The 42630-nt window shown below is 61.2% G+C and carries 42 protein-coding genes and 1 tRNA gene; 14 read left to right on the top strand and 29 right to left on the bottom strand.

The genetic code is table 11. The features are described 5' to 3' along the window. Window positions 1–225: 225 nt before the first annotated feature. The 6 genes from QHC67_RS14080 to QHC67_RS14055 form a co-directional block, all read right to left on the bottom strand. Window positions 226–648 (bottom strand): Fur family transcriptional regulator, encoded by a 423-nt coding sequence (locus QHC67_RS14080; RefSeq protein ID WP_319295297.1) that lies wholly within the window; start codon window positions 646–648, stop codon window positions 226–228. Between the two features lie 119 nt (window positions 649–767). Next, on the bottom strand, window positions 768–1193 hold the full coding sequence (locus QHC67_RS14075) for a MucR family transcriptional regulator (RefSeq protein ID WP_319295296.1): 426 nt from the start codon (window positions 1191–1193) through the stop codon (window positions 768–770). Window positions 1194–1306: 113 nt separating this feature from the next. Next, window positions 1307–1717 (bottom strand): GNAT family N-acetyltransferase, encoded by a 411-nt coding sequence (locus QHC67_RS14070; RefSeq protein ID WP_413818546.1) that lies wholly within the window; start codon window positions 1715–1717, stop codon window positions 1307–1309. 59 nt (window positions 1718–1776) lie between these two features. Next, complete coding sequence (gene tsaB, locus QHC67_RS14065; protein ID WP_319295294.1) at window positions 1777–2406, bottom strand: tRNA (adenosine(37)-N6)-threonylcarbamoyltransferase complex dimerization subunit type 1 TsaB; 630 nt, start codon at window positions 2404–2406, stop codon at window positions 1777–1779. Window positions 2407–2439: 33 nt separating this feature from the next. Beyond that, entirely contained in the window at window positions 2440–3033 is a 594-nt protein-coding gene (locus tag QHC67_RS14060) for a malonic semialdehyde reductase (RefSeq protein ID WP_319295293.1), read from the bottom strand. Between the two features lie 42 nt (window positions 3034–3075). Further along, on the bottom strand, window positions 3076–3648 hold the full coding sequence (locus QHC67_RS14055) for a NifU family protein (RefSeq protein WP_319295292.1): 573 nt from the start codon (window positions 3646–3648) through the stop codon (window positions 3076–3078). A 103-nt stretch (window positions 3649–3751) separates the two neighbouring features. Between QHC67_RS14055 and QHC67_RS14050 the strand changes: the two genes are divergently transcribed. The 3 genes from QHC67_RS14050 to QHC67_RS14040 all read left to right on the top strand — a co-directional run bounded on the left by QHC67_RS14050 (window position 3752) and on the right by QHC67_RS14040 (window position 8925). Continuing rightward, on the top strand, window positions 3752–4222 hold the full coding sequence (locus QHC67_RS14050) for a pyridoxamine 5'-phosphate oxidase family protein (protein ID WP_319295291.1): 471 nt from the start codon (window positions 3752–3754) through the stop codon (window positions 4220–4222). A 313-nt stretch (window positions 4223–4535) separates the two neighbouring features. After that, complete coding sequence (locus QHC67_RS14045) at window positions 4536–5891, top strand: DEAD/DEAH box helicase (RefSeq protein ID WP_319295290.1); 1356 nt, start codon at window positions 4536–4538, stop codon at window positions 5889–5891. Window positions 5892–6030: 139 nt separating this feature from the next. Beyond that, a complete protein-coding gene (locus tag QHC67_RS14040; protein ID WP_319295289.1) occupies window positions 6031–8925 on the top strand; it encodes a M16 family metallopeptidase in 2895 nt (964 codons plus the stop codon). A gap of 30 nt (window positions 8926–8955) precedes the next feature. Here the strand turns inward: QHC67_RS14040 and hslU are convergent, their stop codons facing one another. Beyond that, window positions 8956–10257 (bottom strand): ATP-dependent protease ATPase subunit HslU, encoded by a 1302-nt coding sequence (hslU, locus tag QHC67_RS14035; protein WP_319295288.1) that lies wholly within the window; start codon window positions 10255–10257, stop codon window positions 8956–8958. Between the two features lie 54 nt (window positions 10258–10311). Then, window positions 10312–10854, bottom strand: coding sequence for an ATP-dependent protease subunit HslV (hslV, locus tag QHC67_RS14030; RefSeq protein WP_319295287.1), 543 nt, complete (start codon window positions 10852–10854; stop codon window positions 10312–10314). A 203-nt stretch (window positions 10855–11057) separates the two neighbouring features. Here hslV and QHC67_RS14025 point away from each other — a divergent pair, with 203 nt between their 5' ends. Both QHC67_RS14025 and hisI read left to right on the top strand, forming a co-directional pair. Beyond that, the gene (locus QHC67_RS14025) at window positions 11058–11246 is read left to right on the top strand and encodes a hypothetical protein (protein WP_319295299.1); all 189 of its coding nucleotides are present in this window, start codon (window positions 11058–11060) and stop codon (window positions 11244–11246) included. 40 nt (window positions 11247–11286) lie between these two features. Then, window positions 11287–11664, top strand: a complete 378-nt coding sequence (hisI, locus tag QHC67_RS14020; protein ID WP_319295286.1) for a phosphoribosyl-AMP cyclohydrolase — start codon at window positions 11287–11289, stop codon at window positions 11662–11664. Between the two features lie 2 nt (window positions 11665–11666). Here hisI and QHC67_RS14015 read toward each other — a convergent pair whose 3' ends face one another. Both QHC67_RS14015 and QHC67_RS14010 read right to left on the bottom strand, forming a co-directional pair. Further along, window positions 11667–12491, bottom strand: a complete 825-nt coding sequence (locus QHC67_RS14015) for an alpha/beta hydrolase (RefSeq protein ID WP_319295285.1) — start codon at window positions 12489–12491, stop codon at window positions 11667–11669. Window positions 12492–12585: 94 nt separating this feature from the next. Further along, window positions 12586–14871 (bottom strand): ATP-dependent helicase, encoded by a 2286-nt coding sequence (locus QHC67_RS14010; protein ID WP_319295284.1) that lies wholly within the window; start codon window positions 14869–14871, stop codon window positions 12586–12588. Window positions 14872–15034: 163 nt separating this feature from the next. On the opposite strand from QHC67_RS14010, the gene QHC67_RS14005 reads away from it, so the two are divergent. Beyond that, on the top strand, window positions 15035–15436 hold the full coding sequence (locus QHC67_RS14005; protein ID WP_319295283.1) for a Fe-S oxidoreductase: 402 nt from the start codon (window positions 15035–15037) through the stop codon (window positions 15434–15436). A 63-nt stretch (window positions 15437–15499) separates the two neighbouring features. Here the strand turns inward: QHC67_RS14005 and rsmD are convergent, their stop codons facing one another. Continuing rightward, entirely contained in the window at window positions 15500–16042 is a 543-nt protein-coding gene (gene rsmD / locus QHC67_RS14000; protein ID WP_319295282.1) for a 16S rRNA (guanine(966)-N(2))-methyltransferase RsmD, read from the bottom strand. Further along, on the bottom strand, window positions 16039–16896 hold the full coding sequence (locus QHC67_RS13995; protein WP_319295298.1) for a pseudouridine synthase: 858 nt from the start codon (window positions 16894–16896) through the stop codon (window positions 16039–16041). Before QHC67_RS13995 ends, rsmD begins: the two co-directional genes overlap by 4 nt. Window positions 16897–17070: 174 nt before the next feature. Between QHC67_RS13995 and QHC67_RS13990 the strand changes: the two genes are divergently transcribed. Further along, entirely contained in the window at window positions 17071–17532 is a 462-nt protein-coding gene (locus QHC67_RS13990; RefSeq protein WP_319295281.1) for a response regulator, read from the top strand. 80 nt (window positions 17533–17612) lie between these two features. Next, window positions 17613–18950 (top strand): AmpG family muropeptide MFS transporter, encoded by a 1338-nt coding sequence (locus QHC67_RS13985; RefSeq protein WP_319295280.1) that lies wholly within the window; start codon window positions 17613–17615, stop codon window positions 18948–18950. Here QHC67_RS13985 and QHC67_RS13980 read toward each other — a convergent pair. The 9 genes from QHC67_RS13980 to purB form a co-directional block, all read right to left on the bottom strand. Then, window positions 18935–19294: a DUF6628 family protein gene (locus tag QHC67_RS13980; protein WP_413818547.1), complete on the bottom strand. Its 360-nt coding sequence runs from the start codon at window positions 19292–19294 to the stop codon at window positions 18935–18937. The two genes, QHC67_RS13985 and QHC67_RS13980, sit on opposite strands and share 16 nt — an antisense overlap. Window positions 19295–19485: 191 nt before the next feature. Next, window positions 19486–20805 (bottom strand): folylpolyglutamate synthase/dihydrofolate synthase family protein, encoded by a 1320-nt coding sequence (locus QHC67_RS13975; protein WP_319295278.1) that lies wholly within the window; start codon window positions 20803–20805, stop codon window positions 19486–19488. Window positions 20806–20828: 23 nt separating this feature from the next. Next, a complete protein-coding gene (gene accD, locus QHC67_RS13970) occupies window positions 20829–21680 on the bottom strand; it encodes an acetyl-CoA carboxylase, carboxyltransferase subunit beta (RefSeq protein ID WP_319295277.1) in 852 nt (283 codons plus the stop codon). Continuing rightward, entirely contained in the window at window positions 21677–22495 is an 819-nt protein-coding gene (gene trpA, locus QHC67_RS13965; protein WP_319295276.1) for a tryptophan synthase subunit alpha, read from the bottom strand. Before trpA ends, accD begins: the two co-directional genes overlap by 4 nt. Next, a complete protein-coding gene (gene trpB / locus QHC67_RS13960) occupies window positions 22492–23736 on the bottom strand; it encodes a tryptophan synthase subunit beta (RefSeq protein ID WP_319295275.1) in 1245 nt (414 codons plus the stop codon). Before trpB ends, trpA begins: the two co-directional genes overlap by 4 nt. Beyond that, complete coding sequence (locus QHC67_RS13955) at window positions 23733–24374, bottom strand: phosphoribosylanthranilate isomerase (RefSeq protein ID WP_319295274.1); 642 nt, start codon at window positions 24372–24374, stop codon at window positions 23733–23735. The genes trpB and QHC67_RS13955 overlap by 4 nt, the downstream gene beginning before the upstream one ends. A 41-nt stretch (window positions 24375–24415) precedes the next feature. After that, on the bottom strand, window positions 24416–25090 hold the full coding sequence (pyrF, locus tag QHC67_RS13950) for an orotidine-5'-phosphate decarboxylase (RefSeq protein ID WP_319295273.1): 675 nt from the start codon (window positions 25088–25090) through the stop codon (window positions 24416–24418). Continuing rightward, window positions 25087–25401: a lipopolysaccharide assembly protein LapA domain-containing protein gene (locus QHC67_RS13945; RefSeq protein ID WP_319295272.1), complete on the bottom strand. Its 315-nt coding sequence runs from the start codon at window positions 25399–25401 to the stop codon at window positions 25087–25089. The genes pyrF and QHC67_RS13945 overlap by 4 nt, the downstream gene beginning before the upstream one ends. A gap of 75 nt (window positions 25402–25476) precedes the next feature. Next, the gene (purB, locus tag QHC67_RS13940) at window positions 25477–26793 is read right to left on the bottom strand and encodes an adenylosuccinate lyase (protein WP_319295271.1); all 1317 of its coding nucleotides are present in this window, start codon (window positions 26791–26793) and stop codon (window positions 25477–25479) included. 245 nt (window positions 26794–27038) lie between these two features. On the opposite strand from purB, the gene QHC67_RS13935 reads away from it, so the two are divergent. Beyond that, window positions 27039–27470 carry an EF-hand domain-containing protein gene (locus tag QHC67_RS13935; protein ID WP_319295270.1) on the top strand — a complete coding sequence of 144 codons (432 nt, stop codon included), beginning with the start codon at window positions 27039–27041 and terminating at the stop codon, window positions 27468–27470. Between the two features lie 81 nt (window positions 27471–27551). On the opposite strand, the gene parE is transcribed toward QHC67_RS13935, so the two are convergent. Then, on the bottom strand, window positions 27552–29531 hold the full coding sequence (gene parE / locus QHC67_RS13930) for a DNA topoisomerase IV subunit B (RefSeq protein WP_319295269.1): 1980 nt from the start codon (window positions 29529–29531) through the stop codon (window positions 27552–27554). A 155-nt stretch (window positions 29532–29686) separates the two neighbouring features. On the opposite strand from parE, the gene QHC67_RS13925 reads away from it, so the two are divergent. Further along, on the top strand, window positions 29687–30550 hold the full coding sequence (locus tag QHC67_RS13925; protein WP_319295268.1) for an outer membrane protein: 864 nt from the start codon (window positions 29687–29689) through the stop codon (window positions 30548–30550). 130 nt (window positions 30551–30680) lie between these two features. On the opposite strand, the gene QHC67_RS13920 is transcribed toward QHC67_RS13925, so the two are convergent. Next, window positions 30681–31343 (bottom strand): GcrA family cell cycle regulator, encoded by a 663-nt coding sequence (locus QHC67_RS13920; protein ID WP_319295267.1) that lies wholly within the window; start codon window positions 31341–31343, stop codon window positions 30681–30683. Between the two features lie 109 nt (window positions 31344–31452). On the opposite strand from QHC67_RS13920, the gene QHC67_RS13915 reads away from it, so the two are divergent. After that, window positions 31453–32316, top strand: a complete 864-nt coding sequence (locus QHC67_RS13915) for an ABC transporter permease (protein ID WP_319295266.1) — start codon at window positions 31453–31455, stop codon at window positions 32314–32316. Between the two features lie 2 nt (window positions 32317–32318). On the opposite strand, the gene hspQ is transcribed toward QHC67_RS13915, so the two are convergent. Continuing rightward, window positions 32319–32693: a heat shock protein HspQ gene (hspQ, locus tag QHC67_RS13910; RefSeq protein WP_319295265.1), complete on the bottom strand. Its 375-nt coding sequence runs from the start codon at window positions 32691–32693 to the stop codon at window positions 32319–32321. 140 nt (window positions 32694–32833) lie between these two features. Between hspQ and QHC67_RS13905 the strand changes: the two genes are divergently transcribed. The 3 genes from QHC67_RS13905 (at window position 32834) to QHC67_RS13895 (ending at window position 35487) form a co-directional block, all read left to right on the top strand. After that, a tRNA-Ser gene (locus tag QHC67_RS13905) sits at window positions 32834–32923 on the top strand. A gap of 96 nt (window positions 32924–33019) precedes the next feature. Continuing rightward, the gene (locus QHC67_RS13900; protein ID WP_319295264.1) at window positions 33020–34606 is read left to right on the top strand and encodes an integrase; all 1587 of its coding nucleotides are present in this window, start codon (window positions 33020–33022) and stop codon (window positions 34604–34606) included. 41 nt (window positions 34607–34647) lie between these two features. Continuing rightward, window positions 34648–35487 carry a trypsin-like peptidase domain-containing protein gene (locus QHC67_RS13895; protein ID WP_319295263.1) on the top strand — a complete coding sequence of 280 codons (840 nt, stop codon included), beginning with the start codon at window positions 34648–34650 and terminating at the stop codon, window positions 35485–35487. Window positions 35488–35972: 485 nt separating this feature from the next. Here QHC67_RS13895 and QHC67_RS13890 read toward each other — a convergent pair whose 3' ends face one another. From QHC67_RS13890 to QHC67_RS13870, 5 genes are all read right to left on the bottom strand, one after another. Beyond that, window positions 35973–36527 carry a recombinase family protein gene (locus QHC67_RS13890; RefSeq protein ID WP_319295262.1) on the bottom strand — a complete coding sequence of 185 codons (555 nt, stop codon included), beginning with the start codon at window positions 36525–36527 and terminating at the stop codon, window positions 35973–35975. Between the two features lie 3 nt (window positions 36528–36530). Continuing rightward, window positions 36531–36935: a hypothetical protein gene (locus QHC67_RS13885; RefSeq protein ID WP_319295261.1), complete on the bottom strand. Its 405-nt coding sequence runs from the start codon at window positions 36933–36935 to the stop codon at window positions 36531–36533. Between the two features lie 432 nt (window positions 36936–37367). After that, window positions 37368–41174, bottom strand: a complete 3807-nt coding sequence (locus tag QHC67_RS13880) for a hypothetical protein (protein ID WP_319295260.1) — start codon at window positions 41172–41174, stop codon at window positions 37368–37370. Window positions 41175–41215: 41 nt separating this feature from the next. Beyond that, complete coding sequence (locus tag QHC67_RS13875) at window positions 41216–41971, bottom strand: hypothetical protein (RefSeq protein WP_319295259.1); 756 nt, start codon at window positions 41969–41971, stop codon at window positions 41216–41218. 74 nt (window positions 41972–42045) lie between these two features. Continuing rightward, window positions 42046–42261, bottom strand: coding sequence for a hypothetical protein (locus tag QHC67_RS13870; RefSeq protein ID WP_319295258.1), 216 nt, complete (start codon window positions 42259–42261; stop codon window positions 42046–42048). Between the last annotated feature and the right edge of the window lie 369 nt (window positions 42262–42630).

The raw sequence follows: 42630 nt of genomic DNA, 5'->3' as shown, positions 1-42630 counted from the left end.
GCATCCTCACCTCCCGTCAGCCGCAATGAATCAAATCACGCAGCCATTGGCTAGGGGTTTTTGGAGGTCCCCAGCTGCCCAGGCGAGGAACAGGCGAGGCCAGGTGACGGTAAGCGAACCGCCCGGCATAGCAGATGTGGCAGCAGGCAAACGAGCAATACGGCCGCAAGCGCAGCCAGTCGGCGGGCCTGCCGGAAGCGGGCAGCCAGCGACAAATGCGGCAAATCAGTTCTTTCGGTCGAGCGCGACGCCGTACAATTCCATGCGGTGATCCACCAACCGGAAGCCGAGCTTCGCCGCAATCATCCGCTGCAACTGCTCCAGTTCCGGATCGACGAATTCAATGACTTTCCCGGTCTCAACATCGATCAGATGATCGTGGTGCGACTCCGGCGCGGCTTCATATCGGGCGCGGCCGTCGCCGAAGTCATGCCGCTCCAATATGCCTGCCTCTTCGAACAGGCGAACCGTGCGATAGACGGTGGCGATCGAGATGCCTGGATCTATGGAGGAGGCGCGGGCGTGCAACTTTTCCACGTCCGGATGGTCCTCCGCTTCAGATAGCACTTGCGCGATGACGCGGCGCTGCTCCGTAATGCGCAGGCCCTTTTCGGCACATAAGGCTTCGACGTCGATTTTACGGTTCATGAGTGCCCTGTCTGAAAGTCTGTAAAATCGCGAAGGTCAAACTAGCCGTTCCGCATATATATGCGGGAAGGAGCGCCGCCTTTCAAGCCGCGCTCCCTCCAGTCATCGTATGTGCCAGCTTATTTCGCGGCAGTTCGGCGGCGGCGTTTCGTACCAAGACCGATTTTCTTGGCAAGCGTGCGCCGCTGTTCCGCGTAATTGGGCGCAACCATCGGATAGTCGGCGGGCAGGTTCCACTTTGTCCGGTAATCCTCGGGCGTCATCTTGTAGTGAGTCATCAGGTGCCGCTTGAGCATTTTCAGCTTTTTGCCGTCTTCCAGGCAGACGATATAATCGGGCTTGATGGACGAGCGCACAGAAACAGCAGGCTCCAGCTTAACTTCCGGAGGCGGGGGCGTAGTCGACAGTCCCGCCAAGGCACCGTACACGTTCTGAATAAGCACCGGCAAATCCGACACAGACACACTATTGTTGGACACATGTGCAGCTACAATGTCGGACGTTAATGTGATAAGCATTTCTGCCTGGGCGTTCTGTTCTTCCACGGCGGTACTCCTGGCCTTGATTGATCGAGCGACCCCTGTACAATCTTGATTTCGATCAGGGTTGGTGCGGACTATTCCAACATCGTCTACATTTCAAGAGAATACTTATAAGACTAAAGGTCCCTGCGGAAGCTCAATGCGTCATAAAGTCGATTATCATTACCGCGATAGTAATTGCAGCGGGTATTTACGTGGAGAAATCCCGAATTCTTGTAAAGATTGACCGCATTATTGCCTGAACGCACCTCCAGATGCATGGACTTGATGCCGCGCAGGCGAGCGGCAGCGATACTGTCATTCAATAACGCAGAGCCAATGCCGCGACCGCGCCATCCCGGATCGACTGCAAGAAGGAGCAGTTCGGCTTCGTCGAAGATCGATCGAACCAGCGCAAATCCCAGCGTAGCGGCATCCAGCCTTGCCAATGTCAGCCATGTTCCATCCATGGTTGTCATGCCGGCGAGTTGCGGGGCAGTCCATGCCTCGCCAAAGGCCGGATCGAACGCACGCGCCATGACGGTCATTGCAGCCGCTTGTGCCTGAGCATCGAGGCGGTCGTGCCGTTGAAGAACGAGGCTATGAATCACGACGGAACGGGAATTGTCATCGGCTGGGCATCAGCCTCGCGCCCATAGAGCGGTTCGACGGGCAGCGAAGCGGCTTCGGAGCTAAGCAAAGGGAACAAGCTGCTATCCGGATAAAGATCTACGGCCGTGCCGGTGCCGCGGGCATCGACGAGCGCTTGCGCGCCGGTGCCATAAATCTCTTCGTCATTCAATATGTTGGCTAAAGTGGCGATCGGCGTCGATTTCAGATCGCTTAGGGCGGTCCCCGTCGGCGAGAACATCTGCCAGAAGAGTTCGCCATGCCCACCGGTAATAGCGACGGGGTAATCTCCTGCCGGTGATCGGTCCCGCGCAACTGCCGTGGCTATGACCGATAGTGCGCTGTAACCTGCTATTTCGCATTCCCAGGCGAAAGCGAGCGCGCGGGCCGCTGCCAGCCCAATGCGCACACCGGTAAAGCTGCCGGGGCCTACGTCGACCGCCACCTGGTCCGCGCGGCCGCCTCCTGGAAACGAGGCGATGGCTGGGAGCAGGCGTTCGGCATGTCCCCGGCCGACTCGCTCGTGATGATGGGCAATGCACACCGCCTCATCGAACAACGAGAGTGACAACATCTGCGTAGCTGTATCGATCACCAGAATACGCAATGTGCCGCCTCGCAAGACTCTAAAAGCCTGCGGTTAGGCGATTCGGTTGAATTTGCCAAATTCCGGGCGAGGCAGGCGATCGAAAATAGTTGCCGGGTCGCCATGACCGAGTGTGCAGATGAAATTCGATTTGACGCTCGGGGTGTCGGCGAAGAATGCGGCATCCACGGCGGCATTATCGAAACCTGACATAGGCCCGGTATCGAAACCAAGCGCTCGCGCCGCGATGATGAAATATGCGCCTTGCAAAGTGCTGTTGCGAAATGCGCTGGCGTGGCGAAGCGGCTCGTTGCCGTCGAACCATGATTTGGCGTCGGCAGGCGGAAACAATTCGGGAAGATGCTCGTGAAAGTTCTCGTCCATTCCGATTATTGCAGTGACGGGCGCCTTAAGTATTTTCGCCCCGTTTGTCCCCGACGATACCGCAGCAAGCTTTTCCTTCGCTTCCTGACTGACGCACCATATGATGCGGGCAGGCAATTGATTGGCGGAGGTCGGACCCCACTTCATAAGGTCCCAGATCGCGTGCAGATCTTGCTCGGCGACGGGAGTGTCCAGATAACCGTTGTACGAACGGGCTTTCACGAAAATCTGATCGAGCGCTTCCTGCGGCAAAGCCTTAGCCATGTCGATTACCCCCTTGGCAAATGTAGAATAGTTTTCCGCAGATCAGACTGCGCGAACCTCAGTCACTTCCGGAACATAATGTTTGAGCAGCGACTCGATCCCCTGCTTCAACGTGGCGGAGGATGAAGGGCAGCCTGCGCAGGCGCCCTGCATCTTCAGGAACACCTTGCCCTTGTCGAAGCCGCGATAGACGATATCGCCTCCGTCATTGGCGACGGCCGGACGAACCCGCGTCTCGATAAGATCCTTGATCTGCGCGACGATCTCCGCGTCCGCAGGATCGTCCTCATACGTTTCATCTTCGGGTATGAATATGTCGGAAGCCGAGCCGGATCGAAACAGCGGCATCCCGCCGGAAAAGTGATCCAGCAAAATGCCGATGACGTCAGGCTTTACTTCCGCCCAGTTTGCGCCCGGCACCAGTGTCACGGATACGAAGTCATAACCGAAGAACACGCCAGTCACATCGCCGAGAGAGAATAGCGCCTCCGCGAGCGGCGAAGCTTCAGCTTCTTCCGGCGTCGCGAAATCGCGCGTGCCAGACGTCATGACGGGCTGGCCAGGCAGGAACTTCAGCGTGGCGGGGTTGGGTGTGGTTTCGGTCTCGATCAACATGGCTGCTATGTGGGGAGATATGCAATCGAGATCAAGCGAGGAGGGGAACCCACGCTCGCTTTCGTCGCTTTACTCCTACGTTCGTTACCAAGAGGAGCTTAATATGAGCGACGAAGCCGACATCAAGGATCGTTTCTGGAAGGAACTGTCCGAAAGCCCCTTCCTCATGGTAGGGCTGGAGAACGGCCATCAGCATAGCCTCCCGATGACTGCGCAACTGGATAAGGACGCCAATTCGGCATTCTGGTTCTACACCACGCGCGATAATCGCCTTGCGTCCGGCGGCGCCGCCATGGCCCAGTTCGCTGGCAAGGATCATCACCTGTTCGCCTGTATCGCCGGGACATTGGTGGAGGAAACCGACCAGTCCGTCGTCGACGCGCATTGGTCGAACGAAGTGGCGGCCTGGTATCCCGGCGGGCGGCAGGACCCCAATCTGCTGATGCTGCGCTTCGACCTTGGAAATGCCGAGATCTGGCTGGCCGACATGTCGCTGAAGGGCGTGTTCAAGATGCTGGTCGGCGGCGACGTCCGGTCGGAGATGAAGAACAAGCATGTCGAGGTAAGTCTCTAAAGCCGTTTAGGCGTCCCGAGCCACAAAGGCGAAGGACGCCAAATACGTTTCCGAATGAAATGCTTGCCTTTCTTCTAAATTGCATCTATTTGCCTCGCAGCGCAGCAACCGGGCCATTTCGGCCCCGTAGCGATTGGTAGCGTGATCGTCCTCTAAATCCTCTTGGCGGAGCCGAGTGGAAGAACGGACCGGCCAATGACCTGCGCTTTGCTTGAGGCTTCCCTTTTCACGCGGGTCGTTTCGTAACCCGCCTTGTGCCCGGACTGCGTCTTGCAGTCTCCGGAGCGCAACGCTCCATTGTGAGTATATCATCTTGACTACCTTTAAAGAACTTGGCCTTGCCGAGCCCATTTTGCAGGCGCTCGCCGCCAAGAATTATGAAGTCCCGACACCAATCCAGGCGCAGGCTATTCCGGCGCTGATGGAAGGCCGCGACCTGTGCGGCATCGCCCAGACCGGCACCGGCAAGACGGCGGCGTTCGCGCTGCCCAGCCTCGACTATTTCCACAACAATCCCAAGCAGACGCCCCAGAAGGGCTGCCGCATGCTGGTTCTCTCGCCGACCCGGGAGCTTGCCGCGCAGATTGCAGACAGCTTCCGCGACTATGCGCGTTTCATGAAGCTGTCGGTTGCGACGGTCTTCGGCGGCGTGCCGATCAACAAGCAGATCAACCAGCTTCGCGGCGGCATCGACATCCTCGTCGCGACGCCTGGCCGTCTGCTCGACCTGATCGAGCAGCGGGCGCTGAGCCTTGGCCATGTCGAGATTTTCGTGCTCGACGAAGCCGACCAGATGATGGACCTGGGCTTCATTCAGCCGCTGAAGCGCATTGACAAGATGCTGCCCAAGCAGCGCCAGAGCCTGTTCTTCTCCGCGACGATGCCCAAGGCGATTGCGGACCTCGGCAGCCAGTTCCTTGTGGACCCGGTGAAGGTGTCGGTTGCGCCGCAATCCACGACCGCCGAGCGCGTAAAGCAATATGCAACCTACGTGAACCAGGCCGAGAAGCAGGCGCTGCTGACGATCACCGTCAAGAACGAGCCGATCGAACGCGCGCTGATCTTCACGCGCACCAAGCATGGTGCGGATCGCGTGGTGCGGTTCCTGGAAGGCGCGGGCATTCCGGCCGCCGCCATCCACGGCAACAAGAGCCAGGCGCAGCGGACAGCCGCCTTGCAGGCGTTCCGTGCGGGGCAGGTGAAGCTGCTGGTGGCGACTGATATCGCGGCGCGCGGTATCGACGTTTCAGGCGTCAGCCATGTCATCAACTTCGAGCTTCCCAATGTGGCGGAGCAATATGTCCATCGCATCGGTCGCACCGCACGCGCCGGGGCGGAGGGCATTGCGATCAGCTTCGTGGCGGATGATGAGCGGCAATATCTGAAGGCCATCGAGAAGGTAACGCGCGTGCGTTGCGAACTTCAGGTGCTGCCGGAGAATTTCTCCGAAGCCGTGCGCAACCTGCCCAAGGCCGCGCCGCCCAAGAAGGGCAATGAAGGCGGCAACGGGCGTGGCGGACCGGGCCGGGGCAACCCTGACCGTGCTCATCGTGGCCGCGACGGCGCTGCTGCCGATGGTGCCGCACCGGCCAAGCGTCCCTTCCGTCCGCGCAACCGCAACGGCGTCGGCGCACACAAGGGCGCCGTGCAGCGAGTCGGCGGCCGCTAAGGCAACCGCCTCCTACTGAAATATCGCCCGTCCCCGGTTCGACCGGGGGCGGGCGTTTTCATGTATTTCGTCGGTCGCTATGCATCGTCGCCCGCATTGTCAGTGGCCATTCCGCAAAATGCCGCTAGGCTGGCGCGATATGACATTCCCCCTCCGGCGCGCAGCCACTTCGCTTTCCGTCCTCGCTTTCCTGCTGACAGCTTTACCAGCGACGGTTCACGCCCAGAACGCCGCGCCCGCCGCGGCTTTGGGAGGGCAGAAGGATGCCGCGCAGAAGCGCCCGTGGCTCTACGAGAACAGCGACGTTCCCATCGATCCGGAATGGCATTTCGGAACGCTGCCCAACGGTGTGCGCTACGCCGTCCGTCGCAACGGGGTTCCGCCGGGCCAGGTCGCCATTCGCCTGCGCATCGATGCGGGGTCGCTGATGGAGCAGCCCGACGAACTCGGCTTTGCGCACTTCATGGAGCACCTGACCTTTCGCGGCTCCAAATATGTGCCCGATGGCGAGTCCAAGCGGATCTGGCAGCGGCTGGGCGTGACCTTCGGCAGCGACAGCAATGCGCAGACCACGCCGACTGGCACGACCTATGCGCTGGATTTGCCGCAGGCGACGCCGCAGGGTCTGGACGAGAGCATGAAGATCCTTTCGGGCATGATGACCGACCCGAACATCGTCGACAGCGCCGTCAATGCGGAACGATCTGTAGTGCTCGCGGAGAAGCGTGAGAGCGATGGTCCCGGCACGCGTGTCAGCGATGCCACTCGCGCATTCCTGTTCGCCGGCCAGAGGATGGAAAGCCGCTCGCCGATCGGCACGCTTCCGACGCTGAACGCCGCCACCGCCGCGCGTATGGAGGCGTTTCACCAACGCTGGTATAGGCCCGAAAACGCGGTCATCTCCATTGCGGGCGATATCGATCCGGTCGCTGCCGAAACGCTGATCAAGAAGCATTTTACGGCGTGGACTGCGGCGGGGAAGGCCGAGCCGCTTCCCGACTTTGGCGATCCGGACCCCGCGAAACCTGCGGCCTCTGTGATCGTCGAGCCCGGTGTGCCTACCGGATTGAACTATGCCTTCCTGCGCCCATGGCGGCCGCGGGCGGACACGATCATCTACAATCAGGACAAGCTGACCGACGCGCTGGCGCTACAGATCATCAACCGGCGGCTTGAGCAGGCAGCCCGCAGCGGCGGCAGCTTCCTGCAGGCCAATGTCGAGCAGCAGGATGTTGCGCGGTCGGTGGATGGCACTTTCGTCAGCATCATGCCGGTCGGGTCCGATTGGGCGAAGGCACTTACCGACGTCCGCTCTGTGATCGAGGACGCCCGGGCCACGCCGCCCAGCCAGGCGGAGATCAACCGCGAATATGCGCAATTCGACACCGCGCTCGCCATACAGGTGGAGAATGCGGGGACCGAAGCGGGCTCAAAGCAGGCATGGGATCTGGTGAACGCGGTAGATATTCGAGAGACTACAGTCAGCCCGCAAGCGGCGCTCGATATCTTCCGTGGCGGCAAGGCGGCGATGACGCCCGACAAGCTGCTCGCATCGACGCGGCGGCTGTTCACGGCGGATGTCTCGCGCGCATTGCTCATGCTCCCCGCACCTCAAGCGGATGCGCAGGCGAAGCTGACTGCCGCACTGAAGGCGCCTGTAGTCGCGGCGACCGGCGCGCGTCTGAGCGATGACGCCGTGACGATGGCCGACCTTCCCAAGCTAGGCGCGCCCGGAAAAGTGGTGTCGCGGGCACCTATGGGCGTTCTTGGGCTGGAGACGATAACTTTCGAGAACGGCGTCAAGCTGACGCTGTTCGCGAACGATGCCGAGCCGGGCAAGGTGCGCGTGAATGTGCGCTTCGGTCATGGCCAGCAGGATTTCTCGCCGAACAGGCCAGTGCCCAGTTGGGCCGGCGGCTATGCGCTGATGGCGGGCGGCATCGGGAAGCTCGGGCAGCGCGGTCTGGATGAGTTGACCAACGGCAGGCGTCTCGGGTTCGACTTTTCGGTCGATGATGACGCGTTCGAGTTGACGGCCGTGACTCGTCCCGCCGACTATGCCGACCAGTTGAAGCTGTTCGCCACGAAGCTCGCCTATCCGGGCTGGGATCCAGCGCCCATTGCGCGGGTGAAAGCGGGTATGGCGGCGGCGTACGATACGCTGTCCACGTCCGCCGACGCCGTTTTGGGGCGCGACCTCAATTGGCTGCTTCATGCCAAGGACGTCCGCTACCGGACACCTGATAAGGCCGAAATCGCGGCGCTGACGCCACAGGCGTTTCGCGCCGCCTGGGAGCCGGTGCTCGCGTCCGGACCGATAGAGATCCAGATCTTCGGCCAGGTCAAACCGGAGGATGCGATCACGCAGGTGGCCGCGACGTTCGGGTCCCTGCCTGCTCGCCCGGACAAGCCAGTGCCTGCCGCCAACCGTGTCATGCGCTTTCCCGCGCATATTGCGACGCCGCTAGTGCTGCGCCATCGCGGCGACAAGGATCAGGCGGCGGCGGTCATGGCTTGGCCGACTGCGGGCGGCTTTGCGAATTCACGGGAGAGCCGGCAGCTTGAGATACTGGCGCAGATATTCAACGATCGGCTGTTCGAGAAGCTGCGGTCGACGGACGGCGCGGCTTATTCGCCAAGCGTCCAGAACAACTGGCCTTTCTCGTCCGACAGCGGCGGATATATCTTGGTGAACAGTCAGGTGAAGCCGGAGAAAGTCGGCTACTTCTTCCAACTGATCAAGGACACGGCTGCCGACCTCGCCGCGCGGCCAGTCAGCGACGACGAACTGCAGCGCACGGTCGCGCCCATGCGGCAACTGCTGTCACGCGCCAGCACCGGCAATGCGTTCTGGATGCAGCAGACCGAGGGGGCGGCTCGCGATCCGCGCTACGTGGAGGTCGTCAACAATATGGGCCGCGACCTGCTGAGCGTCACGCCTGCCGATGTGCAGGCGCTGGCGAAGAAGTATCTGGTGGCTGGCAAGAGTTGGTCGGCGGTGGTCCTGCCGGAAGGCGTCGCCGCAGGGAAGTGATGGGGCAGGGGCGGCTGCCCCTGCCTTTCCTTACAGGATATATTTGCTGAGGTCGGTGTTGCGCGCGATCGAGTCCAGTTGGCTTGAAACGTAGCTGGCATCCACGACCAACGTTTGCCCCACGCGATCCTCGGCGTCGAAGCTGACTTCCTCCAGCAGCTTTTCCATGACGGTCTGCAAACGACGCGCGCCGATATTTTCAATCTGCTCGTTCACTTCGGCGGCCACTTTGGCGACGGCACGGATGCCGTCCGGCGTGAGGTCGATGGTCAGCCCTTCGGTCGCCAGCAGCGCCTTGTACTGTTCGGCAAGCGAAGCCTTGGTGTCGGAGAGGATCGCGACGAAATCATCTTCCGTCAGTGCCTTCAACTCGACGCGGATCGGCAGGCGACCCTGCAACTCCGGCAGCAGATCGCTGGGCTTGGCGACATGGAAAGCGCCAGACGCAATGAACAGGATATGGTCCGTCTTCAGCGGTCCATATTTGGTAGCGACCGTCGTGCCTTCGATCAGGGGTAGCAAGTCGCGCTGCACCCCCTCACGGCTGACCGAGCCGCCGCGCACGTCGCTGACGGCGATCTTGTCGATCTCGTCCAGGAAGACGATCCCGTTCTGCTCGGCATTGGTGAGCGCGACGCGGGCGACATCGTCCTGATCCAGCCGCTTGTCCTGTTCTTCCTCGACCAGTTTGTCCCATGCCTCGGGCACGCGCATCTTGCGACGCTTCTTCTGCTGCTGGCCGAATGCCTTGCTCATCATGTCGGACAGGTTGATCATGCCGACCTGTCCCCCCAAGCCGGGAATTTCCATCGGCATGGAAGGCGCGTCGGCGACCTCCACTTCGACTTCCGCTTCGTTCATCTGGTTGGATTCGATGCGGGAGCGATAGGAGAGCCGCGTGGCTTCACTCGCTTCCTTGCCGGTCAGTGCATCCAGCAGGCGGCCCATCGCCGCTTCGGACGCGGCTTCCCGCACGGACTCGCGGCGGCGATCGCGCTCAAGCCGCACGGCTTCCTCGACCAGGTCGCGGGCGATCTGCTCGACGTCGCGGCCGACATAGCCGACTTCGGTGAACTTGGTCGCCTCGACCTTGACGAACGGCGCATCGGCCAGCTTTGCAAGACGACGGCTGATCTCGGTCTTGCCGCAGCCGGTGGGGCCGATCATCAGGATGTTCTTGGGCGTGACTTCGTCGCGCAATGCGGCGTCCAGCTTCTGCCGGCGCCAGCGATTGCGCAGGGCGACCGCGACCGCGCGCTTGGCGTCGGTCTGGCCGATGATGTGCGCATCGAGCGCAGCCACGATGGCTTTGGGAGTAAGTGCGTCGTTCATTCTAATCTCCCCCCTCCTGGGCGGGAGGGGCAGGTTTTCAGGATAGGGATAGTGTCAGGTAGCGCTGTCCAGCGCTTCCAGTGTCAGTTGATCGTTCGTGTACACGCACACGTCCGCCGCAATGGCCATCGCCTTTCGGGCGAGCACCTCGGCATCGGCTTCATATTCCACCAGCGCGCGCGCGGCGGCGAGGGCGAAATTGCCGCCCGATCCGATGGCGGCGACACCGCCTACCGGCTCCAGCACGTCGCCATTCCCCGTCAGGATCAGCGTCACATCCTTGTCAGCGACGATCATCATCGCTTCCAGGTTGCGCAGATATTTGTCCGTCCGCCAGTCTTTCGCCAGTTCGACGGCGGCGCGCATCAGCTGTCCATTATGCCGCTCCAGCTTTGACTCGAGCCGCTCGAAGAGAGTTAAGGCATCAGCCGTCGCACCGGCAAAACCGCCGATCACCGAACCGTCATGCAGACGACGCACCTTCCGGGCGTTGGGCTTCATGACGGTCTGACCCATGCTCACCTGACCGTCGCCAACGACGATCACGCGACCATTTTTTCGAACCGACAGGATGGTGGTGCCATGCCACACCGGCATGCTGCTGTGATTATCTCCGCTCATGGCGGTGATATGGGTGGAGGGCAGGCCGGTCGCAAGAAGGTCCGCGCCACTGCATAACAATCTGTCGCAGTAGTAGCACATGTGAGGAACAAGCTCCGGCTGCGCGTGTTGACATGGTGCGTCGCAGCATAGAACTTGGTCGCTAAGGACCACGGATGCGAATCGTACGGGAGCCAAGCATGTCGCTGAAAGCCAGAGCGCAGGAAAAGATCGAACGCGCGGGAATTGCCAATTATTCCTTCGATGACGATAAGCTGATCCTGTGCGGCGTGCGCTACTCGATCGATGCCTGCACTTGCGGGGACGCCGATTGTGACGGTGTGCAGCTGCAGCGGCTGAGCGAAGCATCCGGACAGACGCTGCAATAATCCGCTTGGGCAACTCCGGCGTGCGCCTTATAGGCCGCGGATGGACAAAGAGGCTTCCAATTCCCGCGAGACTGGGCGGACACTTGACCCGAAATGGGGCGCGGCTGGCCTGATTACCGCGGTGGTCACTGACGCGGCGACCGGACAGGTGCTGATGCTCGCGCACATGAACGCCGACGCGTTGGCGTTGACTGTCGAGACCTCTGTCGCGCACTTCTGGTCGCGAAGTCGCAAGAGCCTTTGGAAAAAGGGTGAGACGTCAGGCAACATCCTCAAGGTCGTAGACATCAGGATTGACTGCGATCAGGACGCGGTGTGGATTATAGCACGTGCCGCCGGTCCGGCCTGCCACACCGGCGAGACGAGTTGCTTCTATCGGCGCGTCACAGCCGCCGGGCTGGAGCGTATAGACACCTAGGATCAGCCACTGAGGAAGCTTTTCAGGTCTGCGATCAGCTTGGCCTGATGCGTGACGAAGAGGCCGTGCGGCGCGCCCTCATATTCGACCAGTTGGGAGCGGGCGATGCCTGCAGCCGCAGGGCGGCCGGTCGCTTCTATGGGGACGGTCTTGTCGTCGGTGCCGTGGATGACCAGGGTCGGTACATCGAAGGCTGCCAGATCCGGGCGGAAATCAGTTGTCGCGAACGCGGCAGCGCAGTCGAGCGTGGGCTTGAGCCCCGCCTGCATCGCCAGACGCCACGCCCACTCGATAATCTCGTCGCTAACGGGATGGCTGATGATGCCCTGGCCGAAGAACTGCTTTAGGAAGGCACGCATGAAGGCCGGGCGGTCTGCCAATATACCCTGCGTCATATCGTCGAACGTCTTCTGCGACACGCCATTGGGGTTATCGCCGGTCTGCAGCATATACGGCACGACGGATGAAACCAGCGCGGCTGACACGAGGCCTGCGCCGTCGTGACGCGACATATATCTCGCGACTTCGCCGCCGCCCATGGAAAAGCCGATCAGCGTCGCATCTTCGGTAATGTCGGCGGCTTCCATGACATCGGCCAGATCGTCGGCGAGGGTGTCATAGTCATAGCCGTCCCAAGGCTGATCTGATCGCCCGAAGCCACGGCGGTCATAGGCAAGCACGCGGTATCCCTCCTCGGCTAGCGCATTGGCGACAGGGTCCCAGCTATCGCTCGACAGAGGCCAGCCGTGGATGAGGATCACCGGACGGCCTTCGCCCCAATCCTTCACATAGAGATCGACGTCGTCCCGCGTGGCGATGTAGGGCATGAAGCATCCGTTCGATTATTGGTGACGGCTGCTAAACGATGGACGGGCAGGGGAGTTGCATCATGCAGACATTGTCGCCCCAATTACGCGCGGCTCATCCGAGGGTGACGAAGCTGTCCATCACGCGTTTGCGGCCCGCGGTTTCGAAGTCGATTTCCAGCTTGTTGCCTTCGATTTCCGCCACTGTGCCGTAACCGAATTTCTGGTGGAACACGCGCAGACCCACGCTCATGTCGCTGCGGCCCTTGTTTCCAAGCGAGACGGCGGAGACGCGGGCCTCGACCACACGCGTCGGTTCGCGCGTGAACTGCCCGCCGGTGGCGGCGCGCTGCCAGCCGGGGCCGCGCCCGGCGCCCCGCACGACATCGGCGAACGGATCTTCCCGCTCGGACCAATTCGCGCGCCAGAGCGATGCGCCGCCGCTCATGCTGCTCTCTTCGGAAATGTGCGCCTTGGGCAATTCTCCGACGAAGCGGCTGGGAATGGAGCTGGTCCACTGCCCGTAGATACGCCGGTTGGCGGCATGCAGGATGATGCATTTGCGCCGCGCGCGGGTGATCGCGACATAAGCGAGGCGGCGTTCCTCCTCGAGCGAAGCGATGCCGCCTTCGTCGAGTGCGCGCTGCGAGGGGAAGATGCCCTCTTCCCAACCGACGAGGAACACGGTGTCATATTCGAGGCCCTTGGCGGCGTGGATGGTCATGATCGTGACCTTCTGGCTGTCCGCCTGCGCCTCGTTATCCATGACGAGGCTGACATGCTCCAGGAACGCTCCGAGAGTCTCATATTCCTCCATGGCGCGGACGAGTTCCGTAAGGTTCTCCAGACGTCCGGCCGCTTCGGTCGAGCGTTCGGCCTGCAACACGGCCGTATAGCCGCTCTCATCGAGAATCTGGCGGGCGAGTTCGGGATGCGGCAGTTGCGCCGCCTTGTCGCGCCAACGCGCCAGATCTCCAATGAAGTTCCCGAGCGCGCGGCGCGCCTGCGGGGTGAGTTCGTCGCTATCAAGGATGCGCGCGGCGGCAAGCGTCAGCGGAACGCCCTCGGCGCGGGCGAGGCGATGGAGCTTCTCGACTGCCTTGTCGCCAAGTCCCCGTTTGGGGACATTGACGATCCGCTCGAACGCCAGATCGTCTGATGGTTGATTGACGAGGCGCAGATAAGCGAGCGCGTCGCGGATTTCTGCGCGTTCGTAGAACCGAAACCCGCCGATGATCTTGTAAGGCAAGCCGATCTGGATGAACCGATCTTCGAACTCGCGCGTCTGGTGCTGGGCGCGGACAAGTATCGCGACATCGTCCAACGTGCCGCCCCGGCGTTGGTGGTTTTCGATCTCGTCACCGACGCGCCGTGCCTCCTCTGGGCCGTCCCACACGCCCATGACTTGCACCTTTTCGCCCTCAAGCTCGTCAGTCCAGAGCGTCTTGCCGAGGCGTCCGCCATTCTCGGCGATCACCCCCGAAGCGGCGGCCAGGATATGCGGCGTGGAGCGGTAATTCTGTTCGAGCTTGACGATCTTGGCGCCGGGAAAATCCTTTTCGAACTTCAGGATGTTTTCCACCTGCGCGCCGCGCCAGCTATAGATGCTTTGATCGTCATCGCCGACGCAGCAGATATTCTTGCGTTCCTGTGCAAGGAGGCGGAGCCAGAGATACTGGCTGGAATTGGTGTCCTGATATTCGTCCACCATGATGTAGCGAAAGCGTTGCTGATAGTGTTGAAGGACTTCGCGGTCCTTCTTCAGCAATGTCAACATGTGGAGCAGCAAGTCGCCGAAGTCGCAGGCATTGAGGGCAAGCAGCCGCGCCTGATAGGCGGCGTAAAGCTGTTGGCCCTTGCCGTTCGCATAGGCTTCGCTCTCGCCCGCGTCGATGTCCTGCGGCGTCAGGCCCTTGTTCTTCCATCGATCTATCAAGCCGCCCAGCTGACGCGCCGGCCAGCGCTTCTCGTCCAGCCCTTCTGCCTGGATCAACTGCTTCATCAATCGCAGCTGATCATCCGTATCGAGGATCGTGAAATTACTCTGAAGGCCCACCAGTTCGGCATGGCGGCGCAGCATTTTCGCGCCGATGGCGTGGAAGGTCCCCAGCCACGGAAGTCCCTCGACCGCACCGCCCATCATGCGGGCGACACGCTCCTTCATCTCGCGCGCGGCCTTGTTGGTGAAGGTCACGGCCAGGATCTCGGAAGGGTAAGCGCGGCGCGTGGCGATCAGATGCGTCAGGCGCGCCGTCAGGGCCGCGGTCTTTCCCGTACCGGCGCCTGCAAGCACCAGAACTGGCCCCTCCGTAGTCAGTACAGCCTCTCGCTGAGGCGCATTGAGGCCCCGCATATAGGGCGGATCTTGCGGGGACGGACTGTTGGGCAACGCGGAGGTCATGATGAACAATTAGGGAACGGACCGGGGCGGGGCAAGGGCCGATTGCCTGCATTCGGTTCATACCAACACAGGCACAGTTGGGCGCTGATACGGCACGGTAGCGGAACGAGCGATCCGCCCATGTGGTTAACGCTTCACTAATATAACAGCAGAGGATAATCCCATGAAACTCTCGATGCTGATGAGTGCCGCCGCCCTCGTGGTCGCGATGCCAGCGATTGCGCAGGACACCGGCCAGATGGCGCCGCCGCCCCCTCCGGCGGGTGAGGCCCAGCCGCAGCCGCCAGCGCCGCCGAACGACATGAGCGCGCAGCAGATGCCGCAAACAGGCCAGTTGCCGCCCGCCGATCCCGCCGCTCCACCAGCAGGCGAGGCTCCGGTGACCCCCGGCATGGCACCTGATCCTTCGGCGCCAGCACCTGGAGCTACGCCGCCAAGCCCCCCATCGGCCGCCCAGGCTACGCCTGCTCCAGCGGCACGTACGGACTACCCGGTGTGCAGCAAGACGGTTCAGGATAGCTGCATCAATCCGTCCGAGGCACGGAAGGCAAAGCGGAAACGCTAAGCCCCTGAATGGTTCACGAGGGAAGGAGGGTCGGGCCGTAAGGCTCGGCCCTTTCTTTTGCTTCTAAACGATGGTGGGGCGCAGAAGATGAATGCGCGCCTTGCCAATGTCGCGCACCGTCTCCGCCTCGAAACCTTTGACCTCAATGGCTTCCTTGCGATCAGTCTCGATGCTGATCCAGGTCGCGGGGCCAGTCCAGCCGAGCCGCGACAGCTTGTCCAGCGCCACGGCGCCCGCACCCGTGCCATAAGGCGGGTCCATCAGGATCAGATCCAAAGGGGCGGGGGCGCTGCCCAATGCCAGCGCGGAGGTCTGGCGCACATCGGCGCGGATACCCAACTTTTCGGCATTGGCGCGAATGGCATCTACGGCTGCCTTGTCATGCTCCACGAAGATGCAGCTTGCAGCACCGCGGGAAAGCGCCTCGAAGCCCAGTGCACCTGAGCCTGCGAAAAGATCGGCCACGGCGATATCTTCGAAACTGCCAAGACGGCTCGTCAGCATCGAGAACAGTGCTTCGCGCGTGCGATCTGCTGTGGGACGTGTCGTATCGCCCTTCGGAGCCACTAAAGCACGGCCCCGCCATTTACCGGAGATGACTCTCACTTCTTCAGTGTCTTGCGAAATTGCGCAAGGTCATGCTGCCGTACCTCGAACACCTCGCCGACGGGCAGATCCGTCAATTCGAAGATGCCGTAGCGTGTCCGGATCAGCCGATTCACTTCCAGCCCCAGATATTCCAGCACGCGGCGAACCTCGCGGTTCTTGCCCTCGGTCAGCGTCATTTCGATCCACTGGTTGGTCCCGGTGCGCCGCTCCAGATTGGCATGGATGCGGCCATAGCGGATGCCGTCGATCTCTACGCCCATCACCAGTTCTTCAAGCTGTGCCTGACTGACAGTGCCATGCGCCCGTGCGCGATAGCTGCGCTCCACACCCGTCGATGGCAGCTCCATCTGTCGCTTGAACTCGCCATCCGTTGTGAGAAGCAGAAGCCCCTCCGTGTTCATGTCGAGGCGGCCGATCGGCATGACGCGCGGCAGTTCCGCGGGTAGCCGGTCATAGATCGTCGGCCGCCCCTTCGGATCACGCTCGGCCGTAAGGTAGCCAGCAGGCTTGTGAAACAGGAACAGGCGAGTCGGTTCCGGCGCATCGACCGGCTTGCCATCGACCGTCACGCCCTGCAGCGATGCGAGCAGTGTAGCGGGGGTGGTCAGCACTTCACCGTTGAGGGCGATACGGCCCTCCGCTATCATCCGCTCGATCTCACGGCGGGAAGCCACACCCGCGCGAGCCAGCAGCTTTGCAATGCGTTGCGGCTCCTTGCTTCCTTCGCCGGCAGCCTTCGCCCTTGCGGGGTGCGGATTGGGCGGCGTCGGCGTCTTGAGCGCACCTACGCGAGGACGGCGAGGACCGCGTGCGGGACCGGCTGGCCGGAAGGTTTTTTTGGGCGGTTGCAGAAGAAGATTCCTTTCGCCGGAAGCGCCGACGTGCGAATTGGGTAAACAGTGCCAGCGTGCAGGCAGTGTGAAGATTCGGAAACGATCCGGCAAGCAACTGCGTAGGGTTGCCGAGCGTTCATACCTACTCGTCGCCAAGGCGGGCGTGATGGCGGAAATGGGACGAAACGGCAAATGTTTTTCGGCAGGGAGATATCAGGGAATACCGAAGAACCGATCCAGCGCGTGCTGGTGGTCGAAGACGAGGCTCTCGTCGCGTTCGACAACGAGAATTTTCTTGTTCACGCCGGTTATGTAGTGGTCGGAACCGTGGACAGCTACGATGCGGCAATAGGCTTGATCGAAAGCGAACAGATCGATCTTGTGATTGCGGATGTGACGCTGTCGGGCGACAAGGATGGAATAGCGGTCGCCGAGTTCGCCAGCGCGCGCGGCGTACCTGTGCTGTTCGTAACCGGTGCGTGCCCGATAAATGCCCGAAGTCTGGCAGTCGGCTGCCTTTCCAAGCCTTATTCGCAGCGGGACCTTCTTGCATCGATCAAGGTAGTGAACGCAGTAACCCGTTCAAAGCGCGTGCCTCGCTTGCCGAGCGGGCTCAGCCTGTTTCAGACTGGCCCCGATCAGGGCGAGCCTTAAGCGGGGTGATTTGCCTTGGGGGCTGGTCAGGATCGGGAAATTGGCTAGGGTCGCCGTGAAGAGACGGGGATCGCGGCATCATGGCAACACAGACTGAAGCTACTGGCTGGCGCACACATGTGCCCGAAGTGGTGCGTCCGTATACTCAGCGCGCTCCGGTCGCGGCTTTCTTCCTCGGGATTTCATCGGGCTTCCCCTATGCCATGATCGGCGCGACGCTGACTACGCGGCTGGCGCAGGACGGCATCGATAAAAAGGCAGTCACCGCCTTCACCCTGGCGTTCCTTGTCTACAATCTGAAGTGGCTGTGGGCCTGGGTGGTCGACGGCGTGCGGCTGCCTCTGATCGGATATCTCGGCAAGCGCGTGTCGTGGTTGTTGCTGGCGGGTGTGCTGGTGATGGCGGCTGTCGCCAATCTGGCGCTGGTCGATCCCAAAGCCAGCCTGCTCGCGACCGCTTATGCCGCGGTTCTCGTCGGCTTTGCCGGAGCGACGTTCGACATCGTCATCGACGCCTACCGCATCGAGATATTGAAGCCCGAGGAACTTGGCGTCGGCTCCGGCATGACGCAATATGGCTGGCGCATCGGGTCGGTTGCGGCGGGTGCGCTGGCGCTGGTGCTGGCCTCCCGCATCGGATGGAGCGGCGCCTATCTCGCTTGCGCGGTGTTCGCGCTCCCTGCGATGCTGACGGGTCTGCTCATGGGCGAGCCGGAACGGCATCGCGAGCCCCCTGCCAAACGCGCGGCGGGAGAGTTGTGGCAGTCCATCGTGGGTCCCTTGATCGAGTTCTTCCAGCGAAAAGGGGCGTTTCTCGTGCTACTCTTCATCCTGTTGCACAAGATCGGTGACACGCTGGCGAACCTGACCTTCCGCCTGCTCTTCGACGATCTGGGTTTCAGCAATGACGAGATCGCGATCTATGACGTCGGTATCGGCTTCTGGGCCTATCTGATCGGCATATTCGTCGGCGGCATCTTGTACGCCAGAATGGGAATGAAGCGGTCGGTCTTGTTGAGCCTGGTCCTGATGGGCGTGTCCAATTTCAGCTTTGCGGCGCTGGCGTCGGCTGGCCACAGCAACATCGGCATGGCGAGCGCCATTGGCTTCGAGAACTTCGCTAGCGGCATTGGTGGCGTGACCGTGATCGCCTACTTCTCCGCCTTGTGCGACTTGCGCTTCACTGCCGCGCAATATGCCCTGATCTCGGCCGCCGCCAGCATCGTCGGGCGTTTCCTTACAGGCACCAGCGCCGGGTCGCTGATCGAGCGCTTCGGCTATGTCGACTTCTACCTGTTGACGACAGCGCTCGCAGTGCCGGGCATATTGCTGTTCTGGCTGATGATGCGCGCCGGGCTGATCGACGCCAGCGTAGGCACCGCGGGCACGGAGGAGCCCGGCGCTCAGTCGGTGCCGTAAAGATCGATCGGGCATCCGAGATCGGCAAAGCTCTGAGCAACTGCCTGCGCGCAGGTGAGAGCGCCAAGAACAGCCGGGCTGGCCAGCAGCACTGACAGATCGTCATAAGTCTTTTGCGGTTCCCGCTGGCCGGTGCTGAGGGCACGAGTCAGCCGGGCCTCATCCGCCGTCATGCGGATGCAGCAGCAGGGCGCAATCAGGATCCTCCGGTTAGACACGCGCGAGATTTCCAGCATCATGGCCCGCATCAATATCAGCGGCCGACGATAGCTCTTGCCGAAGCTCCCCAGGAGCGCGTTGGCGGCATGCGCGTCATTGACGCCATCGGCCGCCATGCGGCGCATTGCGAACAGGAACAGGCGGCTGCCGTTGGTATGCGGCAAGGGGCGATCAGCCGACGGAGCGGTTGCACGATCGCTCGACGGCGCGGCTTGGCGGGGCAGATGATGAGACATGTGGCGTGCTCCTGTGGCTACAGCAGCAACGATAAAGATTAGCTATTGCGAGTCAATCGCAATAATTTCGGATTGACGGTTTAGTCTGGCAGTTGGTCGTTCCTTTGCAAAACATCCCCCGCCAGATACAGCGAGCCTGCGATCAATATTCTGGCCGGCTGACCGGCGGCGGCGATGGCGCCCATTGCCTGCGTCGCTTCCTCGTGAGCGGAAAAGTCTATGTTCCAACTGTGCGCCACCGCGCCGAAACGATCGGTGCCATGATGATCGTGGCCTGGCACCGGCAGCGCGTGAATGTGCGCTACCTTCCCCTTCAAAGGCGCAAGGAAAGCGTCCACATCCTTGTTCGCGAGCATCCCCACGATCAGGTGCAGCGGCTGCCCTGCTGGTGGCAGAGAATTAAGAAACTTGCCGAGCATCTCCCCGGCCGCAGCATTGTGCCCGCCGTCCAGCCAGACGGTACTGCCTTCGGGAAGCGCATCGACAAGCGGGCCACTGTCCAGGCGCTGGAGACGGGCAGGCCATTGTGCCCAGAGCGGTGCAACTTTAAGCGCCGCCTCCGTTACCGGCAGCGCGTCCTGATGCCGCAGCATGGCAATGGCAAGCGCCGCATTCATCGGCTGATGCGGGCCGGGAAGTCGGGGGAGGGGAAGGTCCAGCTTCCCGAGCGCGTCCCGATAATGCAGTCGTTCGCGGTAGACGGCAGCATCCCATTGCGACCCCATCGGCAGCCACTTCGCCTGCGCTGACGTGGCAGCGGCCTCTATGACCGGGGACAGGGAGGTGCTGTAGCGGGCTGTGACGAGAGGGACGCCCGGCTTTGCGATCCCTGCCTTCTCCGCCGCAATCTCCGAAAGCGTGTTGCCGAGGAATGCCTGGTGATCGATCCCGAGTTGCGCGATGCCGCACACGGCAGGGGAGCGCAGCACATTGGTCGCATCCAGCCGACCACCCAGGCCCACCTCGATGATGCATGCATCGGCGGGATGCTGCGCGAATGACAGAAACGCCACCGCCGTCGTGACTTCGAAGAAGCTCGCGCCAATGCCATCCGCGTGGTCAAGTACATGCTCAAGATAGTCCGCCAGCATCGCGTCGCTGATCAGCGCCCCATTGATGCGAATGCGTTCGTTGAAGCGGACCAGATGCGGGGACGTGAAGACGTGGACGCTTTTCCCATCCGCTTCCAAAGCCGCGCGCAGGAAGGCGCAGGTAGAACCCTTGCCGTTGGTGCCCGCGACGTGGAACACCGGCGGCAGGCTAAGATGCGGATTGCCGATCCGCTCCAGCAGCTGTGTGACGCGCTCCAGCCCCAGCACGTCCGCCCCCGGAGAGAGCGACCAGAGGCGGTCCAGCTGGGCTTGTACCGCAGGGTCAGTCGAGGTCGCGTTGTCGGGCATGGAACCCCTCGGTAGGCAGAAGGCTATGCGGCTTGTGCCGGCCTCAGATAATCCGCGACATTGGCCAAAGTCGCCCGCAGATCGCGACGATGCACGACCATATCGATCATGCCATGTGCCAGAAGATATTCTGCGCGCTGGAAGCCTTCGGGCAGCTTCTCGCGGATCGTGTTTTCGATCACGCGCTGTCCCGCGAAGCCGATAAGGGCATTGGGCTCCGCAATCTGGATATCGCCGAGCATCGCATAGCTTGCGGTGACGCCGCCGGTCGTCGGATCGGTGAGCACGACGATATAGGGCAGGCCCGCGGCATGGAGTTTCTGGATAGCGGCGGTTGCACGAGGCATCTGCATCAGCGACAAAATGCCCTCCTGCATCCGCGCACCACCTGCAGCAGTGCAGATGACATAGGGCGCATTATGGGCAATCGCTTCCTCGATTCCCTGCACGAAGGCGGCGCCGACACCCATGCCCATCGAGCCGCCCATATAGGCGAAGTCCTGAACGCCTAGCACGACTGGCTTGGCATCAATGGCGCCGCGTGCGTTGATGAGCGCATCCGTTTCGCCGGTGGCCGTGCGGGCAGCCTTAATGCGGTCGGTGTATTTTTTGGAATCGCGAAACTTCAAGGGGTCTTCACGAACCGTCGGCGTCGGCAGCACGACGAAGCCGGGGTCGAGCAGTTGGTCGAACCGCGCCTTGGGCCCGATCCGCCCATGATGATCGCACTTCGGGCAGACGGAGAGATTTTCTTCCCATTCGCGGGTGAAGATCATCTGGCCGCAGCTGCCGCACTTATGCCAAAGCGTGTCGGCGCCTTCGCTCCGCTTGGGGATGAAGGGAATGGCGTTGCGGACGCGATTGATCCAGCTCATGCGACGGGTTCTCGTGCTTGAAGCGCCGCGCGGAGCGACGCCACATATTCCTGAACGAAGGGCGGCGCGGCGCTGCCATGGGAGCCGACGACATCGATGATGGCGGAACCGACCACCACGCCGTCAGCCACGCGCCCGATAGCAGCGGCCTGTTCGGGCGTGCGCACGCCGAAGCCGACTGCAACCGGAATGTCGGTGGCGGCCTTCAGCTTGGCGACCGCATTTTCGATGCTCGCTTGCTGCGCCTGCTGCTTGCCGGTGATCCCCGCTACGGACACATAATAGAGGAAACCACTGGCGCCATCCAGCACTGCGGGAAGGCGGGCAGTGTCGGTCGTTGGCGTCGCCAGCCGGATAAGGTGCAGCCCGGCATTACGCAAAGCCGGACCGATTTCCTGATCCTCTTCGGGCGGAATATCGACACAGATCACGCCATCCACGCCTGCCTTCAACGCCTCGGCCGCGAACCAGCCGACGCCGCGACGCAACATGGGATTGGCATAGCCCATCAGGATCAGAGGCACATCGAGATGGCGCTGACGAAAAGCGGCGGCGATGCTTAAGATATCAGCGGTCTTCGTGCCAGCGCCCAGACTGCGCAGGTTGGCCAACTGGATCGCAGGCCCGTCCGCCATCGGATCAGTGAACGGCATGCCGAGTTCGATGATATCCGCGCCGCCCGACACCAGGGCATCGAGGATGGCGGCGCTATCGCCCGGTGTCGGATCGCCCGCGGTCACGAAAGTGATGAGAGCGGCGCGGTTTTCGCTGCGGCATTTTGCGAAACAGGCCGAGAGACGATCGGTGGCAGTCACATCTCGACTCCCAGGGCTTCGGCGACCGTGAAGATGTCCTTGTCGCCACGACCGCAGAGGTTCGCGAGGATGATCTGGTCGCGATCCATCTCCCGCGCCTTGCGCGCCACAGCGGCGATCGCGTGGCTGGGTTCCAGCGCGGGGATGATGCCTTCGGTCCGGCAAAGAAGCTGGAACGCGTCGAGCGCTTCGGTATCCGTCACCGACTCATACTGGACGCGGCCGATATCCTTCAGCCAGCTATGCTCCGGACCGATGCCGGGATAATCGAGCCCCGCCGAAATGCTGTGGGCTTCGGCGATCTGTCCGTCTTCGTCCTGTAGCAGGAACGTCTTGTTGCCGTGGAGAATGCCGGGCAGGCCGCCCGCCAGCGACGCGGCATGCTCGCCGCTGTCGATGCCATGTCCCGCCGCTTCGATGCCGAGCATTGCCACGCTCGCATCATCCAGAAACGGATGGAACAGCCCAATGGCATTGGAGCCACCGCCGATCGCTGCCACCAGCAAATCGGGCAAGCGGCCCGCGAGTTCCTGTATCTGCTCGCGCGCCTCCCGACCGATGACAGACTGAAACTCACGCACAAGTTCGGGATAAGGGTGCGGTCCGGCGGCGGTGCCGATGATGTAGAAGGTGTCGTGAACGTTGGCGACCCAGTCGCGCAGCGCCTCGTTCATCGCGTCCTTCAGCGTCCGCGCGCCGCTCTGCACGGCGATCACTTCCGCCCCCAAAAGCTTCATGCGGAACACATTGGGTTGCTGGCGTTCGATATCGCGCGCGCCCATGTAGATGACGCAAGGCAGGCCGAAGCGTGCCGCGACCGTAGCCGTAGCCACGCCATGCTGACCGGCGCCCGTCTCCGCGATGATCCGCGTCTTTCCCATCCGCTTGGCGAGCAGGATCTGGCCGATGCAGTTGTTGATCTTGTGCGCGCCGGTGTGATTGAGTTCGTCGCGCTTGAACCAGACCTGCGCGCCCTTGCCTTCAGGTGCGCTCTCCCGCAGCGTTTCCGTCAGCCGCTCCGCATAATAAAGCGGGCTTGGGCGGCCCACATAATGCTTCATCAGCCAGTCGAATTCCTCGTGGAACGCAGGATCCGACATCGCCGCGCGATAATGGCGGTCCAGGTCGAGGATCAGCGGCATCAATGTTTCGGCTACGTAACGACCGCCGAACTGGCCGAAGTGGCCAGTCTCGTCGGGCTGCGCGCGGAAGCTGTTTGCGAGGGGTGTTTGCTGGGTCATGATTGTGAAACCGCTTTGCAGAAGGCGGCGATCTTGTCCACATCCTTGATGCCCGGCGCGCTTTCCACTCCCGACGACACATCGACAAGCGGCGCGCCGGTAATCGCGATGGCTTCGGCAACGCTGTCGAGATCGAGCCCGCCCGAAAGGCCCCAGGACATGGGAGGCTGGAATCCGCTCAGCAGGCTCCAGTCGAAGCGCAAACCCATGCCTCCGGGAAGAGAAGCGCTATCCGGCGTCTTGGCGTCGTACAGCAGGAAGTCGGCTGCTCCAACATAATGCTGCCCTTCGTCGAGGTCTGCGCGGGTCTTGACGGAAATCGCCTTCCATATGGGCAGACCGAAACGCGCCCGGATAGCAGCCACGCGAACGGGCGTTTCCTTGCCATGGAGTTGAATGGCGCTGACCCCGGCATGCACCGCCTGGTCCACCACTTCGTTATCCGGATCGACCATCACACCCACTGCAGTCACATGCCGGGGAACCCGCGCTGCCAAACCAGCCGCTTGCTCGAAGGTTACGTGCCGCGGGCTCTTAGGAAAGAAGATGAAGCCGACATGCGTTGCGCCGGCCTTCAGCGCAGCATCAATCGTTTCCGGCGTCGAAAGGCCGCAGATCTTGGTGGCGAGTCGGGACATTCATGGGCTTTAGCCGCTGATGCTTCACCGGCAAAACGCTACTATAGCGTCGCTTCGATTTCTCGCGCCGCCAGATCGGGGTCGCGCGCCAATGTGATGGGGCGGCCGACGACCAACATGGATGCGCCGCGATCCAGCGCCTCGCGCGGCGTGACGGCACGCTTCTGGTCGCCCATTGCGCCTCCCGCCGGGCGAACACCCGGAACGACGAAATAGCCATCGTGCCAGGCGTGCTTGGCGATGGCGACCTCTTCGCCGGAGCAGACGATGCCATCACACCCGGCGCTGCGGGCAAGGTCGGCCAAACGTGCGACTTGATCCTCGGCGCGGGCGCTGACGCCGATGTCGGTGAGGTCGTTATCGTCCAGGCTGGTCAAGACCGTGACCGCCACGACTTTCGTGTTGAGCCCTGCGGCGGCCTTCGCATTCTCCAGCATGGCCCGACCACCAGCAGCATGCACAGTCAACACAGCTGGCTCCAGAACATGAAGCGCCTGAACGGCCTTGGCGACGGTGTTAGGGATGTCGTGAAGCTTGAGGTCGAGAAAGATCGGCAAACCAAGCTTGGCCATCTCATGAACGCCGTGATGACCATTGGCGCAGAAGAATTCCAGGCCCAGCTTCAGGCCCCCGACATGGCGTCGAACCTGCGAGGCGAGGCCCAGCGCCTTGTCGAGGTTAGGCGTGTCGACTGCAATATAGATCGGGCTGGTCATAGGATGCTTGGCTCGGCTGCGCCATTTCCGTGCGGAACGACCGCTACCGGAGGAGGGGGGGAAGCCGTTACAGCAGCCAATGCCTTTTCCGAAGCATCAAGACGCTTACGCAGGCTCCATCGCGTAGCTCGCAAGGCTATCCAAAAGGGAACGGCGCCCAGCAGGAACGCGAGGATCATCAGGATCGGCAACTTCACGTCCGCGACCAAGTCGCCCCACAGCTTGACCGGCACCGAACTCCAGTTCGCCTTGCAGAACAGAGCAATTGCGACGGCAACGACCACCCAGAACGCCGTTTTCAGGAATTGCATCCAGATCCCTCCTGCTCTTGGTGCGTCAGTCTAGGAGATTTTGCGCCAAGGTGCCACCCCTGCACGGCGAGTGGATCAGCTCTCGCCAAAAACCCGGGCGAAGATCGTGTCGACATGCTTGTAATGATAGTCGAGGTTGAACTTGTCCTCCAGCTCCTGCGCAGACAAAGCGGCGGTGACTTCGGGATCGGCCTTCAGCAGTTCCAGTAGCGACAAAGCCCCATCGGACTCCCATACCTTCATCGCATTACGCTGAACCATGCGATAGCTGTCTTCGCGGCTGACGCCCGCCTGCGTCAGGGCTAGCAGCACCCGTTGCGAGTGAACAAGGCCGCCCATCTTGTCGAGGTTCTTCATCATCCGCTCGGGATAGACGAGCAGCTTGTCCATGACGCCGGTGAGACGCGCCAACGCGAAGTCGAGCGTTATCGTGGCATCGGGAGCAATGTAGCGCTCGACGGACGAGTGACTGATGTCGCGTTCGTGCCAAAGCGCTACATTCTCCATCGCCGGAAGCGCATAGGCGCGCACCATGCGAGCGAGGCCGGTCAGGTTCTCCGTCAGCACCGGATTGCGCTTGTGCGGCATTGCCGACGAACCCTTCTGACCAGGTGAGAAATACTCCTCCGCCTCCAGCACTTCGGTGCGCTGCAGATGGCGGACTTCGACGGCCAGTCGCTCGACCGAAGAGGCGATGACGCCCAGCGTCGCGAAGTACATGGCATGACGGTCGCGAGGAATAACCTGGGTGGAGACGGGCTCTACCGACAGGCCAAGCTTGTCGGCAACATGGACTTCCACTTGCGGATCGATGTTCGCGAAAGTGCCGACCGCGCCGGAAATCGCACAAGTGGCGACATCCTCACGAGCCGCAACCAGACGCGCGCGGCACCGGGAGAACTCCGCATAAGCCTCAGCCATTTTCAGCCCGAAGGTGACGGGTTCCGCATGAATGCCGTGACTGCGGCCAATGGTAGGCGTCAACTTGTGCTCGAAGGCCCGGCGCTTGAGAACGGCCAGGAGCGCATCGATATCTGCGATGAGTATGTCACTCGCGCGGGTGAGTTGCACCGCCAGGCATGTGTCGAGCACATCGCTCGACGTCATGCCCTGATGCATGAAACGCGCTTCGTCTCCGACGTTCTCCGCAACCCAGGTGAGAAAAGCGATCACATCATGCTTCGTGACGGCCTCGATCGCGTCGATCGCTGCCACATCGATCGGTGGGTTCGTGGCCCACCAGTCCCATAGCGCCTTGGCAGCGGAAGGCGGCACAACGCCCAATTCAGCGAGCGCCTCTGTTGCATGCGCCTCAATCTCAAACCAGATACGAAAGCGGCTTTCCGGTTCCCAGATCTTAGTCATTTGTTGGCGGGCGTAACGCGGGATCATTGGCGAATCCTGTCTGGGAAGAAGTCGCAAGCCGCCTAGCAGTCAGGATGCAGACGAGCAATGCGGCACCGTTCGTCCTGCTTGCGTGCGGAATCGGGGACGAGGCGAACCATTACGGAGGCGGATGGCATGACGGGCGGGAACGATCCTTATGACCCTCGGTTGGTTCCTCGCAAATTGGACGCTTCTGAAAAGTGCTGGCTTTGGCCGCAGCGTCCAGACCGCAGCTATTTGGAGAGATTGATATGATTCGCACCCTTCTTTGCTCGACCGCTCTACTGATCGGCGCACCGTCCATCGCGCAGACTTCAAGCGTTCCGGCAAGTCCACAGCAGGCAGCGCCCGCCGCTCCGGCAGCTCCTGCGCAGGACCCGGCGCAAACAACGACTGATGCGCAGCCGGCGCAACCCGCTACCGGCGCGACCACGGTTGCGGCTATCGTAGACAGCGAATTCCCTGCCTATGACGCGGACAAGTCGGGACAGCTTGAAAAGGCGGAGTTCTCGAAATGGATCGTCGCCCTCAAGGATCAGGAGCTGAAATCCACTGGCAAGACGTTGCCGCCTGCCGAAGTGACGGCGTGGGCCGACGGTGCATTCGTTACCGCTGACGCCGACAAGAGCACGACGATCACCAAGGCTGAGTTGGTCACATATCTCAGCGGTGGAACGGCATAAGCCCCTTCAAAGGTCATGAAGGATAAGGCAGGCGGTCCGGATTACTCCGGGCCGCCCGTTTTCATATGCTTCAGGAAATGATCAGGCGTCGATCGCTTCTTCGTCGACCGCCGCAGCATTTTCCTGAATGAAGGCGAAGCGGTGTGCCGGGTTCGTGCCCATAAGGCGATCGACCAAGTCACGGACGCCCGTTCGCTCCTCATAATCTTGCGGCAGAGTGATGCGTATCATGCCACGAGTCTTGTGGTCCATGGTCGTTTCGCGCAACTGCATCGGGTTCATCTCACCCAGCCCCTTGAAGCGGCTGACTTCGACTTTCTTGCCCTTGAAATCCTTGGCCATCAGTTGCAGCCGGTGTGCATCGTCACGCGCGTAAAGGCTCTTGCCGCCAGAAACCAAACGGTAAAGTGGAGGTTGCGCGAGGTATAGGTGACCGCGACGGACCAACTCCGTCATCTCTTGGAAGAAGAAGGTCATCAGCAGCGTCGCAATGTGCGCGCCGTCCACGTCTGCATCCGTCATGATGACGATGCGCTCGTAACGGAGATGATCGGGATTGCAGTCCTTACGCGTGCCGCAGCCCAGCGCCTGGATCAGATCGGCGATTTCCTGATTGGCCAGGATCTTCGCGCTAGTGGCGGAGGCGACGTTCAGGATCTTGCCGCGGATCGGCAGGATCGCCTGCGTCTTGCGATCCCGCGCCTGCTTGGCTGATCCGCCGGCGCTGTCGCCCTCGACGATGAAGATTTCCGTGCCTTCGGGCGAGTCCGCCGAGCAGTCGGTCAGCTTGCCCGGCAGGCGCAGCTTGCGCGCGGACGTTGCCGTCTTGCGCTTGACGTCCTTCTCCTGCTTGCGGCGCAGGCGTTCGTCCATGCGGTCCAGCACATAAGCGAGCAGCGCCTTGCCCCGATCCATCTGGTCGGAAAGGAAATGGTCGAAATGATCGCGCACCGCGTTCTCGACGAGCCGCGCCGCTTCGGGGGACGTCAGACGGTCCTTGGTCTGGCTTTGAAACTGCGGATCGCGGATGAAGACGGACAGCATGACTTCGCAGCCGGACATGATGTCTTCGGCCTGGATATCCTTCGCCTTCTTCTGCCCCACCAAATCCCCGAAGGCTCGGATGCCCTTGACGATAGCCGCGCGCAGGCCAGCCTCATGGGTCCCGCCGTCGGGCGTCGGGATCGTGTTGCAGTACCAGCTATAGCTACCATCAGACCACAGCGGCCAGGCGACCGCCCATTCGACCCGGCCCGCTCCCGAGGGAAAATCCTGATTGCCGGTGAAAAAGCTGGTCGTGGCGCATTCACGGTCGCCGATCTGTTCGCGCAAATGGTCGGAGAGGCCGCCGGGAAACTGGAACACTGCCTCGGCAGGCGTATCGTCCGTCAGCAGCGCAGAATCGCATTTCCAGCGGATTTCAACTCCCGCAAACAAATAGGCCTTCGACCGCGCCAGGCGATGCAAGCGGGCGGGCTTGAACTTCATTTCACCGAAGATCTCAGTATCGGGCACGAAACTGACCGAAGTGCCGCGCCGGTTCGGCGCCGAGCCGACCTTCTGAAGAGGCGCGAGAGCCAGCCCCTGCGAAAAAGTCTGGCGATACAGTTCCTTGTTCCGCGCGACTTCCACAACCGTCTCGACGGACAACGCATTCACGACGCTGATGCCGACGCCGTGCAGCCCGCCAGACGTCGCATAAGCCTTGTCGCTGAACTTGCCGCCCGAATGGAGCGTGGTGAGGATGACTTCCAGAGCGGACTTGCCGGGAAATTTCGGATGAGGATCGACGGGGATACCCCGGCCGTTGTCAGTAATCGTCAGGCGATTGCCTGCTTCCAATTGAATTTCGATACGCGTCGCAAAACCCGCGACCGCTTCGTCCATTGCGTTGTCGAGCACTTCAGAAGCAAGATGATGGAAGGCGCGTTCGTCAGTGCCTCCGATATACATGCCGGGCCGACGGCGTACCGGCTCCAGCCCTTCAAGAACCTCAATTGCGGAAGCATCGTATGAGCCGGACGGGGAAGGAATGCCGCCGGCAAAAAGGTCATCTGCCATATGCCCGCTATAGGGCGCGAGGTTTGCGAAGCGCAATAGCTGTTGCCCTATTGCAACAGATTGGGGCGTTTATGTGAGGTTCATGAAACCGACTGCGACTGCCAATCGTATCTGTCGGGCAACCAAACATAAGTTAAATTCGAAGGACTATGTGTATGAAGAAGTTGATGACCACCTCGCTTGGTGTTCTGGCAATCGCTGTGGCCACTCCCGCTCTCGCGCAATCGGACGTGACCACCAACTGGACCGGCCCCTATGTCGGCGGATCGCTGGGATATAGCTGGCAGCCCAATTTCGACCGGGATACGCGCGAAGTCGTCGCCTTCGACACCAACAATGATGGCGCATATGGCGATCAGGTCCGCACTTTGCCTAGTGGTGGCAATGCATTTGAACGCGGCTTCTGCCGTGGCCGTGCTCTTGGAAGCTCCCCCGCGAGCTGTTCCAGCGATAAGGACGGCCGTACCGCGTGGAAAGTCCATGCCGGCTATGACTATCAGATGGGCAACTTCGTCGTGGGCGCTGTGGTCGAAGGTGGCAAGAGCTACATCCAAAACAGCGTGAGCGCATTCAGCACCACGCCCGCTAGCTACACGTTTACGCGCGAACTGTCTTGGGATGGCGCAGCTAGGTTGCGGGCAGGCTATGCCTTGCCGACTGGCACGCTGATTTACGGCACGGGTGGTCTCGCTTACGGCAAGATCAAGAACAGCTTCTCCGCTATCAACAACACCTTTAACACCTTCACCGAATCTAATCGCACTGATAAGGATTTCGGATGGACGGCCGGTGGCGGCATCGAGCAGAAGGTAGCGAACAACTTCTCGATCGGGGTGCTCTACAAGTACACGCGCTTCAACGATGATGGCTACACCGTAAATGCGGGCCAGGGTACGCCTCCCTCCGCTGTCAACGCATTCGTGAACCCAGTCTTCACGTCGGGAAGCACGAACCTCCAGCGCACGAGCGATCGTTTCGAGAATCACAGCGTGCAGGCAACTGCCAGCTTCCGCTTCTGATGACTTGAGGCAGGCGAGGGGAGGGAAGGGCCATCCGAAAGGAAGGCTTTTCCCTCGCCACTCCGGCCGTAGATACGAAAAAGGGCCGCTCTGGATGGAGCGGCCCTTTTCTTTTCCTTTGAAATCCGAGTTACCGAACCCGCGGCCCGCCAAAGGGCAAAGGCGGGGGAGCACGGCGCGTGCCGCGGGGCAATTGCGCCTGATAGGCGCGACCGCAATGCTCGACGCAATACGGAAAGCCGGGGTTAACCTTGTCGCCACAGAAGTGGAAATCAGGTTCGCCCGGATGCCCAATCGGCCACTTGCAGATCCGCTCTGTAAGATCGAGCAACGACGTCTTGTCGGCAATCTCGGCGCTGGGCTTTGCCGGCACAAGCCGGCGAGGCGGCGCAGGGGGAATAGGGGCCTGCTGGTCACCAGGACCCTGCCGCAGAAAGCCGCCCGGTCCTACGGACACGATGCGCGGCGGCGGGGGCGGCGCAGGCGCGACTTCATCGGCGACCACTTCCTCCGCGGGCTTCTGCGGCGTCGGCGCGGCGGCGAGGGGCTCTGAAGGGGCGGAGGCCTCGGCGGCCACGAACGGCGTGGCTTCCATCTTCTTGGTCACGGGTTTCTTTCGAGCGGCTTCGTTGGCTTTCACAGGTGATGGACGGGACTGGAGCCCAAGGCGATGCGCCTTGCCGATCACCGCGTTGCGGCTGACACCGCCGAGTTCCTCGGCGATCTGGCTTGCGGTCATTCCTTTTTCCCACATCGCCTTTAGCTGGTCGATGCGTTCGTCGGTCCAGGACAATAGATGCTCCTCGTTGTTCATCTCAGCGAATATGGGAAGCCGAGAGCTATCCTTCAATTCACAAAAGAGGCCTTGCGGCGCCAAGCCGCACCCGATAGGCGATCCTGCGATGAACGGCCAGTCCCAAAATGGCGACTCTGTCGCCAGCAGCGCTCCGAAACCGACTGCAATCCGCGTGGAGCCAGGTGTCCCGGTGATCCGGAACGTCAATTGGCCCGGCACGCGCGCTCTTTACCTGAAGGAAGTGCGGCGCTTCATGAAGGTGCAACTGCAGACTATCTGGGCGCCTTCCGTAACCACGCTGCTCTACCTCGTCATTTTCACGGTGGCCTTGGGTGGCAATCGCCGCGTGGTGCTGGGCGTGCCCTTTGCGGACTTCATCGCTCCGGGGCTGATCGTGATGGGGATGATGAACGCGAGCTTCGCCAACAGCAGCTTTTCCCTATTGGTGGGCAAGGTGCAGGGAACGCTGATAGACTATCTCATGCCGCCGATCTCAACCGGCGAACTGCTGTTTGCCCTGGTGGCGTCGTCGGTTACCCGCGCCTGCATGCTGGGATTTGCAGTGTGGCTCGCCATGGCAGTGTGGCCCGGCGTGAACGTCACGCCCTTTCATGCGTGGGCGATTTTTTGGTTCGGGTTGCTCGGTTCGACGATGGTCGCCTTCATGGGCGTACTGACCTCGATATGGGCGGAGAAATTCGATCACGCTGCGGCCGTTACGAACTTCGTGATCGCACCGCTGACGCTGCTGTCGGGCACATTCTATTCCATCGACCGGCTCCTGCCTGCCTTCCAGATGATCAGCCATGCCAATCCGTTTTTCTACGTCATTGCAGGTTTCAGATACGGCTTCCTGAATGTAGCGGACACGGATATCGCCGTCGGCAGCATTGTCCTGCTTGTGCTCAATATCGCGCTTGGCGCACTGACCTATCGCCTGCTGAACATCGGCTGGAAGATCAAGGCTTAAGCTCAGTGGCGGTGCACCGCCCGCAGGCTGTATTTTCCATTCGCATAGTCGCCGAACAGCCGCGGAATGCCTGGATGGTCGATGGGTTCGTCGCTTTCGTCGGGAACCAGATTCTGCTGGCTGACATAAGCGACATAGCTCGCCTCGCCATTTTCCGCGAGTAGATGATAAAAAGGCTGGTCCCGGTCAGGCCGCATGTCGGCGGGAATAGCTTCAAACCATTCTTCCGTGTTCGCGAAGACAGGGTCCACGTCGAATATTACGCCCCGAAAGCCGAAGAGGCGGTGCCGCACGACATCCCCAATGCTGAAGTGCGCATGCGTGACTGGCGGGGCGTTGCGCACGGCGGTCGTGCCGAGAGGAGTGGAGCTGTTCATGACGCCTATGTAGGGTAGGAACATCGCGAGGCAAGAAAAATGGCTGACGGCCTGCTTGGCAAAGTAGTTTTCATTCGCTAATGCCCGCCCCTCGACCGATCGGATCAGCAAACGTTTTCGTTTCGCGCCGTACATCTCGCGGAGAGGTGGCAGAGTGGTCGAATGCACCGCACTCGAAATGCGGCGTGCCGGCAACGGCACCGAGGGTTCGAATCCCTCCCTCTCCGCCATTCTTCTAAAAAGCGCAATGTTCTCAACTACGTGCTGATTTTGCTAGGTTATTTTGCTGCCTCAGGTACAAAAGGGCAGTACAAATGGCGGTTAGAATGGCGAAGCTCTCACGCACTCCTTCAGGGCTCTGGACGGCCCGCAAAGTTATCCCGGCAGATGTCCGTGCGGCCTATGGGAAGCGCGAGGAGAAGCCGACGTGGCCTGCAGGGCTGACGGCATCACAGGCGAGGGCGGAGTATGCTGCATGGCTGCTCAGAGTAGAGGAGCAGATAGAGGCCCTCCGAAAGTCTCCGACAGAAAAGCCGATAGAGCTTACCCGCCGACAGGCCCGCGCACTGGCGGGCAAGTGGTACGCGGATATTGTAGAACGGTTCGGTGATGATCCCGGCGAAGTGCAGGGGTGGGAGGAGACCCTTGAAGACCTTTACCCATCGGACACGGATGAAGCCTATCGTGCCTATCTGCTGGACCCTTCCGCGCCCTACGAGGGACCTTACAGGGCTACCCCATTCGTATTGAGGGAGCGGGGCTACCTGCTGGATAGTGAGGGTCTGAAGCTGACGGACGCCGCTTCAGAAAAGCTCCTCGCTGACATGCTCGACCTATACGTCGCGTTCTGTCAGCTGATGGTTCAGAGGGCATCTGGTGATTTCAGCCAAGACCCTACCGAAGCCACTTTGCCGAAATGGGAGGCACCAAAGGCTCCTGTACTGGCCCCGGCAAACAGGGGCGACGGCCCCACTATCATGGACCTTTTTGACGGCTACGTAGTGGAGCGGAAGCCAGCCGAGGCCACTGTAAAGGCGTGGAAGCGTATGATGACTCAGTTAGGTGACTTCCTTGGGCACACCGATGCAGCGAGGGTGACGGCAGAAGACATCTTGCGATGGAAGGACCATCTGCTCCAGACCCCAACCAAGGCAGGAACACCCCGCGCCGCCAAGACAGTGCGCGAGACATATCTGGCAGCGGCGAAGGCCGTATTCGGATGGGCGAAGGAAAACAGACGGATAGCGTTGGACCCTGCCACTGGGATCAAGGTTAGAGGAGCCAAGCGCCAGCGCCTCCGCGATCCCGGCTTTAATGAGCAGGAGGCCCTTACGATCCTTAAGGCTACCCTTGAGGCTCCTGAGGGACGCCTAGCGGCAGGGAATGTCCTTGCGCGTCGGTGGGTGCCCTGGCTGTGCGCGTATTCAGGGGCGCGGGTCAACGAACTGACGCAACTACGCAAGCAAGACGTCATTCAAGAGGATGGCGTGTGGGCGATCAACATCACTCCCGAGGCAGGCGGCACCAAGTCGGGACAGGCCCGCAAAGTGCCTCTGCATTCGCATATAATTGCGCAGGGGTTCTTGAAGGTAGTTGAGCAGGCGGCGGATGGGCCGCTCTTCTATGATCCCGAGGCGCACCGTGGGGGGTCTGAAGGGAACCCTCAGTACAAGAAGGTTGGCGAGCGGCTGGCGAAGTGGGTGAGGGGGCTTGGCGTTGATGATCCCAACGTGCAGCCGAACCACGGCTGGCGGCACAGGTTCAAGACGGTTGCTAGGGGCGCTAAGATGGACCCTGAGGCGCGTGAGGTGATCCCCGGCCATGCTCCCTCGACCGAAGGGCAGGCGTATGGCAGATGGACGGTGAAAGATTTAGCCACCGAAATTGAGAAGCTGCCGAAGTATTCACTCTAAGTGTTTGCTGGCCATCAATGGCTGAAATGGAGTGAACGTGGATGCAGACTAGTGATGACCCGAATAGTGTTCACGTAGATGTTCTGTCGCTCAGCGCCGTGCGCTTGGACATGATCTTTGATGAGATGGTAGCTGCAGCGGGCACCGGCTTTCTATGGGAGCGCGGAGCGCACGTACTTCTAGTGACGGCTTGGCACAATGTGACCGGCACTCACCCCCATACGGGCTTATCGTTGTCCAAGACGGGAATACGGCCAAACAAGATTCGAGCGCATTTTAGGACAAGTCAGCCCCAGATTGATCAGGTTCTCGTGATGCCTCTCTATCATGAGGATGGTGCGGCGAACTGGCTTATCCATCCCGATGCTGGTGAAGTTGTTGATGTGGCAGTCATGGTAATCCCCGTTCCACTACCACCCTCCGTTCTGGCGCAGCCCGTCAACAAAATCGCTCAATCAAAGATGGCAACGCCTGTAGGGACAGATGCCTTCATTGTAGGCTATCCCAAAGGTCTTTCAGACTTCGGACTACCAATATGGAAACGCGCCTCGATAGCGACAGAGCCGAAAATGTTTGCGGATGAGAGTGATCGGAGGCGCGTTCTTGTTGATAGCGCGAGCCGTGAAGGAATGTCCGGTTCCCCTGTGGTGGCCCGTACGCTAGGCGCTTACGTGGCTGAAAGCGGCACAGTCACGATTGATCAGCCGATCAACATGCGGTTCCTTGGGGTTTACAGCGGGCGGCTCCAGGGGAAAGACACCCTTGATGCGCAGCTCGGCATCGTGTGGCCAGGGCCGCTCATAGATCGCATCATTGACAATGGGGTAATCGACAGGTTCAAGCTTGACGGAGCGTACGCGCCAAGGTCCGGCTCAGAGTGACAATCATCATCGAAAAAAGCAGGGCAGCCCACGGGTTCGCGAAAACCACAGTGCTGCCGCCTACTCACTCTATTCCCTTCAGCCGCCCATAGGCCCCATTCAGCATCCTTCTCCGCTTCCCCTGCTCCCTCAGTTTCCCGTCAGCGCACCTCAGACAACAATAGTGCCGACCATCGGGCTTCCTCCGATCCACTCCAAACCGCTGCTTGGGCTTCGCCTGCTGGCACTGGTGGCACCACTTCTCGCTCGGCGGAACCGGGACAGGGACTTTCTTCAAGGGCATGGCAGAGCCTTTCAAGAGTGGGCAAGGAGGATGGCTCTCAGGAGTCCTAGGAGGCCCGTAGGAGTCGTTTGGGCGATGGTGGGTAGGTGACGAGCCAAGGGGCTGGAAAGGCGCTCTGCCGGCCGAAATGGCCGGGATAGCAGAAGGGCTCCAAAGGTTTCCCTGGGAGCCCCGCCGGTGCCTCATTGTTGTCCTGGCTGAACTAGCTGCTGTCGCGGAGGACCCGGTAGACCGTCATCCTCCCATAGCCGAGTTGCTTGGCAATGGCGGTGGGACCAACGCCCTGTGCAGCTAGGGCGCGAATGGCTTCCTGATCGACGGAGGGCCTTCGACCCCTGTAGCGTTCGGGGTTTGCGGCCTTCGTGCGTTCGATCCCGTCCCGTTGCCGTTCCCTGCGGATATCCGTCTCAAACTCCGCAACGGCCCCAAGGATACCTAGGACGAGCTTTCCCATGCTGGTCGTCGTATCGACCGCCCCTTGTTGCAAGCAGCGGAAGGCTACCCCCTTGGTATTGAGCCGGTTGACGATCCCGTACAAGTCTCCACCAGACCGGGCCAGCCTGTCCAGACGGGTGACAGCCAATGTGTCACCCTCCCGGCAGAACTCAATGGCGTCCTCAAGGGCCTGTCGGCCTTCTGTGGACGTGCCGCTGCGCTTCTCGGCGAATACTTTCTCGCATCCGGCGGCGGTTAGCTGGTCCTGCTGGACCTCCAGGCTTTGGCCACTGGAGCTTACGCGGGCGTATCCGACGAGCATGGCTTAGCTCTCGATGGCGACAGGGCCGCGCGCCAGACAAGCCTCCTGCTCTTCGGGGCTCATGCCAAAATAGGAAAAGCCCCACTCGATAGCGGCCAAGCGGCCTTGAAAGCTCATCGGATACCACCGCGCCATTTCAGAGCGTGCGTCATATTCCAGCATCTCCGCTGTGGTGATCGCGGCTTTCTTAGGCGCTCCGCGCATGAACTGCGCAGCATGGCGATGCATTGCGGCTCGGTTCTCAAGGTGCTTCCTTACCGCACCTTCGTGTGCCGATGTCACCTCCAGTAGGATGTCGAGCGGCCATGCTTCGGGGTGGCTTGCAGGACGGTAGGTCCATCCACCTAAGAACTTTTCAAAGCGTTCGTGAATGGTGGGAGCGGTGCTGTTAACGGCGGCATAGGTCATTGCGGGTTCCCCCTGTTTGAGTGGCAAGGACGTGGTGACTTGGCGTTGCGCCGCTGTACCATTTGCGTCCTGTGCCTAATCAAATGACGTATCATATGTTGGCTGTCAACCCATGCGATACGCTATCAAATCATTTTTTCTCGTACCTTGTGGGTATACCCATGAGATACGCGGGAGTGATGCAGTAGAACTATCGGCCTGTTCGATCCCCGAGGGTTACCTTCAGGGACGGCGGGGGCCTCGCTTCTATAGAGGGCATGAAGCCAAGCGACGTGGGCCGCTGTGTAGCGGAGGCACCCGGTACGGGGGGAACGGCGCGAGCGGCGCTGTACGTATGGCGCTTCGGATTTTTTTGCCGAAAGTAACCGGGCCGAGACAATGTATCTGACCGGGCAATGCTCAATTGATACACGATCCCGGCGCGGTTCTGAATTACAGCTCAGGCTCCGGCAAGCCCTCTGCTTCGGCCTCTTCAGTGACCTCAAGGGCCGCTTCATCCTCCGACATGCCATCGCTGATATAGTCTTCAAACGACTTATAGGCCATGCGATTGGAGCCGTACTGCTCGTCTTCTTCAGCAAGCATTTCCCGAGCCGGTTCGTTGAAGTCGCGGATCGTCTCCATGACAATCTGCTTCTTCTGTTCCTTCTCGGGCAGCTCCTTGAAGTATTCGCTGTCGAACAGCTCACCCAAGGCTTCCCGCATGGTCTGGCCATAGGAGTTCAGGACCTCATGGCCCCGCAGTTCCCTTAGCCGGTCCAGCTGTTTCCCTGAGAGCTTAAAGCCCGTGGGATCGGTTCTGCGGATGTCCTGAAGGGTGATCTCAAGGTCTCTCAAGGTTGCCTTCACGGCATCCACGCCATCGCTGCCGCCGCCCTTCTGGCTGTCCAGACCCATGTTGATGCCGAACGCACGGCCCTTCACGGGATCGCCAAGGATGTCGCGGCGCACCGGCATATACATGCCAGCACCGGGGATCGCCCGCAGCATCTGGTCGGTCCAGCTGACGGCCTCTATGGCATCGTCAGTGACGAGTGCGCGGCCCGTGTCGTTTATCATCCGGCCCGTGCCAGCCATCGGCAGGAGACGCTGGGTCATTCCACCCAGTATCTTGCTTGCCTTCGTCGCTGCATCGCCGCCGTCATCTGCTAGGAGGACGTCGGTCACGTCGCGGAGCCCGGTCAGGTAGGACTTGCCAAGGATGCTGTCCTTGGCTGCGAGGAACGCGATTTGAAGGGCGGTAGTGATACCTTCCTCCACGTCGTATTCCGTGCCGTCCTGAAAGCCTTCCTTGATCGCCTGACCAAGGAAGCCGCCAATGGCTACAGTGAGGCTGAAGGGATCGAGCCGTCCGACTTCCAAATAGGCTGGGCCAATCTGGATGCGGTTAGGCGGACCTTCGTCGAGGCCCTTGGTATTCCCGAACTCACCGTTGGTGAGCTGTAGGGTTCCCGTCAGGCCCATCAGCATGCCGAGCTTAATGGCATGGCCTCCCAGCTCCATTTGCGCCTTCACGATGTCCGCCTCGACACCGCCCCTCGCGAGGACCTTGCGGACCTCAGTGGACCGAGCGGCCCACGGGGTGTAGCTCACCAGCCCCCGTTCAAAGAGGCGGATGGGTGTGCGGATATAGGGCAGCAGGACGCCTTCGACCAAGCCGAGACCGAAGAAGCGGTCCAGACCGGCGGCAGACTTCGCTGAGGAGTTACCGAAGGCGGTCTGAGGTCCATCCATGAACAACGTGCGGTCGGCCTCCAGTTCCACCGCCCGTTCGCGTCCCAGCTGGAACCTTAGTTCGGGGGGAAGGTCTTCCCCCTTGAGCAAGGCCATCTCCACGTCATTCATGATCTCCGCTGTCGGCATCTCTGCCAACTGCTTTGCGCGGGTCTCAACGAACGCAGCCAGCTCATCGCCATTCAGGCCGTGCGCGAGACCCTCCCGCACGGCGTACCGGGCAGACAGGGCATAGGTCTCCTTCAGCTTCACGAAGCTCCGGCCCCAATCATCGACTGCGGTCGTGAACAGCTTCATGGAAGCGCCGCCGAGTGCATCGACGGCATTGAGGGTGGATGCCCCAATGCGCTGGGCATTGGCGTAGAGCTTGGCAAACGCGCCGCCTTCCGTTTCCAGAAGCTTCAGCTTCTCCTGAAACGCTTGGTGATCCTCGATACTCAGGCGCGGCTTCTTCTCGAACTCACGCTCGACCTTGGGGACATAGCCCTTGCGGACCATCTCGCCTCGGGCGGCGTTGGCAGCCTTCGCCACCTTCCCGTTCCCAATGCCGACCCCGGCGATCTTCTCGATCTCCGATAGGCCCTCCCACTTGATGCGCTTGAGCATCTCCTTGAAGCCAGCCTGCTGGGCCTTCCAGTAAACCGACCGGGACACTGCCAGCTCCAAGCGGAGCGCCAGCGCCTCGTCTTCCTTGCCAATCTTCTGCAGACCGCGAGCGGCCCAAGCCTTCGCCATGTCGTTGCGGAAGAAGTCGTGCATGACGCCGGAGATGCCGTTGAACATGCCGGTGGCCGGGGAGAGGGCGTTGGAGCGCAGCCAAGTGCTGACGCTCTCGCGGGTCCGTCTCCATGCGGAGAAGGCAGCTGCCTCTTCCTTGCTGGTGAGGAGTTCGCCGATTCGGGCGAGGTCGTTCGTGTCTTTGATCCGGCCAATCAGGTCGGCCAGATCGTCGTCCTTCAGCTCCTTGACGGCTTCGCTCACGCGGGCGCGGATTTGTGCAGGATCGACTAGGTCAATCACATCATCCGCCACGTCGTCGATGCCGAGCATCGTGTCACCCTGAAGCGACCGCAAGGCACGTGCGGTATTCCCAACGATGCCCTTGCCCATTGCGAACAGCTGCGCGGCTTGCGTGAGTTTCTCCGTCAGGGCCTCTCGGGCACCTTCGGTCTTCTTCACGACTTCCGGCAGGAGTTCTGCGCGGGCCTTGGCGAACTGAACGCCAGCTAGGGTCATGACGTGGGAGCCGACGCGGGCATCTGCGATACCCTTGTGCGAGCGTTCCATCGCCTCGGTCAGGTCGTCCAGAACCGTCCCGCCCTTGAGGGCTTCGCGGAGCTGGTGATCCATTGAGCCCATCGTGCGCGTTCCGGCACCGGCCTTCTCTTGGATCGCCTGCGTGGCATCTTCGAGTATCTCGGCGGCGCGGAGGACTTGTTCCTGATCGATGTCGCCTTCCGGCAGCTCGACGTGGAGGAGCGATCGATAGTGTGGATCGTCAATGACGGTGCCAGCGGCTTCCGCGTTCTCCAGGCGTGCGGCCATCTTCGTTGCCTCTTCAGGCGTCAGACGGCCAAGCCGCCGGTCAATCGCGGCGCGAGCCTTTGCGGGATCGCCTAGCAACTCTTCGGGAGCCAAGATGGAGCCTTCCTCGCGAACAGGCTTGGAAGCCGGTGCGTCCGCTGCGGAGGATGCCTTGGGGGTGACTGAAGGCTTCGTGGGTGCCTTGGGGGCTTCCACTTCAGCAGGCTTGATGCGCGGGGCAGGAGCCTTGATCTCCACGGCCTTGCCGCGAGCGAACATGGTCTTCGCTGCCTTGTAGCCTTTACCGGCCACAGGCATGATGACACCACCGAGGATCATACCTCCGGCTGCGCCCCAAGCGGCACCTTCCAAGGCACCTTTGAGACGAGAGCCTTCTTCGGAGGACCCGGCGCTGTAGAGAGCGTTCTCACCGGCAGCCACGGCAGCGCCCTGCGCGGTGCGCGAGGCGAAGGCGGCGGCGTTGGCGGCAGTGCGGGATGCTCCGGCGCGTAGGGCTGCCTTACCGGCGCGGGCTCCATTCCCGATCAGACCAGAGCCGCCGATGCTGGTTACAGCACCTGCGATCTGGCCCGACAGATATGCCGCGCCGTTGTTGTCTTCCATGTCCTTGATGGCCCTGCGGTTCTCCGCAAGACGCTTCTGGTAATCGACACCGGCCACCTTGCTGTCGATCCAAGCCGAGGCTTCGTCGAGGTAGCCGAAGGTGATCGTGTCGGCCATGCCGTGAACGAAGGTGTCCACGGACTTGAAAACTCTCCCGAGCCGCGAAGGGGTTGCGGCTACCGGGCGTGGAGGTGCCCGACGAGCTTGCTTTGGAGCCTGCTGGGGCTGGGGGTCGTCGCCCCATTCTGCCATCAGCTTGTCGTAGTTGCTGCCGCCGCTGGAGCGTGTGCGGCTGGCTTTCGCTGGCGTGGAGCTATCGCCCCAATCCGCCATGAGGCGGTCGTAGTTGCTGCCCATGTAGGCCTCCTGTGGTGTTAGCGGGCGATGCGATTGCCGCCCTAGCGTTCCCGGTGGCGACGTGCGAGTTCCGCAACGGTAATCGTGGTGCCATCCCTCTGGAGCAGCCTGCGGGGCTCCGTCAGGTGTCCGAAGTTTGCCATGCGGTCTGCTTCATAATCAGCCACGGCGCAGGGCTTGCACATGCCACGGCGGGTGTTTCCCGGTGTCGGTGGGTGCATCTGCTCCGGCGGGACGGTCTGTCCGCAACAGGTGCAGACACGATCACCCGACAGTAGCCAGAGCCTGTTCAACTCGCTCAATGCCTGTTGCCATGATTGTTCATCGGCAATCTGCTCCGTTGGGTGCTGGTCCGTTATTAGCAACAGGAAGTATTCAACGCGCTCGCGATTAGCCGCCACTTCCTCCGGCGGAAGGACCTTGCGTGTGCCGTTTCCGTGGAGGCCGCGCTTGCGGTTTTCGCGCCATTTGAACCGCTTCAGCTGAGCGTCCTGCTCGACGTTGCCAGCAGCTTGCCGCTGGGCCTTGGCAAATGCCTTGGCATTGTCCCTTGCCTCCTGCTCGCGCTTCTGCCTTGCAAGGCGATCTGCCCTGGCGCGAAGTATCTCGGGCGGCATGGCGGCGATCTTGGCCGCATAACGCGCCTTGCTCATCGCGGAGCGGCATGGGCGACAGTAGGTATACGGATTGCCATGCCGGTTCAGATGGAAGTCGGCGCGGGGCTTCTCCTGCCCGCAAGCGGTGCAATGACTTGTCGCCCCGGCCTCCGCCGGAGGCACAGAGGCGCTGTAGGTCATGTGAGGGTTCCTGCGGAAATGGGACTAGTTTGCGTTCGTCCAGTCTCCCGCCCTAAAGCGGGAGAAGCGAGGCATCAGGTCGGGTTGAAGGTGCGGTTGGGTGCCGGAATGGCTCGGCCCATGTCCACGCGCAGAGTGCCGCCGCCATCGGTGGATTTCACTTCGGTGTGCCGCTCGTTGAAAGCTGGCGTGTTGGGGTATTCCGCGCTGGTCGTGTGCTCATCCATGTGGAGGCGTTGCTTCCACCAAGGCAGCAGGAAGAACTCAGGGGGTATAGGGGCATGTGGCATGTCGAAATCTCGCTACTATGAATTGAAGTGAAGTGAAGTGAAGTGGTGCCGCAATGAGCGGTGCCCCTCCGAGGACCGCTGGGATCGTCGGAGAGGCATCGGCACGTCAGTCCTGCGTGAACGCCGACCGCGCCTTGCGGGGCTGCTTGAGGTCCCGAGGGATGGCAGAGGCAACGGTGTGGTCAGCAGCGATCGGCTCAGGAACGGAGGCAGGAAGCAAAACATCAGCTGCCGATTTTACGGCGACCGGCTGCGGCTCGCATGAGAGGTTCTTGATGGGTTCGCCCATGTCGATTGGACTTGTAACGGTTTTGCGCCGGTCACCTGAGCGATTAGAGCTCGCAACAGGAGACCGACGAGATGATCAAG

The sequence above is a fragment of the Sphingobium sp. genome, assembly GCF_033795625.1.
Taxonomy (GTDB): Bacteria; Pseudomonadota; Alphaproteobacteria; order Sphingomonadales; family Sphingomonadaceae; genus Sphingobium.
The sequence above is the reverse complement of the archived record's forward strand: the minus strand, read 5'-3'. Positions and strand labels throughout refer to the sequence as shown.

Bases quoted from the DNA above. Each gene is read 5' to 3' on its own strand.
- QHC67_RS13945 (WP_319295272.1), bottom strand. From the start codon at position 25,401: ATGCAATTCCTGAAAACGGCGTTCTGGGTGGTCGTTGCCGTCGCAATT.
- QHC67_RS13885 (WP_319295261.1), bottom strand. From the start codon at position 36,935: ATGACCTATGCCGCCGTTAACAGCACCGCTCCCACCATTCACGAACGC.
- QHC67_RS13925 (WP_319295268.1), top strand. From the start codon at position 29,687: ATGAAGAAGTTGATGACCACCTCGCTTGGTGTTCTGGCAATCGCTGTG.
- QHC67_RS14050 (WP_319295291.1), top strand. From the start codon at position 3,752: ATGAGCGACGAAGCCGACATCAAGGATCGTTTCTGGAAGGAACTGTCC.
- QHC67_RS14010 (WP_319295284.1), bottom strand. From the start codon at position 14,871: ATGACCTCCGCGTTGCCCAACAGTCCGTCCCCGCAAGATCCGCCCTAT.
- trpB (WP_319295275.1), bottom strand. From the start codon at position 23,736: ATGACCCAGCAAACACCCCTCGCAAACAGCTTCCGCGCGCAGCCCGAC.
- QHC67_RS14060 (WP_319295293.1), bottom strand. From the start codon at position 3,033: ATGGCTAAGGCTTTGCCGCAGGAAGCGCTCGATCAGATTTTCGTGAAA.
- QHC67_RS13935 (WP_319295270.1), top strand. From the start codon at position 27,039: ATGATTCGCACCCTTCTTTGCTCGACCGCTCTACTGATCGGCGCACCG.
- QHC67_RS13990 (WP_319295281.1), top strand. From the start codon at position 17,071: ATGTTTTTCGGCAGGGAGATATCAGGGAATACCGAAGAACCGATCCAG.
- hisI (WP_319295286.1), top strand. From the start codon at position 11,287: ATGGACAAAGAGGCTTCCAATTCCCGCGAGACTGGGCGGACACTTGAC.
- accD (WP_319295277.1), bottom strand. From the start codon at position 21,680: ATGAGCTGGATCAATCGCGTCCGCAACGCCATTCCCTTCATCCCCAAG.
- QHC67_RS14015 (WP_319295285.1), bottom strand. From the start codon at position 12,491: ATGCCCTACATCGCCACGCGGGACGACGTCGATCTCTATGTGAAGGAT.
- purB (WP_319295271.1), bottom strand. From the start codon at position 26,793: ATGATCCCGCGTTACGCCCGCCAACAAATGACTAAGATCTGGGAACCG.
- QHC67_RS13975 (WP_319295278.1), bottom strand. From the start codon at position 20,805: ATGCCCGACAACGCGACCTCGACTGACCCTGCGGTACAAGCCCAGCTG.
- QHC67_RS13915 (WP_319295266.1), top strand. From the start codon at position 31,453: ATGAACGGCCAGTCCCAAAATGGCGACTCTGTCGCCAGCAGCGCTCCG.
- QHC67_RS13890 (WP_319295262.1), bottom strand. From the start codon at position 36,527: ATGCTCGTCGGATACGCCCGCGTAAGCTCCAGTGGCCAAAGCCTGGAG.
- QHC67_RS13880 (WP_319295260.1), bottom strand. From the start codon at position 41,174: ATGGGCAGCAACTACGACCGCCTCATGGCGGATTGGGGCGATAGCTCC.
- hslV (WP_319295287.1), bottom strand. From the start codon at position 10,854: ATGCCGGTGTGGCATGGCACCACCATCCTGTCGGTTCGAAAAAATGGT.
- QHC67_RS14070 (WP_413818546.1), bottom strand. From the start codon at position 1,717: ATGACCGTCATGGCGCGTGCGTTCGATCCGGCCTTTGGCGAGGCATGG.
- QHC67_RS13875 (WP_319295259.1), bottom strand. From the start codon at position 41,971: ATGACCTACAGCGCCTCTGTGCCTCCGGCGGAGGCCGGGGCGACAAGT.
- hspQ (WP_319295265.1), bottom strand. From the start codon at position 32,693: ATGAACAGCTCCACTCCTCTCGGCACGACCGCCGTGCGCAACGCCCCG.
- QHC67_RS13955 (WP_319295274.1), bottom strand. From the start codon at position 24,374: ATGTCCCGACTCGCCACCAAGATCTGCGGCCTTTCGACGCCGGAAACG.
- QHC67_RS14025 (WP_319295299.1), top strand. From the start codon at position 11,058: ATGTCGCTGAAAGCCAGAGCGCAGGAAAAGATCGAACGCGCGGGAATT.
- hslU (WP_319295288.1), bottom strand. From the start codon at position 10,257: ATGAACGACGCACTTACTCCCAAAGCCATCGTGGCTGCGCTCGATGCG.
- parE (WP_319295269.1), bottom strand. From the start codon at position 29,531: ATGGCAGATGACCTTTTTGCCGGCGGCATTCCTTCCCCGTCCGGCTCA.
- QHC67_RS13900 (WP_319295264.1), top strand. From the start codon at position 33,020: ATGGCGAAGCTCTCACGCACTCCTTCAGGGCTCTGGACGGCCCGCAAA.
- QHC67_RS14055 (WP_319295292.1), bottom strand. From the start codon at position 3,648: ATGTTGATCGAGACCGAAACCACACCCAACCCCGCCACGCTGAAGTTC.
- QHC67_RS13895 (WP_319295263.1), top strand. From the start codon at position 34,648: ATGCAGACTAGTGATGACCCGAATAGTGTTCACGTAGATGTTCTGTCG.
- QHC67_RS14040 (WP_319295289.1), top strand. From the start codon at position 6,031: ATGACATTCCCCCTCCGGCGCGCAGCCACTTCGCTTTCCGTCCTCGCT.
- QHC67_RS13985 (WP_319295280.1), top strand. From the start codon at position 17,613: ATGGCAACACAGACTGAAGCTACTGGCTGGCGCACACATGTGCCCGAA.
- QHC67_RS13870 (WP_319295258.1), bottom strand. From the start codon at position 42,261: ATGCCACATGCCCCTATACCCCCTGAGTTCTTCCTGCTGCCTTGGTGG.
- QHC67_RS13980 (WP_413818547.1), bottom strand. From the start codon at position 19,294: ATGCGCCGCATGGCGGCCGATGGCGTCAATGACGCGCATGCCGCCAAC.
- QHC67_RS14005 (WP_319295283.1), top strand. From the start codon at position 15,035: ATGAAACTCTCGATGCTGATGAGTGCCGCCGCCCTCGTGGTCGCGATG.
- pyrF (WP_319295273.1), bottom strand. From the start codon at position 25,090: ATGACCAGCCCGATCTATATTGCAGTCGACACGCCTAACCTCGACAAG.
- QHC67_RS14080 (WP_319295297.1), bottom strand. From the start codon at position 648: ATGAACCGTAAAATCGACGTCGAAGCCTTATGTGCCGAAAAGGGCCTG.